At 74.7% G+C, this 43,532-nt stretch carries 43 protein-coding genes and 3 tRNA genes; 21 read left to right on the forward strand and 25 right to left on the reverse strand.

The features are described from left to right. The 9 genes from MNZ27_RS13355 to MNZ27_RS13395 form a co-directional block, all read right to left on the reverse strand. Nucleotides 1-1,174 (reverse strand): GNAT family N-acetyltransferase (locus MNZ27_RS13355; protein WP_242394582.1); only part of this gene is annotated, 1,174 nt, incomplete at its 3' end. Continuing rightward, entirely contained in the window at nt 1,174-2,355 is a 1,182-nt protein-coding gene (locus MNZ27_RS13360; RefSeq protein ID WP_242394583.1) for a DegT/DnrJ/EryC1/StrS family aminotransferase, read from the reverse strand. The genes MNZ27_RS13360 and MNZ27_RS13355, both read right to left, overlap by 1 nt. Next, on the reverse strand, nt 2,352-3,485 hold the full coding sequence (locus tag MNZ27_RS13365; RefSeq protein ID WP_242394584.1) for a GNAT family N-acetyltransferase: 1,134 nt from the start codon (nt 3,483-3,485) through the stop codon (nt 2,352-2,354). Before MNZ27_RS13365 ends, MNZ27_RS13360 begins: the two co-directional genes overlap by 4 nt. A 6-nt stretch (nt 3,486-3,491) precedes the next feature. After that, nucleotides 3,492-4,511, reverse strand: coding sequence for a gluconeogenesis factor YvcK family protein (locus MNZ27_RS13370; RefSeq protein ID WP_242394585.1), 1,020 nt, complete (start codon nt 4,509-4,511; stop codon nt 3,492-3,494). Then, nucleotides 4,508-5,899 (reverse strand): exopolysaccharide biosynthesis polyprenyl glycosylphosphotransferase, encoded by a 1,392-nt coding sequence (locus MNZ27_RS13375; RefSeq protein WP_242394586.1) that lies wholly within the window; start codon nt 5,897-5,899, stop codon nt 4,508-4,510. Before MNZ27_RS13375 ends, MNZ27_RS13370 begins: the two co-directional genes overlap by 4 nt. 186 nt (nt 5,900-6,085) lie before the next feature. After that, nucleotides 6,086-6,820, reverse strand: coding sequence for a CpsD/CapB family tyrosine-protein kinase (locus MNZ27_RS13380; RefSeq protein WP_242394587.1), 735 nt, complete (start codon nt 6,818-6,820; stop codon nt 6,086-6,088). An 18-nt stretch (nt 6,821-6,838) separates the two neighbouring features. Continuing rightward, nucleotides 6,839-8,206 carry a GumC family protein gene (locus tag MNZ27_RS13385; protein ID WP_242394588.1) on the reverse strand — a complete coding sequence of 456 codons (1,368 nt, stop codon included), beginning with the start codon at nt 8,204-8,206 and terminating at the stop codon, nt 6,839-6,841. Between the two features lie 11 nt (nt 8,207-8,217). Then, nucleotides 8,218-9,348, reverse strand: a complete 1,131-nt coding sequence (locus tag MNZ27_RS13390; RefSeq protein ID WP_242394589.1) for a hypothetical protein — start codon at nt 9,346-9,348, stop codon at nt 8,218-8,220. A 42-nt stretch (nt 9,349-9,390) separates the two neighbouring features. Next, nucleotides 9,391-9,966: a polysaccharide biosynthesis/export family protein gene (locus MNZ27_RS13395; protein ID WP_242394590.1), complete on the reverse strand. Its 576-nt coding sequence runs from the start codon at nt 9,964-9,966 to the stop codon at nt 9,391-9,393. Between the two features lie 326 nt (nt 9,967-10,292). On the opposite strand from MNZ27_RS13395, the gene MNZ27_RS13400 reads away from it, so the two are divergent. Continuing rightward, nucleotides 10,293-10,484 (forward strand): hypothetical protein, encoded by a 192-nt coding sequence (locus MNZ27_RS13400; protein ID WP_242394591.1) that lies wholly within the window; start codon nt 10,293-10,295, stop codon nt 10,482-10,484. A 230-nt stretch (nt 10,485-10,714) separates the two neighbouring features. Here MNZ27_RS13400 and MNZ27_RS13405 read toward each other — a convergent pair whose 3' ends face one another. The 4 genes from MNZ27_RS13405 to MNZ27_RS13420 all read right to left on the reverse strand — a co-directional run bounded on the left by MNZ27_RS13405 (nt 10,715) and on the right by MNZ27_RS13420 (nt 16,267). Then, nucleotides 10,715-12,175 carry a sigma-54-dependent transcriptional regulator gene (locus tag MNZ27_RS13405; protein ID WP_242394592.1) on the reverse strand — a complete coding sequence of 487 codons (1,461 nt, stop codon included), beginning with the start codon at nt 12,173-12,175 and terminating at the stop codon, nt 10,715-10,717. A gap of 197 nt (nt 12,176-12,372) precedes the next feature. Beyond that, nucleotides 12,373-14,091 (reverse strand): SpoIID/LytB domain-containing protein, encoded by a 1,719-nt coding sequence (locus MNZ27_RS13410; RefSeq protein WP_242394593.1) that lies wholly within the window; start codon nt 14,089-14,091, stop codon nt 12,373-12,375. A 491-nt stretch (nt 14,092-14,582) separates the two neighbouring features. Continuing rightward, nucleotides 14,583-15,233, reverse strand: a complete 651-nt coding sequence (locus MNZ27_RS13415; protein WP_242394594.1) for a methyl-accepting chemotaxis protein — start codon at nt 15,231-15,233, stop codon at nt 14,583-14,585. Nucleotides 15,234-15,340: 107 nt separating this feature from the next. After that, nucleotides 15,341-16,267, reverse strand: coding sequence for an aminotransferase class IV (locus MNZ27_RS13420; protein ID WP_242394595.1), 927 nt, complete (start codon nt 16,265-16,267; stop codon nt 15,341-15,343). Between the two features lie 197 nt (nt 16,268-16,464). Here MNZ27_RS13420 and MNZ27_RS13425 point away from each other — a divergent pair, with 197 nt between their 5' ends. Then, entirely contained in the window at nt 16,465-16,920 is a 456-nt protein-coding gene (locus MNZ27_RS13425) for a hypothetical protein (protein WP_242394596.1), read from the forward strand. A gap of 107 nt (nt 16,921-17,027) precedes the next feature. Further along, a tRNA-Lys gene (locus MNZ27_RS13430) sits at nt 17,028-17,100 on the forward strand. 41 nt (nt 17,101-17,141) lie between these two features. On the opposite strand, the gene MNZ27_RS13435 is transcribed toward MNZ27_RS13430, so the two are convergent. From MNZ27_RS13435 to MNZ27_RS13460, 6 genes are all read right to left on the reverse strand, one after another. Then, entirely contained in the window at nt 17,142-17,801 is a 660-nt protein-coding gene (locus MNZ27_RS13435) for an OmpA family protein (RefSeq protein WP_242394597.1), read from the reverse strand. Nucleotides 17,802-17,804: 3 nt separating this feature from the next. Next, the gene (locus tag MNZ27_RS13440; RefSeq protein ID WP_242394598.1) at nt 17,805-18,437 is read right to left on the reverse strand and encodes an OmpA/MotB family protein; all 633 of its coding nucleotides are present in this window, start codon (nt 18,435-18,437) and stop codon (nt 17,805-17,807) included. Continuing rightward, nucleotides 18,434-19,189: a motility protein A gene (locus MNZ27_RS24040; protein WP_242394599.1), complete on the reverse strand. Its 756-nt coding sequence runs from the start codon at nt 19,187-19,189 to the stop codon at nt 18,434-18,436. Before MNZ27_RS24040 ends, MNZ27_RS13440 begins: the two co-directional genes overlap by 4 nt. Nucleotides 19,190-19,204: 15 nt before the next feature. Beyond that, entirely contained in the window at nt 19,205-20,101 is an 897-nt protein-coding gene (locus MNZ27_RS13450) for a tetratricopeptide repeat protein (protein ID WP_242394600.1), read from the reverse strand. A gap of 13 nt (nt 20,102-20,114) precedes the next feature. Then, a complete protein-coding gene (locus MNZ27_RS24045) occupies nt 20,115-21,497 on the reverse strand; it encodes a FliG C-terminal domain-containing protein (RefSeq protein ID WP_242394601.1) in 1,383 nt (460 codons plus the stop codon). Nucleotides 21,498-21,873: 376 nt separating this feature from the next. After that, the gene (locus MNZ27_RS13460; RefSeq protein WP_242394602.1) at nt 21,874-22,755 is read right to left on the reverse strand and encodes an endonuclease/exonuclease/phosphatase family protein; all 882 of its coding nucleotides are present in this window, start codon (nt 22,753-22,755) and stop codon (nt 21,874-21,876) included. Between the two features lie 311 nt (nt 22,756-23,066). Here MNZ27_RS13460 and cysK point away from each other — a divergent pair, with 311 nt between their 5' ends. From cysK to MNZ27_RS13480, 4 genes are all read left to right on the forward strand, one after another. After that, nucleotides 23,067-24,002 (forward strand): cysteine synthase A, encoded by a 936-nt coding sequence (gene cysK / locus MNZ27_RS13465; RefSeq protein ID WP_242394603.1) that lies wholly within the window; start codon nt 23,067-23,069, stop codon nt 24,000-24,002. A 180-nt stretch (nt 24,003-24,182) separates the two neighbouring features. Further along, a complete protein-coding gene (locus MNZ27_RS13470; protein ID WP_242394604.1) occupies nt 24,183-24,875 on the forward strand; it encodes a sterol desaturase family protein in 693 nt (230 codons plus the stop codon). Between the two features lie 69 nt (nt 24,876-24,944). Further along, nucleotides 24,945-25,017, forward strand: a tRNA-Glu gene (locus MNZ27_RS13475). 70 nt (nt 25,018-25,087) lie between these two features. Next, nucleotides 25,088-25,163: transfer RNA gene (locus tag MNZ27_RS13480), tRNA-Glu, on the forward strand. 136 nt (nt 25,164-25,299) lie between these two features. Here MNZ27_RS13480 and MNZ27_RS13485 read toward each other — a convergent pair. Next, the gene (locus MNZ27_RS13485) at nt 25,300-25,905 is read right to left on the reverse strand and encodes a TetR/AcrR family transcriptional regulator (protein ID WP_242394605.1); all 606 of its coding nucleotides are present in this window, start codon (nt 25,903-25,905) and stop codon (nt 25,300-25,302) included. A 133-nt stretch (nt 25,906-26,038) separates the two neighbouring features. Here MNZ27_RS13485 and MNZ27_RS13490 point away from each other — a divergent pair, with 133 nt between their 5' ends. From MNZ27_RS13490 to MNZ27_RS13515, 6 genes are all read left to right on the forward strand, one after another. Then, nucleotides 26,039-27,271 carry an efflux RND transporter periplasmic adaptor subunit gene (locus MNZ27_RS13490; RefSeq protein ID WP_242394606.1) on the forward strand — a complete coding sequence of 411 codons (1,233 nt, stop codon included), beginning with the start codon at nt 26,039-26,041 and terminating at the stop codon, nt 27,269-27,271. A 58-nt stretch (nt 27,272-27,329) separates the two neighbouring features. Beyond that, nucleotides 27,330-30,488, forward strand: coding sequence for an efflux RND transporter permease subunit (locus tag MNZ27_RS13495; protein ID WP_242394607.1), 3,159 nt, complete (start codon nt 27,330-27,332; stop codon nt 30,486-30,488). Then, nucleotides 30,481-32,112, forward strand: coding sequence for an efflux transporter outer membrane subunit (locus MNZ27_RS13500; RefSeq protein WP_277957921.1), 1,632 nt, complete (start codon nt 30,481-30,483; stop codon nt 32,110-32,112). Before MNZ27_RS13495 ends, MNZ27_RS13500 begins: the two co-directional genes overlap by 8 nt. A gap of 76 nt (nt 32,113-32,188) precedes the next feature. Next, nucleotides 32,189-32,725, forward strand: coding sequence for a biotin transporter BioY (locus MNZ27_RS13505; RefSeq protein ID WP_242394608.1), 537 nt, complete (start codon nt 32,189-32,191; stop codon nt 32,723-32,725). After that, nucleotides 32,722-33,450, forward strand: coding sequence for an energy-coupling factor ABC transporter ATP-binding protein (locus MNZ27_RS13510; RefSeq protein ID WP_242394609.1), 729 nt, complete (start codon nt 32,722-32,724; stop codon nt 33,448-33,450). The genes MNZ27_RS13505 and MNZ27_RS13510 overlap by 4 nt, the downstream gene beginning before the upstream one ends. Next, nucleotides 33,441-34,181, forward strand: coding sequence for a hypothetical protein (locus MNZ27_RS13515; protein WP_242394610.1), 741 nt, complete (start codon nt 33,441-33,443; stop codon nt 34,179-34,181). Before MNZ27_RS13510 ends, MNZ27_RS13515 begins: the two co-directional genes overlap by 10 nt. 373 nt (nt 34,182-34,554) lie before the next feature. Here the strand turns inward: MNZ27_RS13515 and MNZ27_RS13520 are convergent, their stop codons facing one another. From MNZ27_RS13520 to metF, 3 genes are all read right to left on the reverse strand, one after another. After that, entirely contained in the window at nt 34,555-35,073 is a 519-nt protein-coding gene (locus MNZ27_RS13520; protein ID WP_242394611.1) for a hypothetical protein, read from the reverse strand. 261 nt (nt 35,074-35,334) lie between these two features. Further along, entirely contained in the window at nt 35,335-35,958 is a 624-nt protein-coding gene (locus tag MNZ27_RS13525) for a DUF2845 domain-containing protein (RefSeq protein ID WP_242394612.1), read from the reverse strand. A gap of 100 nt (nt 35,959-36,058) precedes the next feature. Beyond that, nucleotides 36,059-36,961 carry a methylenetetrahydrofolate reductase [NAD(P)H] gene (gene metF / locus MNZ27_RS13530; RefSeq protein ID WP_242394613.1) on the reverse strand — a complete coding sequence of 301 codons (903 nt, stop codon included), beginning with the start codon at nt 36,959-36,961 and terminating at the stop codon, nt 36,059-36,061. A gap of 85 nt (nt 36,962-37,046) precedes the next feature. On the opposite strand from metF, the gene greB reads away from it, so the two are divergent. The 3 genes from greB to MNZ27_RS13545 all read left to right on the forward strand — a co-directional run bounded on the left by greB (nt 37,047) and on the right by MNZ27_RS13545 (nt 38,473). Next, nucleotides 37,047-37,529: a transcription elongation factor GreB gene (gene greB, locus MNZ27_RS13535; protein WP_242394614.1), complete on the forward strand. Its 483-nt coding sequence runs from the start codon at nt 37,047-37,049 to the stop codon at nt 37,527-37,529. After that, nucleotides 37,526-38,032, forward strand: coding sequence for a hypothetical protein (locus MNZ27_RS13540; RefSeq protein ID WP_242394615.1), 507 nt, complete (start codon nt 37,526-37,528; stop codon nt 38,030-38,032). The genes greB and MNZ27_RS13540 overlap by 4 nt, the downstream gene beginning before the upstream one ends. A gap of 147 nt (nt 38,033-38,179) precedes the next feature. Beyond that, a complete protein-coding gene (locus tag MNZ27_RS13545; RefSeq protein ID WP_242394616.1) occupies nt 38,180-38,473 on the forward strand; it encodes a YtxH domain-containing protein in 294 nt (97 codons plus the stop codon). Between the two features lie 63 nt (nt 38,474-38,536). Here the strand turns inward: MNZ27_RS13545 and yihA are convergent, their stop codons facing one another. Both yihA and MNZ27_RS13555 read right to left on the reverse strand, forming a co-directional pair. Further along, nucleotides 38,537-39,181, reverse strand: a complete 645-nt coding sequence (gene yihA, locus MNZ27_RS13550) for a ribosome biogenesis GTP-binding protein YihA/YsxC (RefSeq protein ID WP_242394617.1) — start codon at nt 39,179-39,181, stop codon at nt 38,537-38,539. A 7-nt stretch (nt 39,182-39,188) separates the two neighbouring features. Beyond that, entirely contained in the window at nt 39,189-39,710 is a 522-nt protein-coding gene (locus tag MNZ27_RS13555; protein WP_242394618.1) for a cytochrome c family protein, read from the reverse strand. Nucleotides 39,711-39,732: 22 nt separating this feature from the next. On the opposite strand from MNZ27_RS13555, the gene MNZ27_RS13560 reads away from it, so the two are divergent. The 5 genes from MNZ27_RS13560 (at nt 39,733) to MNZ27_RS13580 (ending at nt 43,012) form a co-directional block, all read left to right on the forward strand. Next, a complete protein-coding gene (locus MNZ27_RS13560) occupies nt 39,733-40,239 on the forward strand; it encodes a hypothetical protein (protein WP_242394619.1) in 507 nt (168 codons plus the stop codon). A 5-nt stretch (nt 40,240-40,244) separates the two neighbouring features. Beyond that, nucleotides 40,245-40,880, forward strand: a complete 636-nt coding sequence (gene coaE, locus MNZ27_RS13565; RefSeq protein ID WP_242394620.1) for a dephospho-CoA kinase — start codon at nt 40,245-40,247, stop codon at nt 40,878-40,880. A gap of 7 nt (nt 40,881-40,887) precedes the next feature. Further along, nucleotides 40,888-42,033, forward strand: coding sequence for an SDR family oxidoreductase (locus tag MNZ27_RS13570; RefSeq protein WP_242394621.1), 1,146 nt, complete (start codon nt 40,888-40,890; stop codon nt 42,031-42,033). A gap of 93 nt (nt 42,034-42,126) precedes the next feature. After that, nucleotides 42,127-42,534 carry a MaoC family dehydratase gene (locus MNZ27_RS13575; RefSeq protein ID WP_242394622.1) on the forward strand — a complete coding sequence of 136 codons (408 nt, stop codon included), beginning with the start codon at nt 42,127-42,129 and terminating at the stop codon, nt 42,532-42,534. Nucleotide 42,535: 1 nt separating this feature from the next. After that, entirely contained in the window at nt 42,536-43,012 is a 477-nt protein-coding gene (locus tag MNZ27_RS13580; RefSeq protein ID WP_242394623.1) for an FAS1-like dehydratase domain-containing protein, read from the forward strand. Nucleotides 43,013-43,532 lie beyond the last annotated feature (520 nt).

The following is a 43,532-nucleotide window of genomic DNA, read 5'->3' on the forward strand; positions in this document are numbered from 1 at the left end:
GCCGGAGCGCGGCCCAGGCCCGCCTTGGCGTCGCCGCCCGCGCGAGCCCGCGCGCGGCCCCCCAGGCCACGTCCGCCGCCGCGCCGGCGGTCGCCCGGAGCGAGGGCGCGCGGACCCGGACGGCGCACAGCTCCCGCCGGTCTCGCGCCCAGTCGAGCTTGTACGGCTCCTCGCCGCGGAGGAAGTCGTAGTAGCGCAGCCCGCGGGCGTAGGCGTCCTCGACGGTCCGGCCCGTGAGGACCAACCCCGGGCTTCGAGCCGACCACTCCGGGTCGTAGCCGGACTGGTAGAAGTGGAACGTCCCCGCCGCCTCGATCCCGTAGACCGCCGCGATGGCGCGGCCGCCGGCGAAGAGGCGGTAGAGACGCAACCACCCCCGCGCGGCGAGGCGGCGGGCGGCGTCGCGGTGGAAGTCCTCCGCGGCGGGCGGGATCCCGTAGCTCCCGCCCTCCGCGGCCCAGCGCAGCCGGTGCAGCCGGAGGAAGTCCTCGACCGCGGGGCCGGCCTCCTCCGGCGTGGTCGCGACGTCGATCCGGAACCCCGGCTGCCGGGCGAGCCAGCGGGCCCTCCGACCGTACGTCTCCCGGCGCCGGACCCCGCGCAGGTGCGCGTCGAACGTGCCGCGGACGGCGAACCCCGGGCAGGCGAACCGCCGGACCGTCTCGACCGCGAACCCGCGCGGCCCGAGGACCTGCTGGAGCGCCGCCGCCGTCGGCGAGCCGAACGACACGTCCTCGAGGTCGAGGAGCTCCCAGCCCCCCGCGGCGAGCGCACGCGCGAGGGCGCTCCGGACGAGCGCGCCGGCGCCGGGACGGGCGAGGACGTCCAGCCCGTCGGCGCCGGTGAGGCCGTTCCCGAGGAGCTGCCAGCGCCTGATCCCCGGGAGGGCGGGGCGCGAGGCGAGCAGGAGGAGGCCGTCCAGGCGCCCGCCCGGCCCGCGCGCCTCCAGGATCCAGAGCGCCCGTCGCCCCCCGAAGCGCCGCCACCAGGGCACGAGCCACTCCGGCGACGAGAACGGGCTCGCCGTGGGGGCGACGTCCACCAGCGCGGACCACTCGGGGACGAGCGCCTCGAGGCGCGCCGGATCGTGCCCGCCACGGACCTCCGGCGCCGCGGCCTCCACGCTCGTGGCACCCGCGCGCGGCGAGCGGTCGATGCGCGGAGGGATCGCCATCAGGTCAGGGCCTCCCACGCGCACCGCGCGACGAACGCCATGTCCTCCGGCGAGAGATCCTGGTGGACGGGCAGCTCGAGGACGCGGCGGCGGAGGGCCGCCACCTCGGGGAAGGCCCCGGTCGGGCAGAGCGGGTGCCCCCTCCGCCAGAAGTCCACGGTCTCGATGCCCCGGGCGGCGAGGCGCGCCTTCACCCTCGCCTTGTCCTCGCAGAGCAGCGGATAGAACAGCGGCGACACGCCCGCGGGGAGCTCGGCGAAGATCGGCGGGACCCGCTCGCGGAGCCGGCCGAGGAGCAGGAAGTAGTTTCTCCGGCGGGCGGCCACCACCGCCGCCGCGTCCACCCGGCGCGCGATCACCTCGGTGAGGCGGCTCATCCCGAGGTGAACCGCCCCGAGGTCGAAGCGGCTCGTCCCCGTGGAGATGGGCCGAAGCCCGGTCGCGCGGCGCACCGCCCGGGAGGCGCCCCGCGCCGCGAGCCGCAGCGCCACGCCCGCCTCACCGAGGCGGTACGCGGCGTTCGCCACCAGCGCGCCCGCGGCGTGGGCGAGCGTCGAGCCGAGCGGGGCGCCCGCCGGCGTCGGGGCGGCCGACGCGACGCCGCGCGCGTTCACGACCAGCGCGCCGCCGTTCGGCACCGGCAGCGTCTTGTAGAAGCAGAAGATCCCGATCTCCCCCATGGAGCCGAGCGCCCGCGTGCCGTCCGCCGACAGGAGCGCGAGCGCGCAGTCCTCCACCACGGGGAGGCCGGCCCGGCTCGCGACGGCGCGGACCTCGTCCATGGGCTGGGGGAAGCCGGCGTAGTGGATCACGTAGATCGCCCCGGTCCGGGGACCCACCTTCGCGGCGAGGTCCCCGAGGTCGAGGCGCATGCGCGCGTCCACCCGCACGAAGCGCGGCACCGCGCCGGCCGCCACGAGCGCCGCGATCTCCACGCCGTGATGGTACGCGGGGACGAGCACCTCCCGCCCGGCGAGGCCGAGCAGGCGCACCGTGTGGAAGACGGCGTTCCGCGCGAAGTAGAAGCAGGTCACGCGCGGCGCGCCGAGCGGGAACGGCGGCGGGCGCTCGGCGGTCAACGGCGAGAGCAGCCCCGGCCACAGCGTCGGGAGGGCCGGGATGAAGCGGCGGCGGCGCTCCTCCAACACGGCGACGCCGCGCGACGGGGTGGCGCCGGTCATCGCCTCCACCCGAGCACCTCCTTCGCGAGCGGGCGCAGCCGGTGCTTCAGACCGTGCCGCACGCGCCCCGCGAGCGAGGGCCGGTACACGTAGAGCCAGTCGTGGGGCCTGTGCCCGGGCCGCCAGTCCCGCTTCCACTCCATGTCCGGGCCGAGGAAGTCCAGCGCGGCGAGCCCCCTCGCCTCGCACTCCGCGACCACCTCCCGCTGGAGGAGCTGGCCGGGCGACAGCGTCCCGAGCCGCTCGTCGTAGGTCGTCTTCGGCAGGTAGTAGACCCCCCGGTGCACGAGCCCGAGGTGGATCGCGATCGGACGGCCGTCGAGGGCCAGAGCGCGGATCGCGAGCGCACCGCGGGCGGCGGCGTCCCGGGCCACCCGGACGTAGAACGCCACCAGGCGCGGATCCTCGGCGATGGCGGTCCCGCGCGCCCCCTTCCAGCCCGCGCGCTCGAGCGCGAAGAACTCGCCGAGCGCGCCGGACAGGTCGCCGGTGCCGTCCTCGCGGAGGACCGACACCGCCCCGCGCTCGCCGAGGCGCCGCGCGCGACGGCGGAGGTTCGCCCGGAACCCCGGCGAGGTGCGGGCCTCGGCGCCGCGGCCGCCGAGCTCGAGGACCGGCGTCCTGAGCGACTCCCAGCGCCCCGTGACGTGTCCGTCGGCCCGGGCGAGCGGCTCGAGGAGCGTCGAGGTCGGGCCGTCGCGCGGGAGGTCGCGGAGGACGAGCACGTCCCAGCGCACCGCGTCGCGCAGGTGCGCCCAGAGCGAGGCCACCGCGGCAGGGGCGTCCGCCCCGAGCGCCCACTCGAACCGGCAGGAGTGCTCGTTCGCCGGCGCGACGAGGCGCACCACGCCGCGCGATCGCTCCTCGAGCAGCGGCGCGAGCCCGATCGCGGCCCCGCCCCCGTCGCGGGCGACGAGCACGCGGAGGCGCCCCTCCGGCGCGAAGGCGTCGAGCCACGCCGCGAGCCACTCGTGCCGCACGAACGGCAGGTCCGCCGGCCCCCGCGCCACCACCGCGTTCCACTCGTCGCGGAGGGCGTCGAACGCGGCCCGGCCCTCGAGCGCCTCGACGAAGGTCGGCCGCCGCAGCGCCGGTGCGGTCGCGAGGGGGCTCTCGCCGAGCGGGCGCATCGGCCGTCACCGCGCGCGCGCGATGGCGAGGAGCGCCCGCGCGAGCTTCTGGGGATCGTGGCGCCCGGACCCGCGGGGCTCGAGGAGATCCGTCACGACCGGGACCACTCCGAGGCCCTCGATCTCCGCCCGGTCCACGGCCACCGGCTTCCCTCCCCGGGCGGCGGCCGCCGCGACGACGCTCGCGGGCAGCGGCGGGCGGTGGACGAGGGCGACGTCCACCACGTCCCCGAGCTGCTCCTGCACGGCGGCCACGTGCTCCGCCGCGGTGCAGCCGTCGGTCTCGCCCGGCTCCGTGAACAGGTTCACGACGAGGACGCGCGTCGCGCGCGTCGCGCGGAGCGCCTCGGCGACGCCGCCCCCGAGCAGGCTCGCGATCACGCTCGACCAGAGGCTCCCCGGCCCGAGCACGACCAGGTCCGCCGCCCGGATCGCCTCGAGCGCCTCGGCCGGGGCCGGCGCCGGGCCGGCGAGGCGGAGCGCCGCGATCTCGCCCCGGGCCGCGGCGATGGCCCGCTCGCCCCGGACCAGCCGGCCGTCGGCGAGCTCCGCGAGGAGCTCGACCGGCCCCTCCGCCGCGGGCAGCACCCGGCCCCGCGCCCCGAGCAGCTTCCCGGCGACGGAGACCGCCCGGGACAGGTCGCCGAGCCGCTCGGCGAGCGCCGCGAGCACGAGGTTCCCCACCGTGTGGCCGGCGAGGTCCCCGTCGCCGCGGCCGAAGCGGTGCTGGAACAGCGCGGCGAGCGGGTTCGGCGCGGAGGTGAGCGCGACGAGGCAGTTGCGGGCGTCCCCCACCGCAGGGACCCCGTACCGCAGGCGCAGCGCGCCGGAGCTCCCGCCGTCGTCGGCGGTGGTGACGAGCGCGGTCACCGCCACCGGCCGCCCCTCCTCCGGCTCCACCCCCGGCGCGAGGCCGGCGAGCACGCGCGGCAGCCCCGTCCCGCCCCCGGCCGCGACGACCCGGAGCGGCGCCGGCTCCGCCGCGGGGGCCACGGGCAGCGACGGGACCACCTCGAAGCTCCTCATCGCGCCCCCCTCCCGAGCAGCACGACCTTCGCGGTGGCGAGCAGGCAGACGAGGTCGAGGAACAGCGACGTGTTCTTGATGTAGTACAGGTCGTACTCGAGCTTCTGCGCCTGCTCCTCCATCGTCGAGCCGTAGCCGTAACGGAGCTGCGCCCACCCGGTGATCCCCGGCTTCACGAGCTTGCGCAGCGCGAACAGCGGCCAGCGCGCCTCGAGCTCCGCGAGGAAGACGGCGCGCTCCGGCCGCGGCCCGACGAGGCTCATGTCGCCCCGCAGGACGTTCCAGAGCTGCGGCAGCTCGTCGAGCCGCGCCCGGCGGAGGAACCGCCCCACCGGCAGGACCCGCGGATCGCCGTCGGTGGCCCACGCCGCGCCGAGCCTCTCCGCGTCGCGGCGCATCGTCCGGAACTTCCAGATCCGGTAGGCGCGCCCGCCGCGCCCGGTCCGCTCCTGCGAGTAGAGGATCGGCCGGCCGTCCGCGGCGGCGATCGCCGCCGCGACGAGCGCCATCACGGGGACGGCCAGGAGCAGCATCGCCGCCGAGGCGGCGACGTCCACGAGCCGCTTCAGCGTCCGGGTGGTCCGCGACACGCGGAAGCCCTCGTCGAAGATCAGGGCGGACGGGCGGACCAGCGCGAGCGGGATCCGCTGGAGCACCGCCTCGGCGAAGCCGACGTCGTCCACGACGCTGTACCCGCAGGTCCGGAGCCGGAGGAGCGCGTCCACGGGGAGGCCCGCCCGCCGGTCCTCCATCGCCACGACGATCACCTGGGCGCGCTCCCGCCGCGCCAGGTCCCCGATCGGCCCGTCCCGGAGCAGCGCCGGGTCCACGGCGGGCGGCGCGCGGCTCCGCTCCGGCGCGGCGAAGCCGACCACCTCCCAGAGCCCCTCGGCCTCGCGCTCCACCGCGCGCGAGAGGTCGCGCGCGCGGGGACCCGCCCCGAGGAAGAGGACCCGCGTCGGCGCCCCCACCACCGCCGGCATCAGGGCGCGCGCGGCGATCACGCCGAGCGCGCCACCGGCCGCGGCGACCACCAGCGAGCGGTGGAGCATCCACCCGGGCACCACCACGAGCAGGACGAGATCCGCGACGGCGAGCGCGATCACCGCGACGCCGAGCGCCCGGAGGAGCCGCCGGCCGTCGACGCGGTCCCGCACCGCGGCCTGCAGGTCGTACAGGTCCCCGAGGTACAGCGCCCCCGCGAAGAAGAGCGACGCGAGCCCCGCGCGCAGGATCGCCGGGGCGACCGGGGCGACGGCGCCGCCGGCCTGCGCCGCGACCGGGCCGAGCGACGCGCCGGCGAGGAGCGCGAGGACCAGGACCGTCTCCTCCGCGAGGAAGTAGACCGCCTTCTGCGGGGAGAACCAGTGATTGAAGACCCGGACCAAGCCGCCCCCTCCGACCCCGCCGCCCCGCGCGCGACCCGCGCTCACCAAACCTGGGACGGTGCGCCCGCTCCGCACATCACCCGGCCGAAGTCTCCTCCTCCCGGCGCCGCTCCCCGCGGGACCTCCGCACGCCACGCGCGGGCGCGGCGCGCACCGCGCAGGAGCGCTCGACCGGGGCCGTGCGCCTCATCCCACGCGCCGATCGACCGCCGCGGGCGCCGCCTCGGGGCCGTCGGCGTACAGCCACGACACCCGCCCGCCCGCCGCCGCGTCCACGTCGTTCAGGACCACGCCGACCGCGCGCTCGCCGAGCGCCTCGAGCGCGATCCGGACCACGTGCCGGGGCGTGACGCCCGCGCGGATCACCAGCACGGCCGCGTCGGCGGCCGCGGCGAGCCGGTCGCCGTCGGCGAAGGCGAGGGCCGGGGGCGCGTCCAGGATCACCAGCTCGTGCGCCGCGCGGAGCTGCTCCATCACCGCCGGCAGGCGGGGGCTCCGAAGCGTCGCCGCCGGGTCGCGCACCTCGCCGGCGCAGAGGATCGCGAGCCCTCCCGCGCGCACCACCGCCTGCCCGAGCTCGGCCGCGCCTTCGAGCACCTCCCCGAGCCCCGGGCGCGGCGCGAGACCGAAGAGCCCCGCCAGCGTCGGGCGGCGGAGATCGCCCTCGACCAGCACCACGCTGCGCCCCTCCTGGACCGCGGTGAGCGCGAGGTTCGCGGCGGTGGTGGTCCGCCCCTCGCCGCGGCCGGCCGAGGTGATCGCGACGACCCGCGTCGGCCGACGCGCCGCGAGCCGGAGGAGGCGCTGGTACAGCACCCGGTACTGCACCGCCGCCGGGGACTCCGGATCGGCGAGCGCGACGAGCCGGGCCTCGGGGGCCGTGGTCGGGTGGGAGGTCTGCAGGGTCTCGGCTGGGATCATCGTCTCTCTCCTCTCGCGCTACGCGCCCTCGCTCCGCCGCGGGCCGATCCGCGGGATCGCGGCCAGCACCGGCACGCCGAGCGCGCCGGCGTCCTGCGGCCCCCGCATCGAGCCGTCCAGCCATTCGGCGGCGCCGCCGGCGGCGAGCCCGGCCACGACGGCCGCCAGCACGGCGAGCATCGCCATCCGGCCGCGGTCCGGCGCCGCGGGTCGAGTCGGCGCCGTCGGCGCCTCGACGGTCCGGAAGAGCCGCCCGCCGTCGGCGGCGAGCAGCTCCTCGGCGGCGGCCGCGTCCGCGCGCCGCGAGACCGTCGAGGCGTACTTCGCCCGGACGACCTCGTAGTCGCGGGACAGCGCGGCGAGCTCCTGGCCCCACTGCGGCGCCGCGTCGACGCGCCGCTGGTACGACGCCAGCTCGCTCGAGAGGGCGGTCACGGCCGCCTGGTGCTCCCGGAGCTCGCCGTCGATGCGGGCGAGGTGCTGCTGGACCCGCTCCTTCTGGAACCGGTCCACCTCCTCGTCGCGCCGCGCCTGCGCCTCCTCGACCTCGCGCCGCGCCCGCTTCACGTCGGGGTGATCGGGCGAGTAAGCGGCCTCCGCCGCCTGGAGCTTCCGCTGCGCGGCGTCGAGGGCCGCCTCGCTCATCCCGGGCACGCTCGGCCCCTCCGGGATCGACGCCAGCAGCTCGCTCCGGCGGCGCCGCGCGTCGGTGATCGCGCCGAGGTGCATCTCGATGAGCGCCTGATCCCGGGCCGCCGCGCGGGAGTTCGTCTCGATCATCTCCGGCAGCTCCGGCGCGTGCTGGCGCTTGAAGTCGAGGATCTTGCGCTCGTGGCCGGCGAGCTCGCCCGCCATGGCCGCGGTCTGGGCGTCGAGCGTCTCGCGCAGCGCGCGCGCCTGGCCGGCGAGCACGTCGCGCGTGAGCTGCTCGTAGTACCGGGGGAGCAGCTCCGCCGCCTGCTTCACCTTCACCGGATCGGGGCCGCGCACCTCGACGACGAACAGCAGCGCGGGCGGGCCGCCGGGCACCTCCCCCTCGAGGCGCACCTCGGTCCGCTGCCGGAGCCGCTCCACCGCCTCGTCCGGGCCCAGCTCGGAGAAGATCCCGGTCTCCCTCGCGACCCGCTCGAGCACCGGACGCGCGAGGACCCCGTGCTTCACCGTCCGCATCCGGTCCTCGAACGGCACGATCCCCTGGGCGGGGAAGAAGTCCACCGGCAGCCGGCGCGGCTCGATCTGGACGGTCGAGGCGGCGGTGTACTCCGCCGGCGTGAGGAGCGTGATCGCGAGCCCCGCCGCGAGGACGAGCGCGCCGGCCAGCAGCGCCACCTTCCGCCGGCGCCTCAGGGCCTCGAGCACGTCCTGCAACGTGTAGGTCCGTTCCATGTCCCGCTCCCTCACCGCACGTCCGAGCTCCAGCCGAGCCTGAGCCCCACCGTCGTTCGCCGCAGCGTCGCGGTCTGCACGTCGAGCCGGTCGTAGTGGCTCACGTGCAGCGCGAGGCGCAGCGGCCGGGCCACGCGCCAGCCGAGCTCGCCCGCCGCGGCGTAGCCCGTCGTGGCGTTCGCGCCGCTCGGGGCCTCCCCCGAGCGCCAGATGCCGCCGTCGCCGCGCACGTCGAAGGTGCGCGTGGTGCCGAGCCGGCGCACGAATCCGACCTCGATGGAGTCCACCAGCCCCGGGCGGGCGGTGGTGCCGATGCCGAGCCCGTGCTGGAGGCCGACCCGGAGATCCCACTGGCGATTCGAGAGCTGGAGCTCGACGCCCGCCTCCGGCACGAGCGCGCGCCCGTCCGGACCGGACCAGTACGCGGGGCCCGCGAAGGCGTCGGCGAGGAGGTGGCGCGAGAGCCGGTACCGCGCGCGCGCCCGGAGCCCGTGGGAGAACGCGAGGGTGTCGGCGCCGGGCTCGAACCCCTGGTACACGCCGAAGGCGTAGGCCCCCCCCAGCGAGAGCCTGCGGTCGAGGCGGTAGAGGAGCTCGGCGCCGGGCGCGTGCATGGCGCCGCCGTTCTGGTCCTGGAAGATGACGGTGCGCTCCGCCACGGTCACGGCCGCGTCCACCCGCTCGGTCACCCGGTAATCGCTTCGGCCGCGCGCCTGGAGGACCCACGCGGACTGCTCGCCCGCGCGGAACACGCCCATCTGCGCGAGGCCGACCGGGTCGAAGGCGTGCCCGCCGCGCGCGTCCAGCGCGACGACGAGCCGCCGCGAGGGGGTCGCGCTCAGCTTGACGAGCCCGCGGTGGTTCCAGATCCCGCCGGGCGCGAGCCGGTCGTAGAGGAGGAAGTCGCCGAGGTACAGGCCGTCGAGCTCCCACAGCGGAGCCCGCAGCCGGAGCCCGAGCTCCGGGGAGATCCGACCGGTCCGGTCCCCGCGGCCGTCGTACAGCGCGTTCGAGTCGTAGCCGCCCTCGAGGGTGAGGCGGGCGATGGGCTCCGCCTCCGTACTCGCCGCCGCCCGAGCCGGGCCGAGCAGGACGGCGGCGCTGGCCATCGCCGCGATCCCGATCCGCCCGAGCACGCCCATCGCCCGCCTCCGCCTCGCGCTCCGTGGAGCCCCGACGTCCCGCTACGGCACGTACAGGACGTCGCCGCCCCTGACCCAGAGCGCACCCGCCGCCTCCCCCTTCACCAGCTCGCCGTAGGAGAGGCGGACGCGATCGGTCTTCCCGTCCTTCCGCTGCCGGATCCAGTAGACGTCGTCGCCCCCGAACTCGGTCTTGCCGCCGGCGAGCGCGATGGCCTGCACGACCGTCATCGGGCCGCGCAGCGTGAAGCCGCCCGGCTTGGTCACCTCCCCGAGCACGTAGACCCGCGCGCCGTTGATCTCGCGCACGAGCACCGCCACCGCGGCGTCCTGGATGTAGGGCGCGAACGCCTTCGCGAGGCCGGCCTGGAGCTCTGCCGGCGTCCGCCCCGCCGCCTCCACCTCGCCCGCGAGGGGCAACGAGATGCGTCCGTCGGGCCGGACCGGCACCACCCGGGTCAGCTCCGGCTCGTGCCAGACCACCACCTCGAGGACGTCCTCGCGCCCGATGTGGTACTCGTCCGCGTCGGGGCGCTCCCCGGCCAGCTCGGAGACGCCCCGCGACGCGCAGGCCGCGAGCAGCCCCGCCAGCGACAAAGCCCAGCCGCCACGCGCCATGCGATCGCCTCCGCGGGCCGCTCGCCCGTCGTGTCGACCCCGACCTTCGAGCACTCTCCGTGCCACGTCCGGCCGCCGGCGTTCGCCGCGCCCCCGCCGGGCGCCAGCGACGCCGCGGATCACCGCGCCGGCAGGCGGTCCCGCGCGCGCCGCGCCGCGAGGCGCACGGCCGCCAGGCGAACCCTCGGTTCGAAGCAGCGGAAGCGCATTTCCCTCCAGTGGAACGAAAGTGCCTGCGTTGCCGGCGCCGCCGCGGCGCCCGACGTTGGGAGAGAGCGGCGCGAGACGAGGGGCGGTGCGGCCCGCGGCGCGCCCGGAGGGCGGCGATGCTCAGGGCGGCGGGCTGGACGATCGGCCTCTTCGGGGTCGGGATGATCATCTGCCAGCTCTACCCGACGTCCTGGATCGAGCCCGTGGTCCTGTTCGGGCTCGGCGTCGCGCTCCTCGCGGTGAGCGCACGGACCGGCGTCGGGCCCCGCAAGCCGCGCGCCGTGGCGCCGAAGGAGGCGGCGGCCTGAAGGAGGGCTCAAGGCCCGTCAAACAATCGACGGGCCTTGACCATCTAGGAGGGGCGGACCGTCGCCCGCCCCTCGCGCCCGAAGTGAATTCGGGCGCTTCACCCCACCCGCCGCCCCGCTCACGCGGGTCGGCCTGAGAGCTCGTCGAATTCTTCGACAAGCTCTCAGTGCATCGGGTCCCGGGCGCCTCGTGATCGCGCCCGCTGCCTGCGGCCTGTCGCCTCCGGGGCCTACTCGATCGTCGCCGCGTCCCGCGGGTCGACGATCCCGCAGTCCTTGATCTTGTAGAGCAGCGCCTTGTAGCTGATCTGGAGCCGCTTCGCGGCCTTCCGCTTGTTCCAGCCGCTCCGCATCAGCGCGCGGAGGATCGCCTCGCGCTCGGCGATGCGCGCCGCACGGCGTGAGACGTCCTTGAGCGGCGCGTCCTCCGGCAGGGTGGCGTGCAGCGCCGCGTCGGGGCGCGCCGCGTTGAGGGCGACGTTCGAGAGCGGCGCGGCGAGGGCGGGCGCGGCGGCCGGTGGACGCGGTGGACCGAGCTCGCCGAGGACCATCGCGGGGTCCCGCAGCACGACGAGGCGCCGCACGAGGTTCTCGAGCTCGCGGACGTTCCCCGGCCAGTCGTGGGCGTGGAAGCGGTCCATCACCTCCGGTGGGATCGCCTCGAGGCCGCCGTGGTACCGCTCCCGGTACTTCTCCACGAAGTGGCGCACGAGCGGGCCGATCTCCTCCTTGCGCTCCCGCAGCGGCGGCACGCGGATCGTGACGACGTTGAGCCGGTAGAAGAGGTCCTCCCGGAAGGTCCCCTGTCGGATCGCCACGTCGAGGTTCCGGTTCGTCGCGACCACCACGCGGGCGTCCACGCGAACGGAGCGCTTGCCGCCGACCCGGTAGAACTCCTCGTCCTGCAGGACCTGGAGCAGCTTCGCCTGGAGCCGCGGGTCCATCTCGCCGATCTCGTCGAGGAAGATGGTGCCGCGGTGCGCCAGCTCGAACTTCCCGGGCTTCTCCGCGTGCGCGCCGGTGAAGGCCCCCTTCTCGTGCCCGAACAGCTCGCTCTCGAGCAGCTCGCCCGGGAGCGCGGCGCAGTTGATCTTCACGAACGGCCGGCCGGCGCGACGGCTCGTGGCGTGGATGCGCCGCGCGATCACGTCCTTCCCGACGCCGCTCTCCCCGACGAGCAGGACGGGGACGTCGGTGTCGGCGATCCGCTCGACCAGCTCCCAGACGCGGCTCATCGCGCCCGAGACGACCGGGAGCGAGGCCACGGGGTCCGGGTCCGGATCGGGCGGTGGGCGGTCGGCGACCTCGGGCGCGCGCCGGACGGGGCCGTCGAGCGCGCGGCGCAGCACCAGGTCCAGCTCGGTGGGCTCGAACGGCTTGGGGAGGTAGTCGGTGGCGCCGAGCTTCATCGCCCGTACGACGTCCTCGGCCTGCGAGAGGGCGGAGAGGACGATGACGGGGACGACGGGATCCCGCTCGCGGATGCGCCGCAGCACCTCGAACCCGTCCGGCTCGGGCATGACCAGGTCGAGCAGGATCGCGTCCGCGCCGGCGGCCGACAGCGCCGCGAGGGCCTCGGCGCCCCCCCCGGCCGCGCGAACCCGATGGCCGGCCGCCCCGAGAAAGGCCGCGAGCGCGGTCCGGGCGGCTTCGTCGTCGTCGATGACGAGCACGTTCCAGTGGTGTTCCATCCGTCTTCCGCAGGTGGGACGATCGCTTGCCCCGGCGAGAAGTTGGAACGACCTCGCCGCCCCGGCACCGGCCCGAACGCGGTGACGGGCAGGCAGGCGACCGGGCGGGTGTGCTCGACGCGCGGGCGGCGTCGCGTGGCGGATCCTCCGTGCGTCGCCGCCGCCCGCGCGGGACGGGGCGACACGCGGGGTCATGCTCAGTAGATGCGGGCGACCTCCGCGCCGGAGTAGTAGGCCCGCAGGATCTCGCGGTACCCCTGCCCGGCGCTCGCGCGTCCGACGGCGCCCCACTGGCACATGCCCGCGCCGTGGCCCCAGCCGCCGCCGCGGAGCACGAAGGCCGCGCCGTCGCGCTCGACCACGAACATCGCCGACGGCAGGTTCCGCAGGAGGCGGCGGATCTTCAGCTCTCCGGCGACCTCGGCCTCGCCCGCGTCGCCCTGGATCGCGAGCAGCCGCGCGCGGCCCGACACGCCCCGCGACCGGATGACGAGGGCGCGGACGTGCCCCACCCCGAGCGGCGACGCCAGCGCGTCCAGCTCCGCCGGTTCCAGGCGCCGCTCCCACCGGAAGTTGTGCGCGCCCGCCGGGCGCCGGCAGTACGCGCCGCTCGCGCCGGCGAGGAAGGCGCGGAGCCGCGCCTCGTCGGCGAGGTCCGCCGGGACGTCCCGCGCCTCGTCCGGCGGCAGGTCCGGCCGGCCGCGCAGGCTCGCCGACGGCGCGCCGCCCCAGACCTTGTCGTTGTCCTCGCCGTGGCCGCCGCAGCTCGCGGAGTACACCGCGTCCACGAGGGTGCGCTCCGCCTTCCCGAACAGCGCCTCGCCGCGCGTCGCGCGGACCGCCTCGTCGGAGCGCGCGGTCCGGGCGCCGTCGCCGCGGTACGCCTGGCAGTGGACCTCGGCGCACAGCATGAAGGGATCCGTGAGGTGACGTGCGCCGAGCTGGGCGAGGACGTTCGAGCGGGCGGTGACGGCCTGCGCCTTGAGCGCCTCGAGCGGCACCGACGCGGGCATCTCGCTCGGGACGAGGCCGCGGAGGAGCTCCTCGAGCGGCACGCCGTGCACCGCCGCCAGCGCGCCGCCCGCGTCGAGCGTCACGTACAGCCGCCCGACGTAGGTCCGATCCTCGCGGCCGCGCGCGACGGGGCCGCGCTCGTGCTCGACGCGCTCCACGACGAAGCCGGCGTCCCCGTCCACGACCAGCGTCATGGCCGCGTCGGCGGCGCCGAGGAGGTCGCCGCCCTCGCCGACGAGCTCGAGCCGTCCGCGCGGCCGCCCCACCACCTGCCCGTGGAGCCGCGCGTGGACGCCCGTCCGGGCGCGGACCTCGTCGATCGCCGCCTTCGCCGCCGCCACGGTGCCGTCCGTGTCGGCGAGGAGCAGCTCGCGGCGCACGTCCACCACGCGGCCGGCGATCCCGTACAGCCCGCCGACGATCCGCGTGACGACGCTCAAGCCCAGGGCTCGCCACGTCCGGCGCTCCTCGTCCAGGCGCGCCCGCTCGGCGAGCGGCGCCTCGTCGAGGAGCGCGGACCAGGCGATCACGGCGGGTGTGGCCTCGCGCGCGCGGACGCGGAGCCGCGCGCCGGCCGGGAGCTCCACGACGGCGCCGCCCCGGAGGAGCACGCGCGCGCGTGCGCGCGGCCGGAAGGCGATCTCGCGTTGCCCTTCCATGAGCCGGATCGCGACGAGCGGCTCGCCTCCGGTGGCGAACTCGAGGCGGTGTCCCCAGAGCAGCTCGAGCGGATCCGCGAGGTCCGCGAAGGGCGGAGGCGGCGGGAGGTCGGGCGCGGGGAGCGGCGGAGGAAGCGCGGTGGTCGGTGCGGACCCGGGCGCCGGAGGCGGGGGCGGAGCCGAAGCACCGTCACCGTCACCGTGACCGTCACCGTGACCGTCCCCCGTGCCCGGCTCCCGCATTCCGTGACCCGTGGCCCGTGGCCCGACATGAGGCGCGCAGACCGAGGTCGCGGCCGGGTCCGGGTCCGGGGCTGGGATCGGAGCCGAAGCACCGTCACCGTCACCGTGACCGTCACCGTGACCGTCACCGTGACCGTCCCCCGTGCCCGGCTCCCGCATCCCGTGGCCCGTGGCCCGTGGCCCGACATGAGGCGCGCAGACCGAGGTCGCGGCCGGGTCCGGGTCCGGGTTCGGGTCCGGGGCTGGGGACGGGTTCAGGTTCGGGGACGGGGACGGGGCTGAGTCCGGGTCCGGGTTCGGGGCCGGGTTCGGGTTCGGGTTCGGGGACGGGGCTGGGGACGACGTCGCGATCGTCGGAGGTGTTTCCTGATGCGTGACGTCCGAGGCCTGAGGCCGCTCCTGCCGAGCCCCGCCTTCGCCGCCCGCGCGCGCCGACCCGCGGCCCGCGAGGCACGCGGCGACGAGCAGGAGCGCGGTGAGGTGCGCGCGGGTCACGGCGCGATCCGCCGGTGCTTCTCCGCCGCCATCGCCTCGAGCTCGGCCGCGGCCCGCGTCCGGTCCGCCCCGCTCGCCTCCGCGGCGCGCAGCGCCGCCGCGACGGCGAGCAGCCGGTCGCGCTCACCCGCCTCTCGCGCGCGGAGCGCCTCGATCATCCCCGCCACCTCGTCCCCGAGCTCGACGAGCAGATCGCGCGCCCGGAGCGGCCTCGGCGCCGAGAGATCCCCCTCGGCGACCCGCCGGCACGCGGCGCGGAGCGCGTACGCGGGCCCGGCGATCCGGTGCGTGATCACCACCGCCGCCGCGAGCAGGCACGCCACCACGGCGGCGAGCGCGACGGCGACGAGGACGATCCGGACCCGATCCTCGCCGGCGATCGTGGGGCCGAGCGACGCGTCCAGCTCGGTCCCGGACAGCTCGAGGAGCGCGCTCGTCTCCCGCCACGCCTCCCAGAGGAGGTAGCCGAGCCCCGCGGAGAGGACCACCGCAACCGCGAGGAGGCGGCGCGCGAGCCGGAGCTGCAGCCCCGTGTCGAGGAGGTAGTTGCGGAGGCGCCGCGCCCCGCGCCGCGGCGCGACCTCGACGTCGGGCGCGGCATCGGATGCGGCGTCGGGCGCGGCGGGGGCGGTCGAGCCGGGCTCCATGTCCGTCCGTTCTACCGCGTCCCCGGGGCCCGCGGCGAGGCCTCGTCTCGCGAGCGGGGCCGTCGCCGCGCGCGCAGGCTGCGCCTTCCGCCGCCGGGTCGGACCGGCTATCCGAGCATCGCGCTCGGCGGCCCACCGGCGAGCCGCCGGAACGCACGGTGAAGGCGCGCCGTCACGGGTCCCGGCCGGCCCGCCCCGACCGCGCGCTCGCCGAGGCGCGTGACGGGCACGATCTCGCGCATCGTGGACGTGATGAACACCTCGTCGGCGGCCTCCAGCTCCGGCGGGCGGAGCGGGACCTCGTCCATGGGGATCCCCTCCGCGCGCGCGAGGCGGAGGACCACCCCGCGCGTCACGCCCTCCAGGATCCCCGCGGCGAGCGGCGGCGTGCGGACGCGCCCGCCCGCCACCACGAACACGTTGGACGACGAGCCCTCCGTGACGAAGCCGCGCTCGTCGAGGAGCAGCGCCTCGTGGGCGCCCCGCGCCCGCGCCTCGCGCACGGCGAGCACGTGGTTCAGGTGCGCGCCGGTCTTCGCCGACGGGTCCACCACCGCCGCCGGGGCGTGGCGCACGCCGACCACGACCGCCTTCACGCCCTCCACGTAGGCGCTCGCGGGCGGCGCCGGCAACGGCTGCACGATCACGACGGCCGCCGGATTCACCGCGAGCGCGGGGTCGAGGCCGATCTCCCCCGCCCCGCGGGTCATCACCACGCGCACGTACCACTCACCGACGTTCCAGGGGGCGGCGTCCGGGGCCGGCGCGGGGTCGCCGCCCGCGGCGCGCGCCGCTGCGAGGGTGCGCCCGATCTCGCGGGCGGTGCGCGGCGCGTCCCACGGCGGCGCGAGCCCGATCCGCTCCGCCGAGTGCGCGAGCCGGGCGAGGTGCGCGTCGAGCTCGAAGGGCTGGCCGCGATACGTGCGGATCACCTCGTAGACGCTGTCACCGTACAGGAAGCCGCGATCGAACACCGACACCCGCGCCTGCGCCGGGGGGACGATGTCGCCGTCCACGTTCACCAGGGTCGCCATGCCCTTCCTTTACCGCTCGACCGGCCCTGCGCGCGCGTCGGGCGTCGTCTCCAGGCCGCCGGGCCCCCCGGCTCCGCCCCGTCCCCGGGGTGCAGCTCGCCCCAGTCCGCGCACCCTCCCCGGCCCTCCAGGGATCCCCGAGTGATCCCGGCCGTTTTCTTGACCGACCCTCCGGGCGGCGATATCCACCGACATCGATGGAAGCGGCGATCGAGTGCACCCACTGCAAGGTGGTGATGACGAGCTGGTCGGCTCCCGGGAGCCCGATCCGCTATTACCAGTGCCCGTTCTGCCAGCGGACCCACTCGTCCCTGTACGGCGAGGTCTTCCGCCGCCGCGCCGGCGCCCGGATCCTCGACGCCGCGCCGCGCCCGCCGGCGCCCCCCGCAGCGATCCCGATGGCCTCCGCGGAGGACATCCGCTGGGCGAGCGTGAAGCAGTCCGCGGCGCGCTGGTTCGCGCGGCTCGAGGCCGAGGTCCGCCGGAACGGCCGCTCCCCGCGCCCGCGCCCGGTCCGCCAGATCCGGCCCCCCGCCTCCCTGGCGCGCACGGCGAAGGCGCCTCGCACCGCCGCCGGGGCCGACGACATCCCCGAGCTCGATCCGGACGAGGTGATCGAGATCGCCTCGCCGCAGCACGCGCGCTGCCGTTGACCGCGATGGTCGGCGAGTGACCTGCACGATGCCTCGCGCGCGTGTGGCATCGCCGCCGAAAATCGGTACTGTAGGCGCCGGCCTCGCCGGTTCCGCGGCGGTGCCGCGGGGCGCTAGCTCAACTGGTAGAGCAGCGGCCTTTTAAGCCGTTGGTTCCGGGTTCGATCCCCGGGCGCCCCACCTCCCGATCGCCGCGTGCCGCCGGAAGCCCCGGGCGGCGCTCACTCCGCGTCGCCCGCCTTGCGCAGGATCTTGATCTCGATGCGCCGGTTCTGGGCCCGCCCCTCGGGCGTCTCGTTCGCCGCGCGCGGCCGGACGTCGCCGTAGCCGACGACCTGCAACCGGCGCGCGTCCACGCCGTTCTCGAGGAGCAGGCGCACCACGGACTGGGCGCGCGCGGCGGAGAGGTGCCAGTTGGACGAGAAGCGCCCGCCCCGCACCGGGATCGAGTCGGTGTGCCCCTCGACCCGGATGGTGTTCGGCAGCTTCCCGAGGATCGCCGCGACCCGCACGAGCGCGCCGCGGCCGGCGTCGGAGAGCGCTGCGTCGCCGCTCGCGAACGTGACCTCGGAGGAGAGGCCGACCGTCACCTCCGTCTCGGTGTTCTCGACGAAGGCCTTGTCCTTCTGGAACTGCGCGGCGATCTCCCGGGCCGCCTCCTCGAGATCCTCGCGCGGCTGCTCCCGGACGACCCGGGTGTTCGCCGAGACGGTGCGGAGCTCGTTCACGAGCTGCTGCTTCCGCTGGTCCGTCATGACGCTGAACGAGTACATGAGGATGAAGAAGGACAGGAGCAGCGTCACCATGTCCGAGTAGGTGACGAGCCAGAGGCTCGAGTCGTTCTCGTCCTCCGTCTGCCTCTTGCGGCTGAGCGCGATCACCGGTCAGCCCCCCAGGACCACGATCTCGACGCGCCGGTTCTGCGCGCGGTGCTCGGGGCCGTCGTTCGCGACGAGCGGGTGGAACTCGCCGTACCCGGCGACGGAGAGGCGCGTCCGGTCGATCCCGTGGTCCTCCAGGTACTGCGTCACCGAGATGGCGCGCGCGGTCGAGAGCTCCCAGTTGGAAGGGAACTCGGCGCTGCGGATGACGAGATCGTCGGTGTGCCCCTCGACGCGCAGCCGGCTCGGCGCCCGGGCCAGGACCGGCGCCAGCCCCGCCAGGACGCGCTCGGCCTCCGGCGTGAGGGACGCCTTGGCCTCGGCGAACAGGATGGCGCTCTTCATCCGGATCACGAGCCGATCCGAGGCGCGGTCCACCGCCATCGAGTCGGCGAGCCCGCTCTCCTTCACGAACTTCTCCACCTGCGTGACCGTCTCCACCAGGGCCTGGTCGCGCTGGGCCCGCTGCTGATCCTTCTGCGACTTCTGCGGCGCCTTGAGCCCGAGCACCACGAGCATCAGGATCGAGAAGATGAGGAGCTGCGTCATCAGGTCGGCGTAGCTGAAGAGCCACGCCGCGTCGTGCAGCGGGTTCGAGTCGTCCTCCCGCGACGCCCTGTGCCCGCGCGTCCTCATCCCCGCGCCGCGGTCCCGCCGAAGGCCTCGAGCGTCTCGCGCACGTACTCCGCGTTCTGCCCGAGCCGGATCGCGAGCAGGCCGGCGATGATCTCGTCCCGGCGCAGCCGCTCGTCGAGGTCGAGGGTGCGCACCTTGCCGGCGAGGGGCAGGAAGAAGAGGCCCGCCATCAGCACGCCGTAGAACGTCGCCATCAGCGCCACCGACATGCCCTGGCCGATCGCCCGCGGGTCGGTGAGCCCCTTCAGCATCTGGATGAGCCCGATGAGCGTGCCGACGAGGCCGAACATCGGGGAGTAGGTGCCCATGAGCCGGAACATGCGCTCCGCCGAGGACCGCTTCTCCGACAGGATCTCCGACTCGAGCCGCAGGAGCTCCTCGATCCGCTCGGCCGGGACACCGTCCACGACCAGCTGCACCCCCTTCACCAGGAAGGGATCGCGCGATCCCAGCGCCTCCACATCGAGCGACGCGTACCCCTGGGCCTTGGCCTGGCGGGCGAGCTGGACGAGCTCGGCGGTGACCTCCTTCGAGGTCTCGGTCCCCGTGAGGAAGAGCTTCTTCACCGCCGAGGCCGCGTGCACCGCCGTGATGCGGGAGGACGAGACGGTCGTCGCGGCGAAGGTCCCGCCCACCGCGATGAGCAGCGCGACCACGTTGGTGAAGATCGTGGCGTTGCCGCCCTTCGCGAGGACGGCGAAGTAGACGACCGATACGCCGACGACGAGTCCGAGGTAGGTGGTGGTTCGCACGGTTGGGATCCCGGTTCAGCGCCGCTTCAGCGCTTGCTTGGTGGTGCGGCCGTACTCCATGAGCGCCTCGCGCACCGCTGCGTTCGAGGGGTCGAGCTCGTTCGAGCGCCGCCACGCCACGACCGCGGCGTCCTTCTGATCGAAGAGGAAGTACAGCGACCCGAGGAACGCGTGCGCGACCGCGAAGTCGGGCAGCGCCGCGGCGGCCGCCCGGACGCGCTGCAGCGCGCCGAAGCTGTCGCCGTCGAGGTACGCGACGAGACCCATGGCGAGGTTGCGGTACCCCTCGAGCTGATCCTCGAGCGCCTTCTTCACCGCCCCCGACCGGATCGCGGCGAGCCGGCGCCGCACGAGGGGCGCGTCCACGCCGGGGAGCCCCTGCCGGCCCGCCTCGACGAGCGCCTTGTCCACGAAGAAGAGCCGGCGCTCCTCCCAGGTGACGGCCTCGAGGTAGGACGCGCGCGCGTCGTCGAGCGGCGCGCCGACCAGGCTCGCCAGCTTGGCGCGCATGGCGTCGGGCTCGAGCCCGCCCTCCGTCTGGTAGTACATGCGCACGGACTCGATGAGCGAGCGCGCCATCATGTCGCCCTCGGCGAGCAGCTCGTTCCGCTTCTCGAGGGCGTCCAGCGAGAGCCGCATCTGGGCGGCGCCCGGGCCGTTCCACCCCGTGTCGGCGCCGCCGTCGCTCGTCGCGGTGCTCCGCGTGAGGGACAGGAACGCCATCACCTGCTGGTCGGCCTCTGCGGCGGGGGCGCTCGCCGCCGTCTCCTTGCCGCCGCCGTCCTTCGCGGGCGCGCCCGCGTCGGACGCGGCGCCGGCCTGCTGCGGCTGGACGGGGGGCTTCGCCTGTCCGCCGCTCCCGGCGGGACGTGGCGCGGCCGCGAGCGCGGCCGCGAGGATGGCTCCGATCACGATGTCGTCTCCCTTAGGCGGCGCGCGCCTGCCGGACGTGGAGCTCGCCGCGCACGTTGAGCTGGCGCATCGCGTCCTCCAGGACCCGGCGCGCGGCCTCGATCTCCGCCGGTCCCTTCTGCTGCACGACCTCCTCCTCCGCCTCGAGGATGGCGCGCAGGCGCTTCGAGACGGCGCCGTGGACCGCCGCGCGAGCCTCGGGCGCGCCGACCAGGGCGAGCGCGACGACGCTCGGGTCGATCCCGGTCACGACCTGCCGCACCGACGCGTCGGCGAGGCGGGCCAGATCCTCGAAGAGCATCATCGCCGACCGGGCGGCGTCCGCGACGCCCTGATCGCGGACCGCGATGCCGTCCAGCACCTCGCGCCGGACGGCGTCCGGGACCTGGGAGAGGAACTCGGCCACGCGGGCGGGGCCGCCGAGCGGCACCCGGTCGCGGATGCGCCGCAGCACGGCGCCGGCCGCGGCCTCCATCTGCGCCACCTGCTCGCGCGTGAGGACGCGCGAGGTCGCGAGCGTGACGCCGATCTCGAGCCTGCGCTGCGCGGGGACCAGCTCCTCCATCAGCTTGGACGCCTCGCCGTCGAGCCCGAAGAGATCGACGATCGCCGTCGCGGTGGCCGCGTCGGCCTCGGCGACCACCTGCACCAGCTCTCGCGCGGTCGCGTCCGCGAGCACCCCGAACGCGCCCAGATCCTCGCGGCGCTTGCGAAGCTCCGCGCGCTCCGCCTGCGCGGCCGCCGCCGCCGGCGTGGCCGCCTCGCCGCCGCTCGCGCGCGCCGCCTGCGCACCCGCCGCGCGCTCGGCCGCGCTCCGCCGCGAGAGACCGAAGGCGAGGATCACCGCGGCCACGATCGCCGTCAAGCAGATGGCGACGACCTCGGACGTGAGCCTCGGGGCGGCCTGGATCGTCGCGGAGAGGACCGTCCCCGACGCCTGCCCGGGCAGCGTCGGCCGCTCCTCGACGACGACCTCGTCGCCGCGCGACTTGTCGACCCCTGCGAGGTCCGAGGCGAGGCGCGTGAGCAGCTCGCGGCGCTGCTTCGGCATGGCGGGGTCGACGAACAGGAGCACCGTCATCTGGTTGACCTCGGTCTCGAGCTGCCGGGTCACCTGCTCCACCACGCGACCGCCACCGCCGATGTTGATCTCCGGCACCACGGTGCCCTGGCCGCCGCCGTCCACCGTGCCGAAGCCGGGCAGCTTCACCCGGTTCTTGCCGCCGATCTTCACGTCGGGAGCGACGCTCTGCTGCTTCTCCCGGATCTCGTGGATCTGCCCGCGCAGGTCGAGCCGCACGGACACCTCGATCCGGAACGGCTCCGCCGGACCGGCGAGAGACTTCGTGAGCCAGTCGCCGAGCTGCCGCTGCAGCTCGATGCGGGCCGCGATCACCGCTCCGCTGCGGTCCGCAGTCGCAGCGCGCGCGGGGAGCGCCGCGAGCAGTCCCGCGATCAATACGACGATGTGCCCCCCACCCCTCGAGATCACCATTCTCTCGCCGTATCACGCATGGGGCGGGGCTCTTAGTGACATCGGTCAAAACGGGCGCAATTCTTTGACATATGCGACCTTCACCTTCACAAACCGAATACCCCTCGAACTGCGCCATTTCGCGCAAGATCCACACGCATGGGTGATTTCACCAATCGGACTGGGTGAATTCACCGAATTGGGGCAATTCACCGAGGCATTCCTCCGCAACGCACGAAACCCTCGACGCTGACGTCCCGAGCGCACCGCATGCTGGGCGCCCGGTCTCATGCATCAGCTACTCGAGCCCGAGCTCGAGCTGTAACAGCACCGGCCGATGATCCGACGCAGCCGCGATCTCCGCTCCGCCGATCACCTCGGCGGCGAGGATCGCGCCGGCCGAAGCCCTCTGGAGCGCGAGATGATCGAGGACGGCGAGCCGCCCGCTCCCGCTCCACGTCCAGCTCTGCTCGAGCGGCCCCGCGGCGGGCTCGCCCCACGCGCCGTCCCCGAGCAGGGGCGCGAGGGCCGAGCCGTCCGAGGAGTCGTTCAGGTCACCGCCGGCGAGCACCAGCACCGCGCCGCCGGTCGCCGCCGCGTCGGCGAGCTCCCGGAGCCGCGTCGCCTGGAGCGCCCGCCGCGTGCCGTCGTCGGAGAGCGGCGAGCTGAAGTGGCTCCCCACCACGACCACCCGCCCCGCTCCCCCGACGTCCACGTGCGCCTCCACGCAGTCGCGCGGCCAGAGGAGCCGTCCGGCCGCGTCGCGGTCCTCGCGATGGCTCACGTAGGCGACGACCGGGCGACGCGAGAGGAAGGCCACGTCGATGCCACGCGGATCGTTGCCCTCGACGAGCCGCGCCTCGGGGTAGCCGGCGAGCCGGGCGAGCGCCTCGAGGATCGCGGCGTTCTCGACCTCCTGCAGGAGGACGAGGTCCGCGTCCACGCGCCGGAGCACCGTCGCGACCCGCTCGAGCTTCGCGGCGACCTCCGGCGCGGAGGGCACGAGGTCCTGCTCGCCCGGCGGGGCGCGCCGATCCTCGGCGTCGAACAGGTCGTGCACGTTCCAGGTGGCGATCCGCACGATCCGCGACCCGGCCTCGCCGGTCGCGGGGTCGAGCGTGAGCGGGCCGCACGCGGCGGCGAGGAGGGCGAGGGCGAAGGACGCGGTCGGGCGAGCCATGCCCTCCGCGAGTGCAACGACGGCGCCGCGCCCGACGCACCAGGGACCGGCCACTTCGCGCGTCCGGACGGTGCGCGTCGCGGACGCACGGGGCGGGCGGCGTCCGTCCTGCGGCCGCCTGCGGCCGAGGCGCCGAGCCGCTTCTCCCGCCGGCGTCCAGGTCGCCGCGGAGCTCCGATCCGCCCCCGTGCATCCCGGACGCGCGCCGCCCAGCCCGGCGGCCCCTCCTCCGCTTGACAGGACGCCCGCCCGCCCGTACAAACCACCTCCGTTATAACGGATAGACCCGGCGCGCCGGGTCGGGAGCGAACATGCGGATCGCGGACGACATCACGAAGCTCATCGGGAACACGCCGCTCGTGCGGCTCAACCGGATCGTGGAGGGGGCGCGCGCCACGGTCGTCGCGAAGGTCGAGAGCTTCAACCCCGCGTCGAGCGTGAAGGACCGCATCGGCGTCGCCATGATCGAGGCCGCCGAGCGCGCGGGCCGGATCCGCCCGGACACGATCCTGATCGAGCCGACCTCCGGGAACACCGGCATCGGCCTCGCCTTCGCCGCCGCCGCCAAGGGCTACAAGCTCGTCCTCACCATGCCCGAGACGATGAGCGTCGAGCGCCGCAAGCTCCTCGCCGCCTTCGGCGCGAAGCTGCTGCTCACGCCGGGCTCCGAGGGGATGAAGGGCGCCATCGCCAAGGCGGAGGCGCTCGCGGCGCAGGACCCGCGCTACCTGCTCCTCCAGCAGTTCGAGAACCCCGCCAACCCGGAGATCCACCGCCGCACCACCGCCGAGGAGATCTGGCGGGACACGGACGGCAAGATCGACATCCTCGTCGCGGGCACGGGCACGGGCGGCACCATCACCGGCTGCGCCCAGGTGCTGAAGGCGCGGAAGCCGTCGATCCGGATCGTGGCCGCCGAGCCGGCCGACTCGGCCGTCCTCTCGGGCGGAAAGCCCGGGTCGCACAAGATCCAGGGATGGGGGCCGGGGTTCGTGCCGAAGGTCATGGACACCTCCCTCCTGGACGAGGTGATCCGGGTGGCCAACGACGACGCCGGCGACCTCGCGCGCCGCCTCACGCGCGAGGAGGGGATCCTCTCCGGCATCTCCTGCGGCGGCGCGGTGTGGGCGGCGCGGGAGGTGGCGCGCCGGCCCGAGAACGCCGGCAAGCTCGTGGTGGTGGTGCTGCCCGACACCGGCGAGCGCTACCTCTCCACGTGGCTGTTCGAGGAGGCGAAGCCGGCCTAAACGGCCGATCAGGGTTCGCGAACGGTCAGCGGGGAGGGGCCCCACCGGCCGAAGGTGTTCGCGAATCGCGAACCCTCGTTTAGCGCCCCACCCGGGCCCGCCCGACGCGACGACCTCGCCCTGGCCTCCTCACCCGCTCGTCCTCATCTCTTGGGAGCGGAGGTCGAGGAGGCCCTTGCCATGACCCGGCAGTCGCGCGCGGAGCTCCGCGAAGAGCTGCTCTCTCGGCTCCCGCGCTGGTACACGCCGTGGCTGCACCTCGCGTTCCCGGCGGCGTCCGGCCTCGGCATCGCGGCGTTCGCGCTCTCGCGCGTCGAGGGGCTGCGCGCCTGGCAGCTCGCGTGCGTGCCGCTGTTCCTCGCCTTCGGCAACGCCGTCGAGTGGCACGCGCATCGCGGCCTCCTGCACCGGCGGACGCGGTTCCTCGAGGTCCTGTACGTCCGCCACACGCCCCAGCACCACGCCGTCTACGTCGCCGACGACATGGCGATCCGCAGCGCGCGAGAGCTCGCGCTGATCCTGCTCCCCGCCTACGGCGTGCTCGCGCTCCTCGCGCTCACCTCGCCGATCGCCCTCGCGTTCTTCGGCCTCGGCCAGCCCAACCTCGCGGCGCTCTGGGTCGCGACCGTGGTCTCGTACGTCCTCGGCTACGAGTGGCTGCACCTGGCCTACCACCTGCCGGAGCAGGGCCGGATCGGCCGGCTGTGGCTCGTCCAGGCGCTCCGACGCCATCACCAGCTCCACCACGCTCCGCAGCTCATGCAGCGGTGGAACTTCAACGTGACGGTGCCGCTGTGGGACCTCGTGCGCGGGACGAGCTACCGCGCGCCGGGCGCGAGCGTTCTCCCTGGCGCGCTGCGCCGCCAGCCGTGATCCCGATTCGATGCGATGAGCCGACCAACGCCCTTTACAGGGGCTCGGAGGTCTTGTACTAGACCGCCCGACCCCATCGTCTAGAGGCCCAGGACATCGCCCTTTCAAGGCGGCAACCGGGGTTCGAATCCCTGTGGGGTCATCGCTGGAGTCGTCGAAGAGCCGCTGGAAGCGCAGCCGCCGAACGGAGCCGACCGGGATCACGAGTACCTGACCCCATCGTCTAGAGGCCCAGGACACGGCCCTTTCAAGGCTGTAACCGGGGTTCGAATCCCCGTGGGGTCACCACTACCGCTTTCAAGGCTGTAATCGGGTCATCACTACCGGCTTAGGGGCCTCCGGCGCGCGCTTCGCGCGCTGACGATGGCTTCGCCCGTCCCCGAAGTCCAGGGACACGCGCTGCGCCCCCAGCCCCCGAATCGCGTCAGGCCTTGTACGCCCGCAGGAACATCGTCACCGCGCTCCGCACCGTCGCGGCGATCTGCTCGGGCGTGGGCGGAGGGATCACGCCCAAGCGCACCTTCATCACCAGATCCCCGTGGCACAGCATGACGAAGTGCACCGCGGCCGTGCGCGCGTCGTCGATGTTGCTCAGGATGCCCTTCTCGGCCTGGCGGGCGAGGTACGTGGCGACCGTGTCGATCGTCAGGCACGCCCCGCGCTCGTAGAACATCTTCCGGATCTCGGGGAGGTTCATCGCCTCGGCGGCCGACCGGTGCAGCGCCAGCGCGATGGGCGAGACGAACACCGAGGTGAGGCTCTCTCCCGCGCGCTGGAGCGCGTGTTCGATGTCGTCCTCCGGCCTCTCGACGAGCGCGGACTGGAGGGCCTCGCGCATGTTGTCGGCTCCCTCCGAGAAGGCAGCCAGGAAGAGTGCCGCCTTGTCCGCGAAGTGGTTATAGACGGTCGCCTTCGAGACCCCAGCCCGGGCGGCGATCGCGTCCACGCTCGCCCGCTCGAAGCCGAGCTCGAGGAAAGTTTCCCGCGCCCCCGCCAGGATCTGGCAGCGCTTGCGGTCACACCGTTTCAATGTCGCCTCGCCCACGTCACTTAAACTGAACCGTTTAGTCTTGACTGTCAACGGTCATGCGACTAAGCAGTCCACACTCCGCCGGGCTCTCCGTCCGGCCCACAGCACGCTACCCGCGAAGGATATCGAAGCGATGACCCTGCACGCCCGGATCTTCCCCACCGCCATTCGCGGAGCTGCTCCGCTCCTGCGGCGTCCCCTGCGCGCCGCCGGCGTGGCGATCGCCGGCCTCGCGCTCGTCCTCTCGGGCTGCCGGAAGCAGCCCCCCGCGCCGCCCCGCGGACCGGCCGAGGTGGGGGTCATCACCATCGCGCCGTCCTCCGTCACCCTCACCCAGGAGCTGCCGGGCCGCACCTCCGCCTTCCGCGTCGCCGAGGTCCGCGCGCGGGTGAACGGGATCGTCGTGAAGCGGCTCTTCACCGAAGGGTCCGACGTCCGCGAGGGGCAGCCGCTCTTCCGCATCGACCCGGCGCCCTACCAGGCGGCCCTCGACAGCGCCCGCGCCCAGCTCGCCCGCGCCGAGGCGCGGCTCGTCTCCGCGCGCCTCCAGGCGGAGCGCTACACCGAGCTCGTCGCCTCCAACGCGGTGAGCAAGCAGGAGCACGACGACGCGATCGCCGCGCTCAAGACGGCCGAGGCCGACGTCGCCGCCGGGCGCGCCGCCGTGCAGACCGCCCAGATCAACGTGGGGTACACCCTGGTCACCGCTCCGGTGTCGGGCCGCATCGGCCGCTCCGCCGTCACCGAGGGCGCCTACGCGCAGGCGGGCCAGGCGACCCTCCTCGCCACCGTCCAGCAGCTCGATCCGGTCTACGTGGACGTCACCCAGTCGAGCGCCGAGCTGCTCCGCCTCCGCCGCGACCTCGAGAGCGGCAAGCTCCAGAGCGCCGGCCAGGGCAAGGCGAAGGTGGACCTCCTCCTCGAGGACGGGCGCGAGTACGGCCTCTCCGGCGCGCTGCAGTTCGCCGACGTGACCGTGGACCCGGGCACCGGCTCGATCACCCTCCGCGCCCTGTTCCCGAACCCCCGCGCCGAGCTGCTGCCGGGGATGTACGTGCGGGCCCGCCTCCCCCAGGGCGTGGATCCGCAGGCGCTGCTCGTCCCGCAGCGCGCCGTCACCCGCAACAACAAGGGCGAGCCGACCGCGCTCGTCGTGAACGGCGGCAAGGCGGAGCTCCGGCTCCTCACCACCGACCGGACCGTCGGAGACGCGTGGCTGGTCAAGGCCGGCCTGAAGCCCGGCGATCAGGTGATCGTCGAGGGGCTCCAGAAGGTGCGCCCCGGCGCTCCCGTGAAGGCCATCCCCGCGTCCAGCGAGAAGCAGGCCGCCGCCGAGCCGGCGCCCGGCGGCCAGACCGCCCGCTGACGCGCGGGCCTCGCCGAGCCCCCAGCCTCACCCCCCTCTTCGAGCTCCAGGAGTCGCCGTGGCACGTTTCTTCATCGATCGGCCCATCTTCGCGTGGGTCGTCTCAATCATGATCATGCTGACCGGCGGGCTCGCCATCCTGAGCCTGCCGGTCTCGCAGTACCCCGCCATCGCGCCGCCGATCGTCTCGGTGTACGCGACGTACCCGGGCGCCTCCGCCCAGACCCTGGAGAACACGGTCACCCAGGTCATCGAGCAGAAGATGACCGGGCTCGATCACCTCCGGTACATGTCGGCCTCGAGCGACAACTCGGGGACCGCGACCGTCACCCTCACCTTCGACGCCGACGCGAACCCCGACATCGCGCAGGTGCAGGTGCAGAACAAGCTGCAGAACGCGATGCCGCTCCTCCCGCAGGAGGTGCAGCGGCAGGGCGTCCGGGTGGTGAAGACCGTCAACAACTACCTGCTCATCGCCGGCCTCATCTCCGAGGACGGCAGCATGACGCGCGACGACCTCAACGACTACGCGTTCTCGAACCTCGTCGATCAGATCAGCCGCGTCCCCGGCGTGGGCGAGGTGACGGCGTTCGGCACCCAGTACGCGATGCGGATCTGGCTCGACGCCGACAAGCTCGCGAGCCACAACCTCACCCCGGTCGACGTCACCCAGGCCATCCAGGCGCAGAACGCCCAGGTGTCGGCCGGCTCCCTCGGCGCCGCCCCGGCCGTCCGCGGCCAGGAGCTGAACGCCACCGTCACGGCGCAGACCCGGCTGCAGACGCCCGCGCAGTTCCTCCAGATCCTGCTCCGGGTGAACCCCGACGGCTCGGAGGTGCGCCTCGGCGACGTGGCCACCGTCCAGCTCGGCGGCGAGATGTACGAGATCGAGAGCTACTACAACGGCAAGCCCGCCGGCGGCATGGGCGTGAAGCTCGCGTCCGGCGCGAACGCGCTCCAGACGGCGAACCTGGTCCGCGCGCGGCTCGACGAGCTCGCCAAGTTCTTCCCGCCCGGGATGAAGGTCGTCTACCCGGTGGACACGACGCCGTTCGTCCGGATCTCGATCGAGGAGGTGGTGAAGACGCTCCTCGAGGCGATCGTGCTCGTCTTCGCCGTGATGTACCTGTTCCTCCAGAACTTCCGGGCCACCCTCATCCCCACCATCGCCGTCCCGGTGGTGCTCCTGGGCACCTTCGGCGTCCTCTCGGCGTTCGGCTTCAGCATCAACACCCTCACCATGTTCGGCCTGGTGCTCGCCATCGGCCTGCTGGTGGACGACGCCATCGTCGTGGTCGAGAACGTCGAGCGCGTCATGAGCGAGGAGGGGCTCCCGCCGCGCGAGGCGACGCGCAAGTCGATGGGGCAGATCACCGGCGCCCTCGTCGGCATCGCCCTCGTGCTCTCGGCGGTGTTCGTGCCGATGGCGTTCTTCGGCGGGTCGGTGGGCGTCATCTACCGGCAGTTCTCCATCACGCTCGTCTCGGCGATGGCGCTCTCGGTCGTGGTCGCGCTCACCCTGACGCCCGCGCTGTGCGCCACCCTGCTCAAGCCCGTCGAGAAGGGGCACCACGCCTCGAAGCGCGGCTTCTTCGGCCTGTTCAACCGTCTGTACGACCAGGGCAGCGGGGTGTACGAGAAGACGGTCGGGTGGGTGCTCCGCCGCGCCGGCCGCGCGATGATCGTCTACCTCGTCCTGCTGGTCGGGCTCGGCGCGCTGTTCTCGCGGCTGCCGAGCGGCTTCCTCCCGCTCGAGGACCAGGGCCAGATCCTCAACCAGATCCTGCTCCCCCCCGGCGCGACCATGGACCGGACCCGCGCCGTCCTGAACCAGGTCTCGCGCCACTACCTCGAGGACGAGAAGGACGCGGTCGAGGGCGTGATGAGCATCGTCGGCTTCAGCTTCGCCGGCCGCGGCCAGAACTCCGGCGTCGCCTTCGTCCGGCTGAAGGACTGGGACGAGCGCGGGGACAAGCGGCTGCACGCCCCCGCCGTCGCGGCGCGCGCGATGCGCGCGTTCTCCCAGATCAAGGACGCGATGGTGTTCGCCTTCGTGCCGCCCGCCGTGCCCGAGCTCGGCAACGCGACCGGCTTCGAGCTGCAGCTGCAGGACCGCGGCAACGTCGGCCACGAGGCCCTCATGGCGGCGCGCAACCAGCTCCTCGGGATGGCCGCCCAGGATCCCGCGCTCGCGAAGGTCCGCCCCTCCGGGCTCGACGACACGCCGCAGTACCGCATCGACGTGGACCAGGCGAAGGCCTCCGCGCTCGGCGTCTCCCTCTCGGACGTGAACGCCACCATCTCGTCCACGCTGGGCACCGCCTACGTCAACGACTTCATCGACAAGGGGCGCACGAAGCGCGTGTACATGCAGGCCGACGCGCCGTTCCGCATGAAGCCGGAGGACCTGAACCGCTGGTACGTCCGCAACCGCGCCGGCCAGATGGTGCCCTTCTCGGCGTTCACCAAGGGCGCGTGGACCCAGGGCCCGACCAAGCTCGACCGGTTCAACGGCTTCCCGTCCATGGTCATCCAGGGCGAGCCCGCCCCGGGCAAGAGCTCCGGCGAGGCGATGACGGCCATGGAGCGGCTCGTCAAGGAGCTGCCCCCCGGCGTCGGCCTCGAGTGGTCGGGGCTCTCCTACGAGGAGCGGCTCTCCGGCGCGAACGCCCCCGCCCTCTACGCCATCTCGCTGCTGGTGGTGTTCCTCGCCCTGGCCGCCCTCTACGAGAGCTGGTCCATCCCGGTCTCCGTGATGCTGGTCGTGCCGCTCGGCGTCATCGGCGCGGTGACGGCCACGCTCCTCGGCGGCCTCGAGGCCGACGTGTACTTCCAGGTCGGCCTCCTCACCACGATCGGCCTCTCGGCCAAGAACGCGATCCTCATCGTCGAGTTCGCGAAGGCGCAGCACGAGCACGGCGCGAGCCTGTTCGACGCGGCGGTGCAAGCCGCGAGCATGCGCCTCCGCCCCATCATCATGACCTCCCTCGCCTTCATCCTCGGAGTCCTCCCCCTGGCCCTCGCGAACGGCGCCGGCGCGGCCAGCCAGAACGCCATCGGCATCGCCGTGATCGGCGGCATGCTCTCCGCGACGTTCCTCGCGATCCTGCTCGTCCCCGTGTTCTTCGTCCGGATCGCCCGCGGCCGGAGGCAGCCGCCCGCCGACGTCGTCGCCGGCGACGAAGAGGACGCCACGAAGGAGGCCGCCAATGCGTAGCCGCGTGCTCCCGGCCCTCGCCGCGCTCTCCTCCGTCCTCGTCGCGGGCTGCACGCTGGCGCCGCGGTACCAGCGCCCCGCCGCGCCGGTCCAGGCCGACTGGCCGGCGGTCACCCCGCCCGCGACGACCGCGCCCGGCGGCGCCGCCGCCCCCTCCTCGTCCGTCCCCGCGAGCGAGCTGGGCTGGCGCGACGTCTTCGGCGACCCGCGCCTCCAGGCGCTCGTCGCGCTCGCGCTCCGCGAGAACCGCGATCTGCGGGTCGCGGCGCTCAACGTGCAGCTCGCGCAGGCGCAGTACGCGATCCAGCGCTCGGCCCTCCTCCCCACGGTGGAGGCCAGCGCCAGCGCCACCCGCTCGCGCACCCCCGCCGACCTCAGCCTCACCGGCTCGCCCACCACGGGCACCGTCTACACGGTGGGTGTCGGCCTGGCCTCCTACGAGCTCGACCTGTTCGGCCGGGTCCGCAGCCTGAAGGACCAGGCCCTCGAGCAGTACCTCGCGACCGAGGAGGCGCACCGGAGCGCGCACCTCGCGCTGATCGCGGAGGTGGCCACCCAGTACCTCGCCACCCGCGCCCTCGACGACCAGGTCACGCTCGCCCGCCAGACGCTCGCGACGGTGCAGGAGTCCCTCGAGCTCGCGAAGCGCACCTTCGCCGCGGGCAAGACGTCCGAGCTCGACCTCCGCACCGCGGAGGCGCAGGTCGAGACGGCGCTCTTCAACCTGTCGGCGGTCCAGCAGCAGCGCGCGCAGGCGGAGAACGCCCTGGTCCTCCTCGTCGGCGGGCCGATCCCGTCGGACCTCCCGGCCCCCATGCCGCTCGACGCGCAGCCGGTCGTCGCGGAGCTCCCGCCGGGGCTCCCCTCCGACCTCCTCCAGCGCCGGCCGGACATCCTCGCCGCCGAGCACGCGCTCCGCGGCGCGAACGCCAGCATCGGCGCCGCCCGGGCCGCGTTCTTCCCCTCCATCTCGCTGACCGCCTTCGGCGGGACCTCCAGCACCGAGCTCTCCCACCTGTTCGGATCGGGCTCCGGGATGTGGTCGTTCGCGCCGCGGATCGACCTGCCGATCTTCACCGGCGGCCGCAACAAGGCGAACCTGGACGCGGCCCGCGTCCGGAAGTCCATCGAGGTGGCGAGCTACGAGAAGACGATCCAGGTCGCGTTCCGCGAGGTCGCCGACGGCCTCGAGGCGCGGGCGCGCCTCGAGGAGCAGCTCGACTTCCAGTCGAAGCGGGTCGAGGCGGAGCAGCGGCGCTACGACATCTCCGAGCTGCGCTACCGCAAGGGCGTGGACAGCTACCTGAACGTCCTCACCGCCCAGCGCGACCTCTACGGCGCGCAGCAGCAGCTCATCCAGACCCGGCTCGCCCGGCTCGGGAACGCGATCGAGCTCTACCGGGCGCTCGGCGGCGGCTGGCTCGAGAAGGGGACCGCGAGCCCGGCCCGCTCCGACGCCCCGGCCGCGACGCCGGCCCGCGCCAGCGCCACGCCCGCCAGCGCGCCTGCGGCGTCCGCGCCCGCGTCCAGCGCCGCGCCCGCCATCACGGCCGAGCCCGCGACCGTGCCAGCGGCTGCGCCCGCCACCACCGCCGCCCCGGCCACCGAGCCCGCGACGCGGTGACGGATCGCGCCGTGTCCAGCACCGTGGGGCGGGGCGCGCGCGCGCGCCGCCCCCCCTGCGCGGCCAGCGGGTGGCGATGGCCCGCGCGCCCCCCCACCGGCGGGTCTGGACAGCGCTCCTCGGCGCCTGCATCGCCATCGGCGCCTGGCTGCAGCTCCCGATCGGACCGGTCCCGTTCACGCTGCAGCCGATCTTCGTCTTCCTCGCCGGCTACCTCCTCGGCCCGCTCGGCGGCCCGGCGGCGGTCCTCCTGTACGTCGCCGCCGGGGTCCTCGGCCTCCCGGTCTTCGCCGGCGGCGCCTCCGGGATCGGGGTGCTGTTCGGCCCGACCGGCGGGTATCTCGTCGGCTTCGTCCTCGGGGCGGGCGTGACCGGGCTCGCGGCGCGCCCGGGCCGTCCGCTGGGCTGGCCCGGCGGGATCGCGGCCGGCGCGGCCGCCCTCGCGGTGGCGTACGCGGCGGGTGCGCTGCAGCTCCGTGCGGTCCTCGGCCTCTCCTGGCGCGCCGCGCTGGTGCTCGGCGTCCTGCCCTTCGTGCTCCAGGACGCGGTGAAGGTCGCCCTCGCGATCGCGGCCGCCCGGTTCCTGTCGTCGCACCGCCTCGCTCCCCGATGATCCGCGCCTCCGAAGTCACGTTCGCGTACCCGGGCGGTCCGTCCGTGCTCGGCCCCGTCTCCTTCGAGATCGCGCCGGGCAGCCTGTGCGGCCTCGTCGGCGCCAACGGGTCCGGCAAGTCCACGCTGCTCGCGCTGCTGGCCGGCCTGTTCGTCCCCTCCACCGGGACGCTCACCGTGAACGGCCGTCCTTCGCCGGGCGACGTGCAGGGCGTCCGCGCGGCGGTCGCCCTCGTCCTCCAGGATCCCGACCAGCAGATCGTCGGCGCGACGGTCGGCGAGGACCTGCTCCTCGGCCTCACGCCCCGCGATCCCGCGCAGGCGGAGCGCGCCCTCGCGCTCGCGGCCCGGTTCGGCCTGGGCGATCCCACGGCGCCGGTGCAGACGCTCTCGCTCGGCGGGCGGCGGAAGCTCTGCATCGCGACCGCGCTGCGCGACGCGCCGGAGGTCCTGGTGCTGGACGAGCCGTTCGCCGGGCTCGACTACCCCGCCGGCCGGGAGATGCGCGCGCTCCTCGCCTCGAACCGCGCCGCCGGACGCACGCAGGTGATCGCGTCGCACGACGTCGAGCCGTTCGCCGATCTCGCCGACGCGTGGCTGGTCCTCGAGGCCGGGCGCGTGGTGCTGCGCGGCGCGACCGACGCGGTGTTCCGGGAGCTGCGGGCGCACGGCGTCCGCCCGCCGACCGCCTGGCGCCCCGGTGAACCGGTCCCGGCATGGGAGTGACCCGTGTTGCCCTCGCCCGTCACGCCCCGGCGAGGGGCGCGCTCGGCGCCGTGGACGGGCGGGTCGTGCTCGCCCTCTCGCTCCTCCTCGGGGTCCTGGTCTGGCGCGGCGGCGTCGCGGGCGCGGCCGCGGACGCCGTGCTGTGCGGGGCCATCGTCGCCTCGGCCGGCGCGGGTCCGGGCGGCGCGCTGAAGGTCACGGCGCGGCACGCCGCCCTCGCCCTCGTCTGGGGCGCCGTGAAGCTGGGGACCGCGCTCGCCGCGGGCGCGACCGCACGAGCGGCGCTCGAGGGCGCGGGTGCCCTCGCGGTCCGCCTCGTCGCGTTGCTGCTGATGGGATCGGCGGTGACCGCGCTCCTCACCCCGCGGGCCCTGGGGCTCGCGGCCGCGAGCCTCGCGCGCCCGGTGCTCGGCCGCCGCGCCTGGGTGGTCGCGCTGGCGCTCTCGCTCATGATCCACTCCGTGCCACGCGCGCTGGCGAGCTTCGAGGACGCCCGCGCGGCGCTGCGCCTGCGGCGGGTGCGGGTCTCCCGGCTCCGCGCCGCCCTCCTCGTCGTGCAGGCCGGCCTCCGGCGCCTCGCGGTCGGGACCTGGGATCAGAGCCTCGCGATCGCGGCCCGGCGCCTGGATCGGCCGGAGGCCTGGGTCGCGGGCGGGCCACCACGGGCGCGGGACGTCGCCGTCGGGGCGGTGATCGCGACCGTCGCGATCGCCCTCGCCGGCGTTCGATGACGGGTCACGGAGGGTGCGCTCTATCGCGCACGCCGTCGAAGGAGGATACTCTACGGTCGATGCCGGGATCGCCGCACCCGCTCCGCGATGCCTTGCTCCTCGCGACCTACGTCGTGATCGGCGCGATCGCGTTCATCGCGTTCCTCCTGCTCGTGCTCCCGAGGCCGTAGCGGTCAAGGCCCGTCGAACAATCGACGGGCCTTGACCAGCCAGGAGGGGGGGGGGGGGGGCCCCCCCCCCCCCCCGCGGGGGGGGGGGGGGGGCGGGGGGTCGCCCGCCCCTCGCGCCCGAAGTGAATTCGGGCGCTTCACCCCACCCGCCGCCCCGCTCACGCGGGTCGGCCTGAGAGCTCGTCGAATTCTTCGACAAGCTCTCAGCGATGACGCTCCGGCCACACCGGCGCGCTCGACGCGTCGATGCGCCACCGGAGCAGCACCTGGGCGTGCCCCCACCCGGCGCGCCCGGCGTTCGGGCCGTCGAAGCTCGGCGGCGAGTAGTCGAGGCGCAGGCCCGTCGCCGCGAGGAACCAGAAGAAGCTGGCGAACGGCTCCAGGTGCGCGCGGTCGAGCAGCTTCACCGCGAGCTCCGTCCGCCGGCCCACGATCGTGACGCGGGGGTCGTACCCGGGGACCGCCACGCGCGGCTGGCAGAGATCCGCCACGCAGGCCGGCGGGGGCGCCACGCCTCCGCTGCGCGTGTACGCGGCGTCGACCCGCGGACTGCCGAGGAACCGCGGCACGTGCACCGCGAGCCTGGGGTCCGCCGGGGGAAGCGCCGCCTCCTCCGCCGGCGCGCGCGCGGCTACATCGCCGCCCACCGGCGGCGCAGCCACGTCGCCGCCCGGCGGAGGCGCAGTGATGAGGAGCGACGCGATCGTGATCCAGCCCGCCACAGGCTCGAACGGTAAGGACGACCGGGGCGCGCGCCCACGCCCCCGCGCTCGCGAGCGCGGCCGCCCGTCGCGCGCGCCCCCGCCCCCCCCCCCCGCCCCCCCCCCCCCCCCCCCCCCCCCCCCCCGCCCCCGACCGTCCGAGCGCGGCCGACCGTCCGAGCGGCGCGCGTCGCGTCCGTGTCCCGGGCCGGCGGCGGGCGTACCCTGGCGCCCCGCCGGCGCGGGCGCGCGAGCGGGGGGCGAGCGCTCGACGGGACGCGATCAGCGCGCGTGACCGTATCCGCCGCGGTCCACGGAGACGACGCGCCCATCCTCGAGCGTGACGATCGAGACGAACCGCTGCGGCCCCGGATCGTACGTCCAGACCTCCACCTCCACCGAGACGAAGGCGGTGGCCCCGCCGCCCGCAGGGACCGGCCGCTGCTCCCGGCGCGTGTGTCTCGTCGCCGGCTCGCCGCAGCGTGCGAGCAGGTCGAGCTTCACGTCGCCCGGCCGGACGCGTGAGGTGTCGCACTGCGCAGGCGACCCGCGCGCGGGCTGGACGCGGCCGTAGCCGTAGCCGCCCCGCTCGATGAGCGTGATCCTCCCCGCCTCGAGCGTGACCAGCGCGAGGAACCGGTTCGGGCCGAAGTCGTAGGTCCACTGCTCCACGACGGCGCTCGCGCCACCGCCGGTGATCGCCCCGGCCCCGGCCGCGACCACGACGGTCGAGGCGTCGCGCGCGTCGCGCAGCGCGGGCTCGCCGCACTTCGCGCGGAGGTCCAGCTCGAGGTCGCCGACCGCGACCCGACCGCCGTCGCACACGACGGACGACTCCGAGGCGTCGGCGGACGCGGCGAGGGCGAGCGCGGAGAGCGCGGCGAGGCGGCGGACGAGACGGCGCATCGATCCTCCGTGGGCAGGCGACCGCTCGACGCTAGCACGGACTTCACCACGAGGCGAGCGTTCGCGCGCCGCGCGCGGGTTGCCCCGCGAGGCGGGCGCGTCAGCCGCGCCAGGGCTCGCTGGCGCGCAGCGCGGCGACGATGGCGCGCGTCGCGGGCGAGCGGTTCAGCGTGTAGAAGTGCACGCCCGGCACGCCGCGCCGGAGGAGATCCGCGCACTGCAGCGTCGCGTACGCCACCCCGAGCACGTGCGCTGCGTCCGCGTCGGTGCGGCGGACCTCCATCGCCGCGCGGAGCAGCGGCGGGATGGTGGCGCCGCACATCGCCGTGAAGCGCTCGACCTGCTCGACGTTGGTGAAGGGCATGATGCCCGGGAGCACCGGGACCGTGATCCCGGCGGCGCGGGCGCGCTCGACGAACCGGAAGTAGTGGGCGTTGTCGAAGAAGAGCTGGGTGACGAGGAAGTCGGCGCCCGCGTCCACCTTGGCCTTGAGGTTCCGGACGTCCTGGGAGAGGTCGCGGGTCTCGGGGTGGCCCTCCGGGTAGGCGGCGCCGCCGATGCAGAACTTCCAGCGCTGCGGCTGCGAGCGGATGAACGCGACGAGCTCGCTCGCGTAGCGGAAGCCCTCGGGGTGCGGGGTGAACCCGGGCTGGCCGCGCGGCGGATCCCCGCGCAGCGCGAGCACGTTCTGCACCCCCGCCTCGGCCACCTCGTCGAGCACCGCCGCGATCTCGTCCCGGGACGCTCCCACGCAGGTGACGTGGGCCATCGCCTCGACCTCGCTCTCGCGCTTGAGGCGCTTCACGAGCTCGACGGTCATCGCGCGGGTGGACCCGCCGGCGCCGTAGGTGACGGAGACGTAGGCGGGCCCGAGGGGGCGCAGCGCCTCCACGGTCTCGAAGAGCGCGCGCTCCCCGTCCGCCGTCTTGGGCGGGAAGAACTCGAAGGAGAAGATGGGCTCGCCCCGCTCGCGGGCGAAGCGCAGGAGGTCGACGATGCGCACGACCTGCGAGACTACCCTCTCCCCCGCCACCCGCGCCACTCCCGCGGCGGTTGACACCGGCGCGGCTCCGATGAATCACTGGGCCATGCCGAGGCCGCCTCGCTACATCACCCCGGAGGGATACCGCCGGATCGCCGCCGAGCACGACCGGATCTGGACGGTGGAGCGTCCCCGCGTCGTCGCCGAGGTGGAGGCCGCCGCCGCCCTCGGGGACCGGAGCGAGAACGCCGAGTACATCTACGGCAAGAAGAAGCTCCGCGAGCTCGACCGGCGCCTCCGCTTCCTCGCGCAGCGGATGGACTCCCTCACGGTCGTCGAGCCGAAGCCCCACCCGACCGGCCGCGCCTTCTTCGGCGCGTGGGTGACGGTCGAGGACGAGGACGGCGAGGAGCGCACCTACCGCCTCGTCGGCCCGGACGAGTTCGACGTGGGGCGGGGGCTCATCAGCGTGGACGCGCCGCTCGGGCGGGCCCTCCTCGGCAAGCGCCCCGGTGACGAGGTGACGGTCCAGCGTCCGGCCGGCGAGACGGAGCTCACCGTCGTGGAGATCGGCTGGGAGCGGCCGTGACGGTGGCGGATCGGGCGGCGGTCCTTGCGCGCCTGGAGCGCTTCGCGCGCGAGCACCCGGGCTCGATCCTGTTCGACGGCGAGCTGCTCCTCGACGTCGCCTCGGGGAAGACGCTGCCGCTCGACGTGGGGAAGATCTCGCGGCTCGAGGAGCGGCGCGATCGGCAGTCGGGCCGCCCCTATCTCGCCCTCGGCCGCGAGGACGGCGGCGAGCTCGCGCTCGCCGACCAGGGGATCGTCTTTCCCCCCGTCACCACCGGCACGGGGCCGATCGACGGCCTGCCGGACGCCGTCAGCCTGCGGGATCTGGCGGGCGCCGAGGCGCGCCTCGAGCACTTCCTCGTGGCCCACCCCGGCGAGCCGGCGGACCGGACCCACGTGTCGCTGTTCCTCCTGTGCCTCGCGATCGTGGACGGAGCCCGCGCGGCGGGCTTCGACGTCTCGCGCGAGGAGCGCCGCCTCGAGGCGATGCTGAACGATCTCGAGGCGCGCCGGCGCGGCTGAGCCGGCCCGCCGGCCTCGCGGCCGCCCGCTCCGCGTCTCCCGGGTCCCCGCGATCGCCGCGCCGGGCCGCCCGCCGGGGACTCGATCAAGCCCCGGCTGATGCGCAGCGTGACGCCTGGCGCGAGATCGCGACCGGGCGGAGGGGACATGGCGATGGGCTGGAAGGGGATGCGGAGGCTGCTGGATCGCGAGGAGCTGCTGCGCCGAGTGGGGCTCGAGACGCACACACCGACGAGCGACTTCTTCACGGGGCTCGGCTTGTTCTCGGTCGGCGTCCTCGTCGGCGCCGGCCTCGGCCTGCTCTTCGCGCCGAAGCGGGGCGAGGACATGCGCGCGATGATGACCGAGGCGTGGCGGAACCGCGTCGGCCGCGGCGGCGCGCCCGAGTACCGGACGATGGGCGGCGAAGCGTCCGTGCAGGCGTCCTCGACCGAGCACTGAAGCCGCACCACGGCGCGGGCGAGGGGCCGGACGTCCGCCGGCCTCCCTCGCCTGCCACGGCGCTCATTCACGCCGTGGAGCGGCGTCCGGCTCCTCGGCGGCGAGGGCCGCCAGGCGCGCCCAGAGCGCGTCCCCACCGGTGCCCTCCATCGCCGAGAAGGGGACCGCCTCGCCCCGCGGGATCCCGAGGGCCCGCTCGACGGCCTGGAGGGCGGCAGCCCGGCGAGCCTTCGGCAGCTTGTCCATCTTGGTCGCCGCCACGACGAGGCGGCGGCCGGCCGCCTGGAGGAAGGCCGCCGCGTCCTCGTCGCCCTCGGTCGGCGGGTGGCGCGCGTCCACGATCAGGACGACGGCGCGCAGCACGTCGCGCTCGCGCAGGTAGCCCTCGATCATCGCGGCCCAGCGATCGCGCTCGGCCTTCGCCACCTTGGCGTACCCGTAGCCGGGCAGGTCGCACAGCCGGAGCGGGCGGGGCCGCGCCGCGGGGGTGGGCCTGAACGAGACGTCGAAGAACTGGAGCGCCCGCGTCCGGCCGGGGGTCGCGGATACGCGGGCGAGCCCCTTGCGACGCGTGAGCGCGTTGAGCATCGACGACTTGCCCACGTTCGAGCGGCCCACGAACGCCACCTCGGGCACGGGGCCGCGCGGCCACTCGTCGGGGCGAGTCGCGGTCTTGTGGAATTCGGCGGAGACGACCTGGATCGGCAAGGGGCTCCTATCGCTCGCCCGTCGGGCGGGTGGGACGCGTGGATCCGGCGGGCCGCGCCGGCGGCGCCGTCCGGGTGGGCTTCGTGGGGGCCGGCTCCCGGCCGTGCGCGACGAGCCGCCGCTTCCGCGCGTAGTCGAACCGCTCGAGGCTCGGCGTGGTGTCGGTGTGGCACGCGAGGCAGCCGCGCTCGCCCGGGACGACCAGCCCGACGGCGCGGGCCAGCTCGGGATCGCGCATGACGTACGGCGCCTCGTAAACCCGGCCGCCGCCGTGGCAGGCCTCGCACGAGACGCCGGAGAGCCCGTCGGCGAGATCGGGCGCGTGGCAGGAGAGGCAGCGCGCGTCCTTCCGGCTCCGCTCCGGCAGGCTCTCGAGCGCGCGGGCGTGGGGAGTGGCACGCCACGCGTCATACGCGGAGGGATGACACGCGCGACAGGCCTCCGGCCCCACCTTCCCGTCGAGGGCGCGCGGGGCGACGGGGGCGAGGACGAGGACGGCGGCCAGGGCTCGGACGGACGTTCGGCTCACGGAGGCCGCAGTATAATGTCTCATGCGCCTTCGAACGCTGGCTTTGGTGACGATCTTCGCGATCGCGCCCGTGCGCGGCTCCGCCCGGCCGTGGAAGGGCGTCGCCCCGGGCCGTTCCACCCAGGCCGAGGTGATCGAGCGGTTCGGGGAGCCGAGCACCCGCGCGCGACGAGGCGCGCGGACCGTGCTCGCCTACGCCGGCGAGCAGGCCCTCGAGGGGACGAAACAGGCCCAATTCCACGTGGACGCCGCAGGCACCGTCCAGGAGATCACGGTCTTCGTCAGCGAGCCGCTCGACGGGGCCACCGTCGAGGGGACGTACGGGAAGCCGCCGCAGCGGAGCTTCGTCGAGGACACGTTCCAGAAGGTCTGGCTGTACCCGCAGCAGGGCGTGACCGTGTTCTTCGACAAGGACGGGAACGTCGCCGCGTTCTCCTACACCGCCGGCACGCGCGCGAAGGCGCCGGCGAGCGCCGAGGCGAGGCCGGCCGCGGCCGAGCGGGCGGCGCCCCCGTCCGGCGCCCGGTAGCGGGTATGCGCGTCGTCGGCCTCACCGGCGGCATCGCGTCCGGCAAGAGCACGTTCGCGGCGCTCCTGCGGGAGCGCGGCGTCCCCGTCGTCGACGCGGACGCGCTCGCGCGGCGGGTCGTGCAGCCGGGCTCCCCGGCGCTCGCGCGGATCGCCGCGGAGTTCGGCCCGCGCGTGCTCGCCGCGGACGGCGGCCTCGATCGCAAGCGGCTGGCCGCGCGGGTGTTCGCCGATCCGGCGGCGCGCCGTGCGCTCGAGGCCATCACCCACCCCGCCATCCGCCAGGCCATGCGCGAGGAGACGCGCCGTCTGGCGGCGGCGGGACACGAGCTCGTGCTCTACGACACGCCCCTGCTCTACGAGGTCGGCCTCGACGCCACCCTCGACTGCGTGGTGGTGGTCTGGGCGCCGCGGGAGGTCCAGCGCGAGCGGCTCATGCGCCGCGACGGCCTCGCCCCCGCCGACGCCGACGCGCGCCTCGCGGCCCAGCTTCCGCTCGACGAGAAGGCGGCCCGGGCCGACTTCGTCGTGGAGAACGCGGACGTCCCCGGCGCGCTCGCCGCGAAGGCCGACCGGCTCCTCGCCGATCTCCGCGCGGGCCTCGGGCGGAGGCTTCCCAACGCGCCCCCCGTGCGCTATTGACCCAAAGATGGGGACGAGCGCGAACGGGCGGGTTCACTTCGTCACCGGCTACCCCGGCTTCATCGGGAAGCGGCTCGTGCGGCGGCTGGTGGCGGACGCGGCCCGCGACGGCGGCCGGCTCGTCCTCCTCGTCCAGCAGAAGAACGCCGCCGCCGCGGCGCAGGATCTCCGCACGATCGGCGCGGAGCACGCCGTCCTCGTCGAGGGGGACGTCGAGCGGATGCACCTCGGCCTCGCGGGCAACGAGTGGAAGGCGCTCGCCCGCGACGTCACGGACGTGTGGCACCTGGCCGGCCGGACGGGCCTCGCCGCGAGCCGCGCGGAGCTCCGGCGGGTGAACGTGGAGGGCACGCGGAACGTCGTCGAGCTCGCCGCGGCGGCCCGCCACCTGTCCCGGCTCAACCACTTCTCCACCGCGTTCGTCTCGGGCGATCGGATCGGCGTCATCCTCGAGGACGAGCTGACGATGCGGCAGCGGTTCCACAACGCGTACGAGGAGACGAAGTACCAGGCCGAGCTCCTGGTCCGCCGGGCCCAGGCGGACCTGCCGGCCACCATCTACCGGCCGAGCATCGTGGTCGGCGACTCGCGGACCGGGGAGATCGATCGGTTCGAGGGGCCGTACGCGCTCGCGATCCTGCTCGTCGCCTCGCCGGTCGCGGTCCCGCTCCCCCTCCCCGGCGACGCCCTCGCGCCGCTCAACGTCGTCCCCGTGGACTTCGTGGTGGACGCGACGGTCTCCATCGCCGCGAACCCGGCCGGGGCGGGCCGCACCGTGCACGTGGTCGATCCCTCGCCGCTCTCGGCGCGCCGGGTCTACGAGATGATCGCGGCGCGCGCGGGGAAGAAGCTGCCGTCCGTCTCGGTGCCGGCGCGCGCGCTCCAGGCCCTGCTCCAGCTCCCCTTCCTCGAGCGGCTCTCGCGCGTCCACCGGCCAGCCATCGACTACGTGAACCACCTTGCGATCTACAACTGCCGCAACCTCCTCGACCTGCTGGACGGGACCGGGATCCGGTGCCCCCCCATCACGAGCTACCTGGATCGCCTCGTCGAGTTCGTCGAGGCCACGTTCGCAAAGCGCCGCGAGGCCGAGCTCGCGCAGCTCGCCGGCGACGTCGTGGACCCGCTCGACCCCCTCCCACCGGGAGCGTGACGCTGCGCGTCGGCGCCCCGCGTCGCCCCGCCTCGTCGGGCCCCTGCTCCGGGGCCGGTCTTGTGCTACGTAGGAGCTCGCACAGGGGATCTCATGAAACGGCTCCAGGACTTCACCGCCGGCGACACCTTCGAGTCCGTACGGGAGGTCGATCCGTACCGGCCGATCTACTACGCGGCCGCCTCCGGCGACTTCAACCCCATCCACGTGGACGCGCAGGTCGGCCGCGCGGCGGGCTACTCCGGCGTGATCCTCCAGGGCATGTGCACCTTCTCGTGGCTGTCCGACGCGTGCGTCGCCTACCTGGACGACCCCGCGCGCCTCCGGCGGATCCGGGCGCGCTTCACGAAGCCGGTGCAGGTCGGCGACGTGCTCACCTTCCGCGGCCGCTGCCTGGCGGTCGAGGGGTCGAGCGTGAAGCTCGAGATCTCCGCCACGAACCAGAAGGGCGAGGACGTCTTGAAGGGCGCGGTGGCCGAAGGCCACGTCGCGGAGGGATGACGTGGCGATCGATCACCAGCACCTCGGGCGGCGCTACGGCCCGTACCGGTTCGCGGTCGGGCTCGAGCACGTGAAGGACTTCGTCGCCGCGACCGGCGGCGGCGTCCCCGGCCGCGTCTTCTGCGCGCCGCCCACCGCGTACCACCCGTGGACCTGGGACGAGGCCGCGGCGAGCGCCTCGCCACACGGCGGGATCGTCGCTCCCCCCACCTTCGCCGCGACGTTCGCGATCCAGCCCTTCGCCACCGCCTGCGCGGATCCCGCGCTCGCCGTGAACGTGCTCCGGCTCGTCCACGCCGAGCAGGCGTTCGAGCTCGGCGACCCCATCCGCCCCGGCGATCTCCTCGAGACGACCGGCGAGATCACGCGCATCCAGGAGCGCGGCAACCTCGACTTCCTCGAGGTCACCACCGAGACCCGCAACCAGCGCGGCGCGCTGGTCGTGCGCGGCGTCTGGACGGCGATCATCAGGAACTGATGACGAACCCGAGGGCCCGCGCCGTCAGTTGGTCATGGCGTCTTGCGTCGAGCGTCGCGAGGCTCACGACGCCGTCGCCGAGCGGGGGGCACACGAGGACCGAGCAGCGCAGCCGTGCCCTGGAAGACCGGGGATTCATCAACTCTGCGCTCGAAGAGCAGGGCCGGTCGAATAGGGACCTTGCAGACGAACGCCCCTGAATGACGAGCGGTCTGGGCTCGGGAAGATGGAGAGGCCGGGGCGCCGCAGTGCATGGGAACCCGCCTGCGCAAGATCGGCCTCGAAGAAACCCGCGTTTCACCGATAGCGATACGAGCTTCCGCCGGCACCATGGTTCGAGTAGCCCGACGGCTTCACGATGAGCGTTGGGCCGCAGCCCTTTCGCGGGAACCCCAGTTTCACCATTCGGCGGTTGACGCATTTTCCGGTGGGTGACGCTTCGCGAGCCCGGATCGTCCGAGAAGGCCTCTCTCGCAGCGCTTGGCGGGCACCGTGCGCCGCGAGTCCGCGCGGTCCCGAT

Origin of the sequence: Anaeromyxobacter oryzisoli (assembly GCF_022690765.1) — a bacterium.
Classification (GTDB): domain Bacteria; phylum Myxococcota; class Myxococcia; order Myxococcales; family Anaeromyxobacteraceae; genus Anaeromyxobacter; species Anaeromyxobacter oryzisoli.

What these genes read in the sequence shown, in the direction of transcription:
- MNZ27_RS13360 (WP_242394583.1), bottom strand. Translation starts at nt 2,355, where the DNA reads ATGACCGGCGCCACCCCGTCGCGCGGCGTCGCCGTGTTGGAGGAGCGC.
- MNZ27_RS13365 (WP_242394584.1), bottom strand. Translation starts at nt 3,485, where the DNA reads ATGCGCCCGCTCGGCGAGAGCCCCCTCGCGACCGCACCGGCGCTGCGG.
- MNZ27_RS13370 (WP_242394585.1), bottom strand. Translation starts at nt 4,511, where the DNA reads ATGAGGAGCTTCGAGGTGGTCCCGTCGCTGCCCGTGGCCCCCGCGGCG.
- MNZ27_RS13380 (WP_242394587.1), bottom strand. Translation starts at nt 6,820, where the DNA reads ATGATCCCAGCCGAGACCCTGCAGACCTCCCACCCGACCACGGCCCCC.
- MNZ27_RS13385 (WP_242394588.1), bottom strand. Translation starts at nt 8,206, where the DNA reads ATGGAACGGACCTACACGTTGCAGGACGTGCTCGAGGCCCTGAGGCGC.
- MNZ27_RS13390 (WP_242394589.1), bottom strand. Translation starts at nt 9,348, where the DNA reads ATGGGCGTGCTCGGGCGGATCGGGATCGCGGCGATGGCCAGCGCCGCC.
- MNZ27_RS13395 (WP_242394590.1), bottom strand. Translation starts at nt 9,966, where the DNA reads ATGGCGCGTGGCGGCTGGGCTTTGTCGCTGGCGGGGCTGCTCGCGGCC.
- MNZ27_RS13400 (WP_242394591.1), top strand. Translation starts at nt 10,293, where the DNA reads ATGCTCAGGGCGGCGGGCTGGACGATCGGCCTCTTCGGGGTCGGGATG.
- MNZ27_RS13405 (WP_242394592.1), bottom strand. Translation starts at nt 12,175, where the DNA reads ATGGAACACCACTGGAACGTGCTCGTCATCGACGACGACGAAGCCGCC.
- MNZ27_RS13410 (WP_242394593.1), bottom strand. Translation starts at nt 14,091, where the DNA reads ATGCGGGAGCCGGGCACGGGGGACGGTCACGGTGACGGTCACGGTGAC.
- MNZ27_RS13415 (WP_242394594.1), bottom strand. Translation starts at nt 15,233, where the DNA reads ATGGAGCCCGGCTCGACCGCCCCCGCCGCGCCCGACGCCGCATCCGAT.
- MNZ27_RS13420 (WP_242394595.1), bottom strand. Translation starts at nt 16,267, where the DNA reads ATGGCGACCCTGGTGAACGTGGACGGCGACATCGTCCCCCCGGCGCAG.
- MNZ27_RS13425 (WP_242394596.1), top strand. Translation starts at nt 16,465, where the DNA reads ATGGAAGCGGCGATCGAGTGCACCCACTGCAAGGTGGTGATGACGAGC.
- MNZ27_RS13440 (WP_242394598.1), bottom strand. Translation starts at nt 18,437, where the DNA reads ATGAGGACGCGCGGGCACAGGGCGTCGCGGGAGGACGACTCGAACCCG.
- MNZ27_RS13460 (WP_242394602.1), bottom strand. Translation starts at nt 22,755, where the DNA reads ATGGCTCGCCCGACCGCGTCCTTCGCCCTCGCCCTCCTCGCCGCCGCG.
- cysK (WP_242394603.1), top strand. Translation starts at nt 23,067, where the DNA reads ATGCGGATCGCGGACGACATCACGAAGCTCATCGGGAACACGCCGCTC.
- MNZ27_RS13470 (WP_242394604.1), top strand. Translation starts at nt 24,183, where the DNA reads ATGACCCGGCAGTCGCGCGCGGAGCTCCGCGAAGAGCTGCTCTCTCGG.
- MNZ27_RS13490 (WP_242394606.1), top strand. Translation starts at nt 26,039, where the DNA reads ATGACCCTGCACGCCCGGATCTTCCCCACCGCCATTCGCGGAGCTGCT.
- MNZ27_RS13500 (WP_277957921.1), top strand. Translation starts at nt 30,481, where the DNA reads ATGCGTAGCCGCGTGCTCCCGGCCCTCGCCGCGCTCTCCTCCGTCCTC.
- MNZ27_RS13505 (WP_242394608.1), top strand. Translation starts at nt 32,189, where the DNA reads ATGGCCCGCGCGCCCCCCCACCGGCGGGTCTGGACAGCGCTCCTCGGC.
- MNZ27_RS13510 (WP_242394609.1), top strand. Translation starts at nt 32,722, where the DNA reads ATGATCCGCGCCTCCGAAGTCACGTTCGCGTACCCGGGCGGTCCGTCC.
- MNZ27_RS13515 (WP_242394610.1), top strand. Translation starts at nt 33,441, where the DNA reads ATGGGAGTGACCCGTGTTGCCCTCGCCCGTCACGCCCCGGCGAGGGGC.
- MNZ27_RS13525 (WP_242394612.1), bottom strand. Translation starts at nt 35,958, where the DNA reads ATGCGCCGTCTCGTCCGCCGCCTCGCCGCGCTCTCCGCGCTCGCCCTC.
- greB (WP_242394614.1), top strand. Translation starts at nt 37,047, where the DNA reads ATGCCGAGGCCGCCTCGCTACATCACCCCGGAGGGATACCGCCGGATC.
- MNZ27_RS13545 (WP_242394616.1), top strand. Translation starts at nt 38,180, where the DNA reads ATGGCGATGGGCTGGAAGGGGATGCGGAGGCTGCTGGATCGCGAGGAG.
- MNZ27_RS13560 (WP_242394619.1), top strand. Translation starts at nt 39,733, where the DNA reads ATGCGCCTTCGAACGCTGGCTTTGGTGACGATCTTCGCGATCGCGCCC.
- coaE (WP_242394620.1), top strand. Translation starts at nt 40,245, where the DNA reads ATGCGCGTCGTCGGCCTCACCGGCGGCATCGCGTCCGGCAAGAGCACG.
- MNZ27_RS13570 (WP_242394621.1), top strand. Translation starts at nt 40,888, where the DNA reads ATGGGGACGAGCGCGAACGGGCGGGTTCACTTCGTCACCGGCTACCCC.
- MNZ27_RS13575 (WP_242394622.1), top strand. Translation starts at nt 42,127, where the DNA reads ATGAAACGGCTCCAGGACTTCACCGCCGGCGACACCTTCGAGTCCGTA.